We start from the raw sequence: 57,671 nt of genomic DNA on the forward strand, positions 1-57,671 counted from the left end.
GAAATAGTAAACTCCATAGATGGCCGGTTCCCGTAAAAACGGAATGGGGCCTGGAGGGCAAAGAATGGTTGTCCCAGTTTGACCAGGAATTTATCCGGTAAAATAAAGAAAAGGATTAAAGGAAAGAAGCCGTCTCTTACAACAGGGACGGCTTCTTCTTTTTAGGTGTTGTGCGATGGGTTTATAACAGCCGCCTTATAATGAACCGGAATCAATTTTATTAAAATGCGTAATTACTAGTGGTTTGTGAGGACACAAACCACGGCCCACGCCACGGTCAGTGTCCTCACTGACCGAGAAAAGAAATAATTTTGATGCCGGCTTATTATTACAGGCCGTTGCGAAGCGTTTTTCCGTTTCTTTCCCCCGTATGCCGCCCCCGGTCCACGGTAACTTTCCCATTCACCAGCACATAGGCAAACCCGGTGGAGTAGGCATGGGGTTTTTCAAAAGTAGCGAGGTCCTGTACTTTTTCGGGGTCAAAGATCACAATGTCGGCCGCCATGCCTTCCTTGAGCAGGCCGCGGTCCGCAAGGTGGAATTTTTGAGCCGGCAGGGAGGTCATCCGGCGGATGGCTTCTTCCAGTGAAAGGACTTTTTCTTCGCGTACGTAGCGGGCCAGTACCCGGGCGTTGGTACCATAGCCGCGCGGATGGGGCATTCCCTCGTTCATGATGCGGATGGAAGCATCGCTGGCGAACATATCAAAGGGGTATTTCATGATGTATTGTACATCTCCTTCGCTCATGCCGTGGAAAACAGCGCCGGCGCCTCCGTTCATCATAAGATCAATCACCGTAAGCGCTTCTTCCCGTGCTTTGTGTTTACGACCTTTCATCAGGTTGATCTGTTCAATACTTTTACCGTTATAGCTGGTATCCGGCTTATAGTAAGCTACTACTGCATAGCTGAAGTGCTTTAGTTTCCGTTGTTTCAGGCTTTTGAGCATATCTTCAACAACATATTTGCGGATGTCGGGGCGTTGCAGGCGCGCACGGATGCTGTCCTGCCCGTCGGCCAGTACATCGCTGGGCAACAACGTACTGATGGAGGTGCTGCTGGCCGTATAAGGGTATTGATCAATGGTAACATCAATGCCTTCCCTGCGGGCAGTTTCGATCATGGCTACGGTCTCTTTGCTCCGGCCCCAGTTTTGCTGCCCGCTGAGCTTGAAGTGAGAGATCTCTACGGGGATCTTTGCTGCCCGCCCGATTTGCAGCGCTTCGCGGATGGCATCGGCTACGTTATTGCCTTCGCTGCGCATATGTGTGGCATAAACGCCATTGTATTGTGCGGCGATCCTGGCCAGTGCAATAATTTCATCCGGCTGGGCATAAGTACCGGGAATATAGATAAGACCGGTAGAAAGGCCAGCCGCGCCGTCTTTCATCGCCTGCAGGGTAAACTGCTCCATTTTTTTCAGCTCCACCGCAGAAGGCGCCCGGTTGGCCCGGCCCAAAACAGCCTTCCGTACATCATTATGACCAATAAGGGAGGCTACATTGATGGAAAGTTTTAAAGAATCGAGCCAGCTAAAGTACCGGCCAATGTTTAGGTTGGAGGCACCACAGTTTCCCGCAACCACCGTGGTAACGCCGTCGTAGATAAAACTCTGTGCCAGCGGGTCCTTATCTTCATCCCCTTCAATATGGGTATGTACATCAATAAACCCGGGAGCTACTATAAGACCACCGGCATTAATAATGGTGGAACTGTTATAAGACAGGTTTTTGCCAATAGCCAGGATCCTTCCGTTTGCAACGGCAATATCACCATAAAACCAGTTGTTGCCGGTTCCGTTGATGATCCTTCCATTCCGGATCAGCACATCGCAGGAGGGCTGCGCCCATGCCTGTAGTGCAGCCAATAAGCAGACTGCCAGCAGTGGTAGTTTGTTAAACATAGGAGGTAAGTTACAAAAAAAGGATGAATGCCACAGAGCCGCTGAAGCGCTGAGTTTCATGTGTTGTTTCAGTGGCAAACCATTTCGAAGATCCGGAATGGTGCGTAGGGAGGCTAAAATGAAAGCAGGTTGCTATGTAACCAATTTGGTAACGTTTTTCGTATATTTGTAAATGCGCGTTATTGCGGTAAGGACGTTAAGAGACTATTGTGCCGGGTTTGTTCAGGCGGAGCAGGCCTTATTATCGTGGTATAAGGAGGCAAGCGCCGCAAATTGGAACAACCCCAACGAATTGAAGGCGCAATATCGCAGTGCGTCAGTGCTGAATGATAAAAGAGTGGTTTTTAATATTCACGGAAACGCTTACCGGTTATTGGTGGATATTGAGTACCGGCTGAAAATAGTATTTGTAGTCTGGTTTGGTACGCATAAGCAATATGATAAAATTGATGCAAAAAAAGTAGGTTATGTTAAAGCCGATAAAAAATGAGCAACAGTATGATAGTGCACTTGGCAGGGCTTATAGGTTGATGCAAAAGGATCTGAAGCCCGATTCTGCAGATTCTGATGAACTGGAGGTACTTTCAGTGTTGATTAAGGAATACGAAAGTGAACATTTTGCTGTTCCGTCACCTAATCCTCTTGAGGCAATTAAATTCAGGCTGGAGCAAATGAATATGTCTGAAGCAGAACTGTCCGGGATTCTTGGATATCGCTCCCGGAAATCGGAGATCCTTTCAGGAAAAAGGAAACTGAGTTTATCAATGATCCGGAAACTGAATGAAAAGCTGCAAATTCCAGCCAGCGTACTCATTCAGGCATATTAAACTAAGGCAAAGCCATTGCCGGGCGGCACCGAAATATTTTTATACACCGTGATGCCTGACGGCTCAAAAGGCCTAATAGATCAGTGTTTCTGTGCTTCAGTGGCATCCCTCCATCACAAAAGCAGCGGGTCACTGAATGATTCCTTCCCGGTTTCTACTCTCCCGGCAAACCGCCGTTCAAACTGCTCATCATTGCGCAATAATACAGAAAAATCATACCACCCAAAATTCTTATCGAGCAAAAGGATGAGGCGCTGGGAGGCTCCGGGAGCCAGGGTGCGCAACAGGTTCCGCTGCCCGTAGCTGTTATCCTTAACGATGATGGGCTGTGACTGTTCCGAATGGTTCTGAAGCAAGAGCTGCACCTGCCCGTATTGTTTTCCGCGGGTGACAGTATACCTGCATTCAACAGTGATGCGGGCCCCGGTTGTATGCCCCTTTAGCTCCCGGTAAAAACCATTGGGGCCAAAGAGTGCCAGGTGGTAGTCTTTCCCCGCAAACCCGCTCAGCGGAATGGGATATGTCAGGGTTTCACCGGCGGCCACTGCAAACGACCAGTTACGGTTGACAATGGGCTGGCCATTGGTATCATTATAAGGCAGGTAGGCATATAAGGAGAAGGGGCTGCCCATGGACCGCTCCTTAAAAATAGCAGTACCGGCCTTCAGCACCAGCTCAATATGCTGATGGCTGGCATCTACATGTGCATCGGCATATAATTCATAAGGGAGCGCGCTGGACGGCTTTGCCCCTTTTTCCTGTATGAAATAATTCCTGGTCTTTTTGAAATCGGAACGGATGGCACGGATGGCTGCTGACTGCAGGGGCGGCACTCCCTCCGGTATGGGGCGGTACCGGGCTTCATCAATACGCTGGAGGAAAGCATCCCGTTTCAGGAACTCCGGCTGTTTTACGGTTTCGCCGTTATAAGGGCGGAACACAGAGGAAAGATCACCGCACACGGCCCGGCGCCATTCGGAAAGATGCGGAAGTGCTAATTTTTTACCGGTTTTGCGGGAGGCGAATTTTTCAATGAACTGGACAACCGAAGTGTGATCAAACACCTGGGAATTGACGTATCCCCCGCGCGACCAGGGGCTGGCTACTACAAAGGGCACCCGGTACCCCAGGCCGATGGAGCCCTCCCTGGCGTTGGTCTTGCTTACGCCTTTCTGACGGATCTCATCGTCGAGGGTCACAAATTCCTTATCTATATTGGTAATGCCGGAAGATACGGCGCCCGTGGCCGGGTTCCGGAAGTCTGGTGCGGTAAAAGGGGGCACATGATCAAAATACCCGTCGTTCTCATCATAAGTGAGAATGAAAACGGTTTTTTTCCATACTTCTTCGTTGTGTGTGAGAATATCCAGCACTTCGGAAACATACCAGGCGCCGAACCAGGGCGCGGAAGGGTGGTCTGAAAAATACTGGGGCGCTACCAGCCAGGAAACGGCAGGCAGCTTTCCTTCTTTTACATCTTTCCGGAAATTGGCCAGTACATCCGATTTGGGCACCTGCATTTTTCTTTTGGTACCATGATCATCGTATTCGATGGTTTCGGTTTCATGATAATCGGGGTCAAAGTCGTTGGTGGCAAATGCCTTGTCGTGCAGCGCCTGCTGATCGCTGCTCAATGGTTCTGCCAGTTCCCTGCGACAGCGTTCCAGCTCGGCCTCATAGCGCTTTTTGCGTTCGCGCAGGCTGTTGAGGGCCCGTTTTATTTTTTGGTCGTCCGGCTGTTCAATAGCTTTCTGCTCCAGCCCGGGCAGTTCTTTTTCCAAAGCTGCCAGCCGGTTTACGAGGTACTGCTCATACTTGCGGGAGCGGCGTACCCGGTAACGGGTAAACCATTCCAGCGGGTTGTCCGTAAAATTACTCAGCCAGGCTTCTGCTTCACCTTCAAGACCGGTGGGAAGGCTCAGTTCGTTCTGATACACTTTCCAGGCAATATTATGCTCCTGCAGCAGCTCCGGAAGTGTCTTCCAGTCGCTTTCCGCACTGTAGTCCGATTCGCTGTTCCGTACCAGTGCAGGGTTGGTGGCCTGCCCGTCCTTGCGGAGCGTGCCCGACCAGAAATAGAGCCGGTTGGGTGTAGTGCCGGTAAGGGAAGAGCAGAAATGCTGATCGCAAACCGTAAAGGCATCGGCCAGGGCATAGTTGAAGGGGATATCTTCACGGGTATAATAGCCCAGGGTCATGGGCTGCCCTTCAAAGCCTTTATAACCGGTTCTTTTGGCAATGAGCCATTGATCATACTGGCCGTTGTTGCGGGCATCCACCTGGTCGCCCCAGCTATGTGGAAGGCCGCCCATCCAGGTGATCTTTGTTTGCTGCATATCCAGGCGAAAGGGCAGATAGGACTTCTTTTCTTTGTCTGTTTGCAGCCAAACAGGATTACCATCGGCCAGTTTTAGCACCCGTGGATCATTAAAGCCCCGTACCCCTTTTAAGGCGCCAAAACAATGGTCGAAGGAGCGGTTTTCCTGCATCAGCAGCACGATATGTTCTGCGTCTTCAAAGGTGGAGCCCTTGGCCGGGTTAATGGCCATGGCTTTTTGAATGGATGCGGGAAGCACAGAGAAAACCCCGGCACCACCGGCCAGTAAGCTGGTCTTTTTTAAAAAGTCTCTTCTTGAAAAATCAATTGGCATGGTTCTAACAGTTTAAAGTTTAAAGTTCAACATTGCAACGAACATTGAACCTTAAACATTGAACAAAAAAAGGTATGAGCTTTTACACTACTCATACCTGCAAAATAGCTTTTTATTAAGAAAGAGGAGTGCTTATTTCAGCAGCCACATAACCTGGTTGGCATCGTCGGTACCACCAAATTGCGATTGAATGGCCGCGGCAACATTGGCGCCGTTGTTATCCAGCTCCAGCTGCGGGTAAAGCCAGCGGACCGGGAACTTGGTAGCGGGAATATTCCGGTTGGTATTGGAATTTAACACAAATGCCGGATAACCGGTACGCCGGTTTTCATACCAGGCATTATAGTCAGAGCCCTGTAAAAAACCTGCCAGGTATTTTTGGGTAATGATCTGTTTGATCTGGTTTTCCGAACTTCCGGTGAGCACTACAGCGGCCGTTGCCGGGTAAGCGGCAATATAAGGCCCATCCATTGCCATACCATGATTGTAGGCTGCCGGGGTATAATTGGCCAGGAAGTTCATAGAGCTTTGTATGCCTGCTGCATAGTACGATTGTGCACTGGATCCGGTGATCCAGCCTCTTACAGTGGCTTCTGCCAAAATGAACTGGATATCCCAGTAATTTAAAAGCCCTACGGGTTCAGCATTGAACAGGTCCTTATAGCGTTTGTTGAACTCACAGAAATTTCCATCATTTCTTGACGATGTGGTGCTGGCAAACAGGTCGGAGGCCTCTATACTTACATAGGCATCCCAGTCGGAAGCTAACTTGCCCCCGGTGATCTTTGCCGGGGCAGGTTCTGCATAATAGAACAGCCGCCGGTCCTGTAAGGCTTTTAGCGGGGTGATCAAGGCACCTCCTACCATCGACTGGCCGGAAAAGGAATTAAGCTGAATGGGTGTGCTGCTCCAGGGATACGCGTACCCGGCAGAATTGACATAAGTTACGGCAAAATTATCATCGTAATTGCGCATAAGCGGCCGGTTGGCCACAATATCCTTAAACCGGTTTACCACGTTCAGGTCCGCATCGCCGGTTTTCTTATACAGCTGCATCAATACATGCAGCTCAAAGCTGTTGGTCAGCCGGCGCCATTTATCCACGCTCCCTTTATAGATGAAATCGCCGGAAAAATCAGTACCGGTAGCAAACAGCATATTGGCGCTGTCCAGTTCATTCAGGATGCCAACAAATACCGCTTTCTGGTTATCGTATTTGGGCTTTATGACGCCCTCGCTTTCGCCTTTAAGCGCATCGGAATAGGGAATATCGCCTACCTGCATAGTGAGCTGGTAAAACTGCCAGGCCCTTATAAAATGCGCCAGCGCTGTATAGGAGTTCTTTAAACCGGCAGGTTCATTGGCCGCATAACCAAGCATCGGGGCTATATTGCGCAACACGCTCAGCCGTCCAAAATTGGTCCGGGCTATTTTATTGTATTGAAGATCTTCCTGCCGCTCCGTCCATAATACGTATTTCGACAACATAAAAGGTCCGCAAAACCCCTTTGTACTGGCAATATCATCGGATGTAATGGAGGTAAGCATATTGGTTGCCAGCCAGGGAGCGGTGGATGTGGTGGATTTGTCGGGGTTGTTATTGATGGCATCAAATTTTTGGGTGCACGATGCCCACAGCATGGCGATGACGGGCATGGCCATTATATATCTCAGCATAATTTTCATTTGTGTAATTTTAAAAGTCATACAATCGCATTCGCTTTATAATCCCAGCTTAATGTTCAGACCCAGCATCCGCTGTGAAGGAGCATTTAAGTTTTCATTGCCAAGGTCCGGATCAGAGAATGTGAATTTTGTCCACAGGAATACATTCTGTGCGGTTAAAGACACGGAAGCATTTTTAATACCGGATTTGCTATACAGCCTGGAAGGGATCTTGTAGCCTACAGAAATTTCCCTTAGCTTAACAAAGGACTGGCTTTTTAATCCATGCTCATAACTGTCCGTATTATTCAGTTCCTGCATAAAAGCCTGATACCCCACTGCTACATCATTCTTTTCAAATTTGCGGGTATCGGTAAGAATGCGCCCGTATTTATCGTAAGTGGCCTCTCCGGAAACAAGTTTCACGCCCTCGCCCACATAGTTGGTAAGCCCGTTCACTACCTGGTCGTAGCGCCATTTGGTATCCGTTTCGGGGTTGGTACCGCTGTCAAACATCTTGTTCCAGATATAATCATACATGATGCCGCCGATGCGCCCGTCGATGCTGATGCCCACAATAAAATTATTAATGGCAAAGTTGTTCACAAAGCCGAACGAGAATTTGGGGTCGGTATAGCCCATATTTGCTTCATAGGGGCTCGAAGCTACCAACCCGCCTACAAGGATAAGGTTGCCCTGGGGGTCTCTTAACAGGGGCTGGGAAACGTATACATCTTTCCGTGCTCCTTTTTTGATCCAGAGTTTATCGGGCGTGTAAACCGGGTCCAGGTCCCGATAATAATTGTGATTGAACGAATAGTTGACCAGGGAGTGCCATTCAAAATTTTTACGTTTGATCACAGCGCCGTCTACCGTTACTTCAATTCCTTTTCTTACATAGGTTTCTTCGATGTTAAGCAGGACTTCATCAGAACCCGAGGCCTGGGAGATCTTGGGCTTGTATTGTTGCTGGTAATAATATTTGTTGAAATAGGCCAGATCCACATGCAGGCGGCCCTTCAGGAAATAAGCCTCCGTACCCACTTCCCAGGTCTTTGTTGCCGATGCAAACAGGGATGTACTTAAGATCGTGGAGGGGTAGCTGGTGCTGGGCATACCCCATGAGGTGGAGGGATTATAATTGCGGTTGTAATCGTATATGCCCGCCGGTGTTTTGGCCTGTGTCCAGGCGCCCCGCACTTTCCACATATCTACGGCCTGTGGCATTTTGATAAATTGGGAAAGGATGACACTTCCTGCTAAAGAAGGATAAAAGAACGATTGCTGTGCAGCAGGCTGGGTAGAAGCCCAGTCGTTACGACCGGTAATATCTAAATAGGCGATCCGGTTCCAGCTGATAGAAGCCTTGCCGTACAGGCTGTTCATTTGTTTGCGCCAGGTGCCATAGGTGGATTTTATTTTGTCTACACCCACAGCTGTTGACGCCACCGCATTGGCCAGAGAATACCATCCCGGGATGGCCAGGCCGTTAACGGTTTGCGCACCCTGCTCCCTGTCAATATTGTAAACAATACTTCCTCCACCCAGCAGGTTAATGTCAAAATTGCCGATCTTTTTATCATAGGTTAATATCAGGTCATTGTTGGTGCTGAAGCCCCACATCTGGTTCATACCAAACATGCCTTTTCCCCCGTAATTCCAGCTAAAAGTAGATTTAATACCTGTTGATCCGATAGTAGGACTTGATCCTCCGCGGGTAGAGTAGATCCCGGCCGGGCTTTGTACCGTTTCTTCATTTTTATAAAAATCATACCCGGTACGGAACATCAGCTTCAGATTGTTGGTGAACTTATAATTGGCGGTAAGGCTGGCATTGAGCTTGTTTTTTTGAATACCGTCTAACTTTTCATAGGCGATCATGTAGGGGTTATCATACCATTCGGTGTATAACCAGTTTTGTTTGAGATTGGGCGTTACCCAATAGTCCCGGTACTGGCGCACATCATAATCTGGCCCGGTCCACATCTGCAACTGGTAAATATATCCCTGCGCACCATATCCCTGGCCCCAGATCTGGGGCGATTGCTCCCAGGTGTAGCCCATGCTGCTTTCCACACTGAATTTCTTCCCTATTTTCAAAGCCCCGCTCATCGTATAGTTGACGATGTTCAGCTTTTCGTTGGGGAACTGGCCTTTGTTATAAATATGGTTGACGCCGGCCCTGAAAAACCCGTTTTCCCCGTTCTGGGTAACGGTGATGTTGTTATTGGTGATGAGGCCGGTTTGCAAAAAGTTCCTCAGATTGTTTTTTCCGCTGGATACCAGGGGCATCATCTCTTCCCGTTTGGTAACGGGATTCCATTGCACCGCGCTGTCCCCGATATCTAATTTAGGTCCCCATACATAGTCAGTGGCGATCTTTCCGTCGAGGCCATGGCCGTAAGAAGTTTGTATTTTGGGTATGGCCAGGAAGCCGGATGCAACCATGGTATTACTGTTAATATCAACAGACAGGCCGCCACCTTTTCCTTTTTTGGTCGTGATCATAATAGCCCCTCCCTGACCCCTGGAACCATATAAGGCAGTTGCGGTAGCCCCTTTCAGCACACTGATGTCATCAATATTATCTGAGGGGATATCACGCAGCGTCATGTTATTATAGGGAACCCCGTCAATTACCAGTAACGGTGTTTCCCCGCGCAGCTCAATGGTAGGGCTCGCATTAAATTCGGTGGAATTTTTTATAACTAAACCCGAAATTTTACCGGTGAGGGAAGTGGCGGCATCTACTCCTTTTACCGTTTGGATCTGGTTGCCGTTTACTTTTTGTACTGCATAACCCAGGGCTTTTGCCTCACGCGTAATACCCAGCGCGGTTACCACTACTTCTTCCAGGGCGCGGTTGGCTTCCTCAAAAACCACATTGAGGGTTTGCTGCCCGTTTACTTTTATTACCTGGGTGCCATAACCCACATAGCTGAAGGTAAGCTCATCAAACTCGTCTACCTCAATGCTGTAAGCGCCTTTATCGTTGGTAATGGTGGCCTTGCCTTTATTGGAGGATACCGTAGCGCCGGCAACCGGTTCGCCTTTTGAGTTGGTCACCACACCTTTTACCAGGATGTTCTTTTTAATAGCCACTTTTTCGCGGATCACGATCAGATTGTCGCTCATTTGCTGGTACTCAAGCCCGGTTCCATTGAGGATTGTTGGTAGTAGTGACAGAACCGGCGTATTTTGCACTTTGATATTGACCATGCCGGTTTCATCTACCAGTTTATTGCTGAATACAAACCGGTAATCCGTCCTTTTTTGTATGGTTTTTAAAATAGTAGACAGCCGGGCATTCTCCAGCTGCAACGAAACGGACCCCTGGCTGTAGCCTGTATGAGCTGCAACCTGTGATGCTGTTGCCAGTATTAAGGCAAGACATAATTTCATAAACAACAGTTTTTTAAGCAGCCGCCGGGGCCACTCATTCGGATAAGCACATTTTTTCATACTTTTATTTTAGTTTATTATTAAACAAGTGGAAGGTCTTGTTCCTTCCATTTTCCTTGGGGGGAAATGGCTGCAATCCGTTTCTCCCTTTTTTGCTGGCCTGATTTTAATGTTGCATGGATCTTATTTATCTATGGTGATTTGATTTCCGTCTTTTTTATAAGAAAAAGAATACGAAAGCTGTAAAGCTTTTAACACTTCGTCAATGGCTTCGTGCTGAAACGTAGCCGTATAACGGTAATGCGCTACATCGTTGTTACTAATGGTAATGGTCACATTATATTCCCGCTCCAGGATGTTCCGGATTTCTGATAACGGCTGGTTTTCAAAAATCAGGAGGTTGCTCACCCAGGCCGTTTCAATGTTCTGGTTGGAATCGTGGTAGGATAGTGGCATTACTTCGGGCCTTGCTGCAATCTTCGGCGTCAGGCTATCCGGCCGGTTCATTACAAACTTCTGGTTTACCTGTAAGGTTTTATAAACGATATCGTCATTACCCCGGGGTAACAGGATCTGCACTTTGCCTTCCAGTAATGAGGTTTCGCTGTACCGGTCGTTGGTATAAGCCTTCACGTTAAACCGCGTGCCAACGGCCCTGATCTTATATTGCGCAACATGAACAATAAAAGGAAGCGCTTTATTATGTGCTACATCAAACAGGGCTTCCCCGGTCAGGTATACATTCCGGTTTTGTTCTCCGAAGGAGGGTGAAACCAACAGCCTGGATCCTGCGTTCAGCAACACTTTTGTGCTATCCGGCAGCAGAATGGTTTTGCGCTCTCCGGGCTGCGACTGTGCCGTTTCTCCGGAGCCGGTTGTGGTTTTAGCCGTCAGTGAGGGCGCATAGGCGGGTTTCCGGATCTTGCCGGTGAGGTAGATGCCCGCGGTAACCAAAAGCAGGAGGCAGGCTGCAACGGCAGTCCATTTCTTCCAGTTGCTGCGCCGCAGGGATACCGGTTCTTCGTTAAGAGACCGGGTCGTTTCGTCGGGAGCCACATACAGCGCATGTTCGGCCGAATCGTCGGTAGCAGATAGTTCATTTTGCTTTTTTTGCAGCATGTATCTGAGTCCCAGTACCAGTCTGCGGGCCTCTTCAATGGTGATCAGTGCTTCCGGGTGTTTCAACAGGTAGTCATCCCAGTACGCAATGTCGCGGGGATTGCCTCGCGTACAAAAAGCAATAAAGGAATCGTCGATGACCAGTTCTTCTACTGTATATAGCATGTTCGTAAGGCCGGTTTCTATTAAAGACGCCGGTATGTGCAAAATCTAACTGCTTTTTTTAACTTTTTTTTAGCTACTTCTCATAAATGCAATTTTCCTGATGAAGCTCCGCCGGTTATAACCCCCTGTGGGGCTATCGGCATCCACGGATGTGCGGGAAGCAATTTTTCATTGTCTTTTACAGGGACCTGTTTTTAAACAGGCCTTATGGAAGCAGGCAGAGCATGAAATTGACCAGCCGCTCCAGCACGGTATCTTTTTTAAGATGCTGTCTTAAATGCTGGATCCCTTTTGAAAGGTTATTATAAACCGTTTGGTGTGTGAGGCCGGTCAGGGCAACAATTTTTTCGGTGGAGTGACCCTGGTAATATTTCATATAGATCACCCGCCGGAACCGGGCCGGTAATTTTTTATAAGCTGCTGCAATATGATTGATGAGGGCGGTGTCGGTTTCCAGTTTCTCAATGATCTCCTGAGCAGAGGGTAAATGGAAGGATTCGATCTCCCTGTAATGGCCCTTGCGCTGCTGGCTCCGGTGCAGATCGATAAGCCTTCGTTTAAAGGCGGTTACCAGCCAGGCTTCGGGGTTTTGAATGACACCGGGTATATCCTTTTGCAGCAGATCCAGGAAAAACTGGTGCACAATGTCTTCGGCTTCCTGTACCGTATATCCCAAATGACAGGCAATTGCCTGCAGCTTGGCCCTAAACTCAGTATACCAGGAATCGATCAGAAGCATAAATCAAACTTACGCGAATAATTGATACAAGAGCGATGATGCTTTTAAGTTATTATTAATTATGTGATAATGAAATGGTTATATAATCCTGGAACTCCTTGTATGCAGACCCATAAAAGCAGGAGACCCTGTACCGGAGTACCTGCCTGTACATTTATATAGAACAATCGGTTGCATAAAACAGGTAGGAAAGTCTTTTTATTTGTGCAAACGTTTGCTTAAAACGTTTTCGTAAAAATTTTCGGAGCAGGGGGAACGGATTAAAAACCGGGGGCTTACCTTAGGTTATTATTAGCATAATAATAACAAAATTTATTTGGGAAGATTGCCTTGTTTTTGTAAAAAACCAACGATAAGCTTGCATCATCCTGATTAGAGATCACCGGTTGCAGGGGCAGGTACCCTGGTAATACAACGGTATTATGTTGGCAGTGATCAGACCGCCGCATATAGTATTGATTTGTTTAATGGCTATTCAAAATATCAAAGATTTAATATGTGTCATCACCGAAACCGAAAAATTGCAACGTTCTTATTTTTTGCCGTAGGTCTTTTAATATCTTTTACAGGGAATGCACAGGTGGAACCGGGCCGGAAAAAGATCCAGATCACCGGTCTGGTTACCGATTCTGCCGGGGCGCCTTTAAACGGGGTGTCGGTAGGCATCAAGACCAATGCTTCATCCGGAACAATGACCAATGTGGACGGCCAGTATATCTTTGAGGTATCACCGGGAACCACACTGGTGTACTCATTTGTGGGCTTCCGGGAAGAAGAACGGAGCATTACCGATACCTCCAAAGTGATCAATGTAACGCTGTATTCAAAAGGCGCCAGCCAGGATGAGGTGGTAGTGGTGGCATATGGCACTCAAAAGAAAAGAGAATTAGTGGGCTCTGTAACCTCTGTGTCAGTAGAAGATCTTCAGAAAGTACCCACCAGCAATCTTACCACGGCCCTGGCCGGAAGAGTGGCCGGTCTTATTGCCTACCAGCGTACGGGGGAGCCGGGGCAGGACAATGCCGACTTTTTTATACGGGGGGTAACCACATTCGGGTATAAAAAGGATCCGCTGATCTTAATTGACGGGGTGGAACTGACCACAACGGACCTGGCGCGCCTGCGTCCTGATGACATCGAAAGCTTTTCGATCATGAAGGATGCGGCTTCTACTTCGCTGTACGGTGCCAGGGGGGCAAACGGGGTGATACTTGTAAGTACCAAGCGGGGTAAAACCGGCGCGGCAAAGATTGCCGGTAACTATGAAACCTCTATTTCGCAGCCCACGCAAAACCTGAAGTTTGTGAACCCCGTGGATTATATGAAGCTGTATAATGAGGCGGTTTATACCCGCACGCCCATTGGCGATAATACGATCTACCCTGAAGAAAAAATTGCCAATACGGCTGCCGGGGCCAACCCTTATGTCTATCCTGCCAATGACTGGCTGAATGCCCTGTTTAAAAAGCAAACCATCAACCAGCGGGCCAACCTCAACGTAAGCGGGGGCGGTACGGTGGCCCGGTATTTCGTTTCAACATCGTTTACCCAGGATAACGGTATTCTGAAGGTGGATAAACTGAATAATTTTAATAACAATATTAACCTGAAAAGCTATACCCTCCGTTCTAATGTGGATATTGACCTGACAAAGACGACCCTGATCAAGGTGAACCTTGCCGGGAATTTTGACGACTACAATGGTCCTTTGCAGGGCGGATCAGCAATGTATGAAAAGGTGATGCATTCCAACCCCGTGCGTTTCCCTGGCTATTATCCAACCCCGCCGGAATTATCCTACCTGAAACATACATTGTTCGGAAATGTTGAGCTGCAGCCCAATGTAGTGATGATGAACCCTTATGCGGAAATGGTAAAAGGATATAAGGATGAGTCGAGGTCCTTTATGTCGGCGCAAATGGAAGTAAAACAGAACCTGAACTTTTTGGCCCGCGGGCTGAATTTCAGGGTCATGGCCAATGTGAACCGCACCTCCAACTTCAGCACTACCCGCCAGTTCATTCCTTTCTGGTATGAGGTATCCAGCTATAACCGGGCAACAGATAAATATGGGCTCCGGAATATCAACCCGGAAGGAGGAACCGAGTATTTGAACTATGTGCCCGGCGACCGGCAGCTATCGGCTTCTTTTTATATGGAATCTGCACTGAACTATAACCGCAGCTTTGGTTCAAAACATAATTTTGGCCAGATGCTGATCTATACAATGCGCCATAAAGTAGATGGCAATGACGATATACAGGGGTCTCTCCAGAAATCATTGCCGTACAGGAACCTGAGCCTTTCCGGGCGTACGACCTATAATTATGATAATAAATACCTGCTCGAGTTCGATTTCGGCTATAACGGTACCGAACGGTTTTACGAGGATAAGCGGTTTGGTTTCTTCCCCTCCATAGGGGCCGGCTGGCAGGTTTCCAGTGAGAAGTTCATGGAGCGGTTCAATAAGGTGATCAGTAACCTGAAGCTGAGAGGTACTTATGGCCTTGTAGGAAATGACGCTATCGGGGATGCGGGCGATCGCTTTTTTTACCTGTCGGAAACAAAGCCGAATGAAACAACACGGGGCGCCGTTTTTGGCGAAAATAATATCTATAGCAAGCCCGGGTACCTTGTAACCAGGTATTCCAATGCCAATATTACCTGGGAAAAATCTTACCAGATGAACCTGGCGCTGGAACTGGGCCTGTTTGACAAGCTGAATTTTATCGGGGAATATTATACCAACGACCGTCATAATATCCTGATGACCCGGCCGGAGTTCACCACGATGGGGCTGTCTGATGATATCAGGGCCAATGTTGGCCGTGCCAAAAGCAGTGGTGTTGATCTGTCCCTGGATTATTCGGATCATTTCGGCAAGGATTTCTGGGCTTCCGGGAGGGCAAATTTCACCTATGCAAAGAGCCGGTTCCTGGCCTATGAAGAGCCGGACTATGTGGAGCCCTGGAGATCACATGTGGGCTATTCGTTGAGCCAGCAATGGGGCTATATTGCAGAGCGCCTGTTTGTAGATGATGAAGAGGCCCGCAACGCACCCATACAGCGCTTTGGAAACGATTATGGCGGCGGCGATATCAAATACCTGGACGTAAACCGGGATGGTGAGATCACCGAGGCCGACCTGGTTCCTATCGGTTACCCCACAAGTCCCCAGATCGTGTATGGCTTCGGTTTTTCGCTGGGATATAAAGCCTTTGATTTTTCCGCATTTTTCCAGGGATTGGCGCAGGAATCTTTCTGGTTAAATGTTACCCGCTATAATTCGAGCACGAATAAAGGATCTACCCTGCCCTTTGTGGATGAGGGGGCCATGCTGCAGGCTTACGCAGATGACCACTGGTCCGAGGCTAACCAGAATGTATATGCGCTCTGGCCCCGGCTTAGCTCCACAGTAGTGGCAAATAATGCACAACGCAATACCTGGTTTATGCGGGATGGGGCCTTCCTGCGGCTCAAACAGGCTGAGATCGGTTATTCCCTGCCACAGGCGCTTATAAGAAGGATCCGCAGCAACTCCTGCCGGGTCTATATAAACGGATCCAACCTGCTTAGCTTTTCCAAATTCAAGCTCTGGGATGTAGAGCAGGCGGGTAATGGCTTTAACTACCCGGTACAAAGAGTATTTAATATTGGTGTGCGTATCTCCTTTGATTAAGAATCCTGAATTCAAACAGAAAAAATGAAAATAAGATTTTACATATCAGTCGCCCTGGTGCTTACAGGACTTTCCTCCTGCAAAAAATTCCTGGACATCATCCCGGATAATATTGCGACCATTGAAAATGCATTTGCATTAAGAACGGAAGCAGAAAAATACCTGTTTACCTGTTACTCATACGTTCCGGCAAACGGAAGCATGGCGGGCAACCCGGCGTTCAGCGCCGGTGATGAAATATCGCTGGTATACCCGCTTACCATTACCGCACCGGCGTATGAAATAGCAAGGGGGAACCAGAATAAGATAAACCCGGTCTTTAATTTGTGGGACGGGTCCGGATCCCAAACCTATAAGGACCTGTTTAACGGGATCAGGGATTGTAATATTTTCCTGGATAATATCGGGCGCGTACCGGATATTACGGATGAAGAACGGAACCGGTGGATCGCAGAGGTGAAGTTCCTGAAAGCCTATTATCATTTTTACCTGTTCCGCATGTACGGGCCTATCCCGCTGGTTAGGAAAAACCTTTCTGTGGATGCCCCCAAAGAAGAAGCGATGGTATACAGGGATCCTGTAGATAGCTGTGTCAACTATATGGTGCAGCTATTGGATGAAGCAAAGGAAGCCCTGCCACTGATTGTTTCGGACCCGGTAAATGAACTGGGACGCATCACCCAGGGGGCTGCTTATATGCTGAAGGCAAAGATCCTGGTTACCGCAGCAAGTCCTTTATTTAACGGGAATGCTGATTATGCCAGTTTTAAGGATAACCGGGGTGTTGCACTTTTTAGCGCAACACCGGACCCCGCAAAGTGGACAAAAGCGGTAACAGCCTGTAAGGAGGCGATCGATGTTTGCACAAACGCGGGGAACAAACTATATTACTTTGAACCCGATGTGACCCAAACCGGGTTGTCTCCGGAAACCCGCACACAAATGAACCTGCGGAATGCCATCAACCTGAAATGGAACCCGGAGATCATCTGGGGCAACACGAACAGCATGACCAGCGCGCTGCAGACCAACTCCATACCCAGGGGCCTGGATCCCGCATTGATCGCTAATTCAAGCCCTGCCGGTTTAATTGCGCCAACGCTGAATGTAGTTGAGTTGTTCTACTCAAAAAACGGGGTTCCCATTACTGAAGATAAAACCTGGAACTATGCAAACCGCTATACACTGAGAACCGGAACAAACGCAGAACGGTATTATATCGGCCTCAATTACGTAACGGCCCAGCTGAATTTTGACCGGGAACCGCGCTACTATGCCAGCATGGGCTTTGACGGTGGTGTTTGGTTTGGGCAGGGAAAGTATGATGATAAAAGCCCGTTCGTTTTGCAGGCAAAAGCAGGCCAGGCTGCTGCAGGGGTAACCGTTTTTGCTTATTCCACTACCGGGTACTGGACAAAGAAATATGTTCATTACCAGGATGTGATCGGAAGCGGGACCTCGCTTTCCATCCAGAACTATCCCTGGCCGGAAATGCGTCTTGCCGACCTGTTCCTCCTGTATGCCGAGGCATTGAACGAGGCGCAGGGCCCGGTTCCCGAAGTACTGGATTACCTCAACCAGGTGCGTGAGCGTGCGGGTATCCCCGCTGTTGCAGAGGCCTGGACCCAATATTCCACCAACCCATCGGCCTATACAACAAAAGAGGGCCTGAGAACGATCATTCACAGGGAGCGGACTGTTGAACTGGCCTTTGAAGGAAGCCGGTACTGGGACCTGAAGCGGTGGAAGGAAGCAGCAAACGTTCTGAATACCCCGGTAAGGGGATGGACAAGAGAACAGGCGGCTGCGGCAGGTTACTATCAGCCCCGTGTTTTATTTAATCAGACATTTGGTTTTAAGGATTATTTCTGGCCCATCAAAGACGGTGCTATTACCATTAACCGGAACCTGGTACAGAATCCAGGATGGTAAAAAAGGGATCTCCAAATGAAAAAAATGAATTATAATATGTATTTCAAATCAAAAAGCCGGCTGTTCCTACTTTGTGGTTTTATCTTGCTTTGGTGCACCCGGTGTAAACGGGAGGATATGCTCCTGTATACAGATGGTACTGCGGCGGCGCCCGCAAAGGTTTCTGGTATCAAAGTGGCAAACCAGCCGGGCGGTGCATTCATTACCTATCAACTTCCCGATGATCCCAACCTGCTATATGTAAAGGCCGTTTACAAACTTGGGTCGGGAGAGGAAATGACTATAAAGTCATCTTATTTCTCTGATACGCTCAAAGTGGAAGGGTATGGGGATACCAGCGCGCATGAAGTAAAGTTGTATTCTGTAGGAAAGAACAACAAGGAATCCGAGTCCCAGGCGGTTTCGATCAAACCGTTGACCCCACCGGTTATGAAGACCTTTGAATCGGTGTCGCTTGCCGAAACGTTTGGAGGAGCCGTGGTTAAGTTTTCCAACCTGGCAAAGGCTAATTTGTCATTCATCGTTATGTCCGACTCTACCGGGCGGGGTGATTGGTATACCGTGAACACCTTTTATACAAAAGCTGATTCAGGAAGGCTTACTGTACGCGGGTTTAAGCCGGAGGAACGCAGGTTTGCCGTGTATGTAAGGGACCGCTGGGAAAACAAGTCGGACACACTGGCAAAAGCACTGGTGCCGCTGGAGGAGTTTTTACTGGATAAAGGGAAATTCAAAGAGGTCCGGCTGCCTACGGATAACTGGCAGGGACATAGCTGGTCTGGCGTTTCTACACGTACGATGCCATTCCTGTGGAATAATGTATGGAATAACGGAAGTGATGTGTTTCATACCGTGCCCAACTCCGGCCTGCCCAGCTGGTTCACTTTTGACCTGGGAAATAAATATGTGCTGAGCCGGTTTAAATTTTACCACCGCGCCGGCAACAATAACGACCTGTATAATAATGCTGATGTAAAGCTATTTGAAATCTGGGGCAGCAATAATCCCAATTCGGACGGTACCTGGGCCAGCTGGGACTCCGTTGGCACTTTTACATCTATAAAACCTTCAGGGCTGCCGCTGGGCCAGGTCAGCAATGAAGACATCCAGTTTGCCCGGGTAGATGGGGAAGATTTTGATATGCCTGCCGGGATCAATGCCTACCGTTACCTGCGTTTCAGGATCAGGGAGGTTTGGGGCCTGGCCCAAATGTTTTATATATCAGAGCTCACATTCTGGGGTGCACCGGAAAAAGATAATTAATGTATAATGCAGGCAGCTCCGGGTGGCCGGCCCTGTGCTGTTGCTCTTTTATTTCTTCGGCCGCAAATGATGGAAGCTCAATTTTGCTGAAACATTTATCAAACAAGCGCATATGTTTAAACTGAAATATTTCCATTTTTTATTGTTGTTATCGCTTTTCCTGGTAGTAGCCTGTGAAAAAATGGATGACACATACAGGCATTTTGTTGTTCCTGACGGGCTTACTTACGTGGGCAAAGCTGATCCGGTATTTCTGAATCCGGGGAGAAAGCGCATTAAACTGAGCTGGCTTAGGGGAACGGATCAGAAAACAACCATGGCCAGGATCTACTGGAACAGTAAGACGGATTCTGTTGACGTGCCCGTTACAAAAGGGAACCCTAAAGACACGGTATCAGTGATCATTGGCAATTTGGAAGAAGGCTCTTATGTATTTCAGATCTACACTTTCGACAATAATCACAATTCTTCCATACGTGTTGATGCGTTAGGCGCATCTTACGGCTCCCTTTATGAAGGTTCCCTGGTAAACCGGATCATAACAGGTATAAAAAAGGGCGGGGATACCGCTATTGTTACGATGCTGTCTGTAGATACAACGGCGATGGTAACACGATTCCGTTACAGCGATCAATCAGGAGCAATCGTGGATACCCTGGTTGACAGTGAAACATTAACGGTACGGTTACCTAATATGAATAAAGACACATTATTTGATTACATTACATTATATAAACCCATATCTACCTGTTTGGATACCTTTTATTCTCCATTGAGAAATTATCCGGCCAGGTAAGCATCAGTACTCCCTGTCCTCATCCCCGGTTAGCCCATCCCTCCACATGGGAGGGGGCAGTAATCCCAGTTTGAACCGCTCATAGGATTTCTTGATGTACTCGTGAAACGTATAGTCGTTGACCCGGTTGGTAAAAAGATAGCTGGGCTGGTACATTGCTATAAAATCATTGATGATACTGTCTTCCGTCATGCCCGTTATCCGGCGGATGAGCGCTTTGCTGAAGCGATAGCGTACATAACCGTCCTGCTCATCGGAGATCAGTTTATCCCGGAACCGGATTAATTTCCTGGTTCTTCCAAAGCGGAACACGTTCACCAGTTCGGTCAGGTCAAATCCCACACCAAACCCGCCGCTGCCGGCATTCGTGGAAGTGGATAACCCGGGTTTTTCAAAATCGAAATATTTCCGGTACGTGTCCCTGTTTTCGAGGGAATCCAGGTGGTAATCCCGGTTCCGGACCTTTACCTCCGGCAGATCCGGGATACTGATGCGCAAAGAAATGTCAAATGCATAAGGTGTGGCTATACCGGCTACAGGAAACTTCCGGGTGGGCTTGTTCAGGTAGCTGAACCAGATGGAATCTTTTGAGCTTACAACAATACTGTAACTCCCGTCGGAATGGGTTATTGTACCGGCACCCGAGCTGGTCAATACCGAAACCAGCGGCACAGGCGTTCTCCCAAGGCTGTCGTAAACGTTTCCCTTGATCTGGACCTGTGCATGGGCACTAATAACACAAAACAGGAACACCCCCGGAGCACTTATGGATCTAAACAGGTTCAATTTTTACAATAAATATATAATAGCGGCATCAAACAGGCTGGTTGGACGACAAAGCAAAGAAAGAATTTGCAAAAACTATGGTAAAGTATCTTTAATGAACAAGGGCATAGTCAATAGTAAGTGGAGTGCCGGGCTTTGCAAGTTCCGGGTTTAAGGTGCAGATTTTCAAATGAGCACATCAACTCCTTTTCAAATTCAGAGCTCCTTCAGGATCAACCGTTCTACTACTGATGCAAAATGCTGATGTTCAAGAAAATGCACTTTCTGTGCCAGGGACTCAGGTGTGTCGGACCCCGAAACCAGGCAGGTGGTCTGGAAAATGGTGGCGCCATGGTCATAATGCTCGTCTACAAAATGGATCGTGATCCCGCTCTCTTTTTCCCCGGCGGCAATAACTGCTTCATGAACAAACTGCCCATACATGCCCTTACCGCCATACTTGGGTAAAAGGGCCGGGTGTATATTTACAATATGCTTTGGGAATGCTTCGATCAGTGAAGCGGGGATTTTTAGCAGGAAACCGGCCAAAACAATAAAATCAATACCTTTTTCCTGCAGTTTTTTGGGAAATTCCGCCGATTGTAGCGATAACCGGTCCGTCATAAGCAACTCGATGCCCTCCGTTTCGGCAATTTTGATAACGCCCGCGCCGGGTTTGTTGCACACGATCAGGGACACGCTGGCAAAGGGATGATCCCGGAAATGATCAATCAGTTTTTGGGCATTGGAGCCGGCACCGCTTGCAAAAATGGCGATCTTCTTTTTCATATTTATGGATCAAATATCTTGTAATTTGTTGAAATATTGCCACAAAGAGCCACAGAAACACTGAGTTTTTGATATGGCCTCTGAAAAAAGTCCCCGCCGCCCGGGTACCTGATCAGTTTCAGTCCCAAAACCTTCCGTGTTGCTGTGCCGCCCCGTAGCAGATCCCAGGCCTAAACAATTATAAACCCGGAAATTAGCTTACCGCCGTTTGTGTGCTTTTATAAATATTGATGCAAATCAAGAATAATGCTAAATCAAGCCAATGTGAACAACTCACATCCCTGTCAAACGGATGACTTTTTAATGACAAAGATTTTTTCGGTTAAAAAAAAACGGCCTGAAAATCGCCTGAAACACAGTCTGGTAGCGGGTTTAAAAAATTTGCAAAATGTTGTTGTTTTGTTAAGCCCGACCCTTATTTTTGCAGTTGATCAGAGACATTTATCCACATTTTTAGATTTAATGCGTTTATGACTATTTCTAAGTATATAATTAACCGATTCTTCTTAATTATACTAACGCTTTTCACTCTTTCCTGGTTCAATACAATTTCTGCACAGGACGCCGATGGCAAAACATTGTTCCTCTCCAAGTGTGCCAGTTGTCACGCTCCGGATATGAAGACCAATAGCACCGGTCCTGCACTGTTTGGGGTAGAAGGCCAGTGGGAGGACAAGTCCAAGCTGCACGAGTGGATCCGGAATAACCAAAAGCTGATAGCCTCCGGTTACCCACAGGCGGTAGAAACCTCAAAGCTGACGGCTAACGTAATGTCTGTTTTTCCTGATCTTACTGATCCTCAGATAGATGCGATCCTGAAATATATTGATGAAAAAGGAAGCGGCAAGCTGGATGGTGGTAAAGGCGGCCAGGCCAACGGACCTGCCGGTGCTGCAGCCGGGGAGGGCGATTCCAGCCAGCATCCTTTATTATATGGTGTTATTACTTTGATCCTGGCCCTGGCGGCGCTGATCCTCATCTTTGTGAACCGGAATCTTAAAAAGATCTCTGATGATACAGAGGGCAAAAAAACACCGGATGCGGTTCCGTTCCTGCAAAACAAGATCTACCTGGCCACTGCGGCTATCCTGCTGTTCATTGTTGGCGGATACTTTACTACAAAGGCCATGATCAACATGAACCGCCAGAAAAATTATGAGCCCAAACAACCGATCTTCTACTCCCATAAAGTACATGCCGGCATCAATCAGATCAACTGTCTGTATTGCCACGGGAACGCCTGGGAAAGCAAAACCGCTGCGATCCCTTCCGTAAATGTGTGTATGAACTGTCATAAGACCATCCAGAAATATAATGGTCCGGAACTGAAAGATAAGAACGGCAACCCTGTAGATGGTACGGCAGAAATAGCAAAACTGTATCAGTATGCAGGTTTTGATCCCCAGAACCCTGACGCTTGGGATGCCAATAAAGCAAAACCGATCGATTGGGTAAAGATCCACAATCTTCCCGACCATGTTTACTTTAACCACAGCCAGCACGTAAGAGTGGGCAATGTACAGTGCCAGACCTGCCATGGCGAGATCACAGGGATGGATGAAGTACACCAGTTTGCCGAACTGAGCATGGGATGGTGCGTAAACTGTCACCGCCAGACCAAAGTGAACTTTAACGTGGATTCTGCAAGCGGTAACCAGTTTTACAGTATTTACGAGAAGTTCCATAACGACATCAAATCCGGTAAGATGGACAGTGTGACCGTGAAGGATATCGGTGGTCTGGAGTGTCAGAAATGTCACTATTAACAGGGTGGGGAACTCCCCATACCAAGGGGTAAATTTTCAAATATTCAAACAGAGATAAATGAGCAATAAATACTGGCAGGGTTTCGGCGAGTTAAATGATTCCGAAAAGTTTCAAAAGAGGGTTGATGATGAATTCCGTGATGAGCTCCCTTTTGAAGATTTTGACAGTAAAGGATTACTGGATGCAAAAGCTCCCAGGAGAGATTTCTTAAAATATCTGGGTTTCAGTACTGCTGCAGCTACACTGGCGGCAAGCTGTAAGACCAAGGTTCGGGAAGCCATTCCTTATGGCAATAAACCCGATAACCTGGTGCCCGGTGAAGCGAAATATTACGCCACTACCTACACACAGGGTGGTGATGCGGTTCCGGTGATCGCTAAAGTGCGGGATGGCCGGCCCATCAAAATAGAGGGGAACGACTATCTTTCTGCAACCAACGGCGGTACCTCCGCCCGGGTGCAGGCCTCGGTGCTGGATCTTTACGATATGCACCGCCTGCGTTTTCCCCTGCGCAAAGCAGGCAGCAAGTTTGAGGAAAGCATGTATGACGTGCTGGACAAAGCCATTGCTGCAGAACTTGCCGCTGCGGGTTCAGTAGTACTGCTAACGAGCACTATTAACTCTCCCTCTACACTGGAGATTATTGCAAAAAATCCGAAGATCCGCCTGGTTCAATACGATGCGGTAAGCTATAACGGTATCCTCCTGGCCAATGAAGCATCAGGCTTCGGACGGAAAATACCTTCTTATAAATTTGATCAGGCTTCTGTAATTGTGAGCCTGGGCGCTGATTTCCTGGGTACCTGGCTGAGCAGCGAAGAAAATGCTGCAGGTTATGCCAAAGGAAGAAGGATCGACGAAAAGAACCCGGTAATGAGCAAGCATTACCAGTTTGAATCGTTCCTGAGCTTAACCGGTTCCAATGCTGATGAGCGCTTTACACACCGTCCGTCTCAAACCGGTGCGGTAGCACTGGCCTTGCTGGCAGCAGTAGGAGGTGGTGTGGCAGCTCCTGCAATAACTGATTCCAGGCTGAATGCGGGCATTGCCAAAGTGGCCGCCGAACTGAAAGCTGCAGGAGGTAAAGCCCTGGTTGTTTCCGGTAGTAATGATGTAAACGTTCAGCTGGTAGTAAACGCCATTAATAACGCCATTGGTGCTTATGGTACCACGATCGATTGGTCCAGGGCCGACCAGTCCCGTAAAGGAACAGATAAAGAATTTGCAGACCTGCTGGCCCAGATGGAAGGCGGACAGGTAGATGCCCTGCTGATCCACGAGGCCAACCCTGTTTATGATTATTTCGATGGCAAACGCTTTGCCAGCGCCCTTTCAAAAATCAGAACCACTGTTTCCTTTGGGTATCGTATGGATGAAACCACGGAACTGTGCAAATATATCCTGCCTTCTCCCCATTATTTAGAGAGCTGGGGCGATGCAGAGCCCAAGACCGGCATTTACAGCTTTATCCAGCCGACGATTTTCCCCTTATTCAAAACACGTCCCTTCCAGACCTCTTTATTAAAATGGAGCGGCAGCGCTGAAGATTATGATACCTATGTAAAGAACTTCTGGCATCAGAAAGCCGGCAGCGAAACAGCGTATCACAAAGCACTGGAAAACGGGATGCTGGAAGAGGCCGCCAGTGGTTCGGGATCTTTTAACGGAAGTGCCGTAGCTGCAGCAGCTACCGCTATTGCCGCCCACCCGGCCGGAGGAAAAGATGAATTGGTACTATACGAAAAAGTGTCTATAGGACCCGGGTATGGCGCCGTGAACCCCTGGTTGCAGGAGTTGCCGGATGCGGTTTCCAAGGCCAACTGGGGCAGCTATGCGCTGATATCCCTGCCCAAGGCTAAAGAGCTGGGTATTGTGACCGATGTGGATTATGAATACTACCCGGACAAACCGGTGATCAAAATAAGCGATGGTAAAAATACCATCGAAGTGCCGATTCTTGTTACACCGGGTATGAATGCCAATACCATTGCAATAGCAGTCGGTTACGGCCGGGGTGAAAAACTGGGCAAAACAGCAGCCGGCGTTGGTGTAAACGTTTTCCCTTTTGCTTCCATGGCAAAAGACGGCAGCGGCATCAGCTACTTTGTTACAAACGTAACGGTTGCTAATACCGGCCGTAAGGAAAAGGTTGCTCAAACGCAGATCCACAACTCTTATGAAGGACGTGTGGAAGTAGTGCGCGAGACCACGCTTGCCACTTACCGCCAGAAACCGAACGAGATCCTGGATTTCCGCAATAAGCTGGTAGAGAATTACGCAAAAAATACCGGTGACTTCAGGAAAGAAGCTACGCTTTACGGCGATCATGAAAAGCCGGGTATTAAATGGGGCATGAATATCGACATGAACGCCTGCACCGGCTGTAGCGCCTGTGTGGTGGCCTGTCATGCAGAAAATAACGTGCCGGTGGTAGGAAAGAGCGAGGTGTTGCGTTACCACGATATGCACTGGCTGCGCATCGACCGCTATTTTGTGAGCGATGAAAAAGACCCGGACAACCTGAAAGGGGTGGTATTCCAGCCGATGCTGTGCCAGCATTGTGATAATGCTCCCTGTGAGAACGTTTGCCCGGTGGCCGCTACCAACCACAGCTCGGAAGGAATTAACCAGATGGCTTATAACCGTTGTATCGGTACCCGTTACTGCGCTAATAACTGTCCGTTCAAGGTACGCCGCTTTAACTGGGCTGACTATACCGGTGCGGATTCCTTTGCCAACAACCAGGATCAGAAGCTGGTAGGGGTACTGGATCCGGTGGTACACCAGATGAATGATGCCGTGAGCCGTATGGTGCTGAATCCTGATGTTACGGTACGCTCCAGGGGGGTAATGGAAAAATGTTCTTTCTGTATTCAGCGTTTGCAACATGCGAAGCTGGAGGCAAAGAAAGAAAACCGTCCGCTGCAAGACGGCGAAGCAAAAACGGCCTGTCAGCAGGCATGTGCTACCAATGCTATCGTATTCGGTGATGCAAGAGATGCGCACAGCGCCATCAGCCTGGTGCGGTTGAACAATCCGCAGCGCCTGTTCTATTCGCTGGAACAATTGCACGTACTGCCAAACGTAAGTTACTTCTCCAAGATCCGCAATACCGACGAGATCATCGGCGGCAACGGGCATGGGGCAGAAGGTGGTCATGGCGAAGCGCACGGGGCAACGGTGCCGGCGGCTGAAAAGCATGAAGAGGCGGCACATCATTAATAGTAGAAAAGTATTAAAGTTAAAGGGTGGAAAAGTTTAGAGGGAACAACTTCAGACTTTAAACTTCAAACCTCAAACAAAATAAAAGTATGTCATTAAACAGATACGAATCGCAAGTACGGGGACCATTGGTGGAAGGAAGCAAGGACTATCACCAGATTACAGAAGATATATGCCGTCCTGTGGAGGCCACTCCAAGTAAGCTCTGGTGGGTTGGGTTTATCATTTCCATTGGGTTATTGATCTTTGGTGTCGTTTCCGTTACAATGGAGGTTATGTATGGTACCGGCCAGTGGAACCTGAACAAAACCATCGGATGGGGTTGGGATATTACCAACTTCGTATGGTGGGTAGGTATTGGTCACGCAGGAACCCTGATCTCAGCGATCCTCTTGCTGTTCCGCCAGGGATGGAGAACCGGGGTAAACCGGGCTGCAGAAGCGATGACGATCTTTGCGGTTATGTGTGCCGGGCAGTTCCCCATCTGGCACATGGGTCGTGTGTGGAACGCGTTTTTCGTAATGCCTTACCCCAATACCCGTGGTCCTTTGTGGGTAAACTTTAACTCCCCGCTGCTTTGGGATGTGTTTGCGATCTCTACTTACTTTACCGTTTCCTTGCTCTTCTGGTATTGCGGCCTGTTACCTGATCTTGCCACATTAAGAGACCGGGCAAAATTAAAATGGCGTAAGTTATTTTATGGGGTGGCTTCTTTTGGATGGACGGGAAGCACCAAGCACTGGCAGCGTCATGAAGCATTATCGCTGGTGCTGGCGGGTTTAAGTACTCCCCTGGTACTTTCGGTACACACCATCGTATCCTTCGACTTTGCTACTTCGGTAATTCCCGGGTGGCATACGACCATCTTCCCTCCCTACTTTGTTGCAGGTGCGGTATTCTCCGGGTTTGCAATGGTACAAACCCTGCTGCTCATCACCCGTAAGGTACTGGGGCTGGAGGAATATATTACCATGGAGCACATCGATGTAATGAACAAGGTAATAGTATTGACCGGTTCGATCGTGGGGATCGCTTACTTAACAGAGTTGTTTATTGCATGGTACAGCCATGTGGAATATGAGTGGTTCGCCTTCCGCGAAAACAGGGTAAACCTGAGCAGCCCTTACGGATGGAGTTATTACCTGATGATGGGTTGTAACGTATTATCGCCCCAGATCTTCTGGTTTAAGAAAATGCGCCGCAACCTGCTGGTGACGTTCTTTATGAGTATCCTGGTAAACATTGGTATGTGGTTCGAGCGTTTCGTGATCATCGTTACCTCCATTTACCGCGATTACCTGCCCAGTTCCTGGAGTACTTACTATACGCCAACCATCTGGGAGATCGGGTTCTATATGGGAACATTCGGATTGTTCTTCACCTGTTATTTCCTGTTCTCCAAATTCTTCCCGGTTATTGCAATTGCGGAGATCAAACATATTCTCAAACGCAGCGGCGACAACTTTAAAGAGAATATGGAAAAAGATGAGAACGAATCGCTGGAAGCATTTGAGCATGCAAATGCACACCATTAACAGAAGTTCTGAAGTTCAGCGTTTAATGTTCAACATTAACCGTTCAACGATTTGAAATAATAAACAGAAATAATAAGGGGCGGAGTTTAAAATTTAAACTTTGAACCTGAAACAAATAGAAAATATGGCCATCAAGAAGTTTATTACAGGCAATTTTTACGATGAAGCGGTACTCTTCCCCGCAGTGAAGAAAGTACGCCGTGCCGGCTATAAAGTGCAGGATGTGTATACACCCTTTCCCATTCACGGCCTGGATAAAGAGCTGGGAATGAAGGATACGGATCTGCATATTGCCGGTTTCATATACGGTATTACAGGTACCACCACGGCGATCAGTTTTATAGGCTGGGCGCTGGCACGCGACTGGCAGATCAATTTCGGGGGTAAGCCTTTCTTTTCTTTGCCCGCCTGGATCCCTATTATGTTTGAGCTGACCGTTCTGTTTTCCGCTGTTGGAATGGTGCTCACTTTTTGCTGGCTTTGCCAGTTGGCTCCTTTCGTAAAGAAAGATCATTTTAACCCGCGCAGTACTGATGATACATTTGTAATGGCTATTGAGTGTACCGATAAAACAAACGAAGAGGAAGCCGTCGCTTTTCTCAAAAATGCCGGGGCACAGGATGTGCAGGTGCAGAGCCGGGAAACCGGTTGGTGGTTTGGCCGGTACGACAGGGAAACAGTCCGGTTTGGAAGGAAAGTACCGGCTGTATAGTCAGCAGGAGATTCATTCTTAACTGTTGATCCTTCACTTTTTACTATTGACCATCGACACATAATAAAAGACTCTCATAAAGGAAACATGAATAAATATATATTTATAGCAACGGTGACTTTAAGCGCAGTAGCGGCAGGTTGCGGAGCAGATAGTAACCCGGGTCGTTCATATATGCCGGATATGACTTATAGCAGGGCTTATGAAACCTATGCATCTACCGCCGATCTGGAAAAAGAAGGTGTTTTTTACAACCGCAAACCGGTACCGGGCACAGTGGCAAGAGGTGAGGATGTGGAGTTTGCATTTAACCTTCCTCATGATTCAGCGGGCTATGCGCAGTCGGCGCAGTTGAAAAATCCCCTGGATTCAGCCGGTGCCAAGATCGATATGAAAGAAGCCGAGCGCCTGTACCTGGTGAACTGCGGTATCTGCCATGGCGCCAAGCTGGATGGTAATGGCCCGCTGTTCAATGGCGGCGATGGTCCTTATACTGCGGCGCCCAAAAACTTTATGGCAGATGATATGAAGGCCCTGCCGGCAGGTACCATGTTTTATTCAGTTACCTATGGTAAGGGACAAATGGGAAGTTATGCCTCCCAGATCAGCCCCAAACAGCGCTGGGAGATCATCAAATTTATTAAATCCAAGCAGGGAGTTGGTGCCGGTGCCGCAACGGACAGTACCGCCAAAAAAGGTGCTGAAGCCAGTGTAGCGGCGGATGCTACAGCAAAAAAATAATAACTAATTCACAGAACTATTTAATATAAGATTCGAATGTCAACGTCAACTACGGAAAAATTCATACCTGCAAAAAGATATAACACAATAGCGTTCGCGTTAATGGTGATCGGTGTCATAGCAGCTATTTCCCTGTTTGTGACAACTGGTGGTGAGGGGAATCACGATAATCGTGCGCGTTTTTGGGCCAGTTTGCTTCAAAACAGCGTATACTTCCTGCTGGTGGTAAATGCAGCCATGTTCTTCATGTGCGCTACTACCCTGGCCTGGGGCGGATGGCAGATCGGCTTTACCCGTGTTACAGAAGCTATTGCCTCCTGTGTACCGGTGATCGGGGTTATTGCCCTGGTGATCCTGTTGGCATTGTGTTTTGGCGATCATCATACGATTTACCACTGGACGGATGCGGAGCATGTGGCACATGACCCGGTACTGGAGCATAAAAGCGGTTTCTTAAGCAAGGGCTTTTTTGCCACCGTTACCATCTTAACCGTGGTATTGTGGTCGTTCCTGGGCTGGAAGATGCGGCAGCTTTCGCTCAAAACAGATGAAGGCGATATTGTAAGCACCCTGGAGAAGAGAAAGAAATTTGTATGGAACAATACGGTTATGGCTGCCCTGTATATCGTGGTGTTTGCATTAACCGTAATGTCTTCCGTTCCCTGGTTATGGGTTATGAGCATCGATGCACACTGGTACAGCACCATGTTCAGCTGGTATAACTTTGCCAGCACCTTTGTGGCCGGTCTCTCATTGATCGCATTATATGTGGTATTCCTGAAAAATAACGGCTACCTGCCAATGGTGAATAAAGAGCACCTGCATGATCTTGGTAAATTTATCTTTGCCTTTTCGATCTTCTGGACCTATTTGTGGTTTGCCCAGTTCATGCTGATCTGGTATGCCAACATCCCGGAAGAAACCGTTTATTTTAAACCAAGAGCCGAAGGCATTTACAGCGCGATCTTCTGGATGATGCTGATCATCAACTTTGTGGCGCCGCTCCTGATCTTTATGAGCAAGGATTCAAAAAGAAATTATACCGTGGTTACCGTGGTTTCTGTACTGGTGCTCTTCGGACACTGGCTGGACTACTTCCAGATGGTGTTCCCTGCAGTATCTCCCGATAAAGTACCGATGATCCTCTTTGACATGGGTATCGGGTTGGGCTTTGTTGGTATTATTATGTTTGTGACTGGTAAAACATTAAGCAGGCATTCTTTAACAGCACGGAACCATCCGTTCGTAAAAGAAGCCGTGATCCACCATACATAAAATGTTTAATGCTTAACGTTTAAGGTTATGCGGACCTTGAACCTTAGACCTTGAACCTTAAACTTAGAAACTTAGAACTGAATAAATAGAACAATATCGTATGCAAAACTTTTTAATATTCGCCATTTTAATATTAGGTTTTATAATAACCTTCCAGATTGCAAGGGCAAGCGAGTTTGTCTCTGTGATCCGGGGTGAAGAAAAAACCAGGAAACAGACCAATAAGATCAACGCCATTCTGTTGCTGGTGTTTTTGGTTGTTGGAATGTTCGGAGTATATTGGACCCAACATACCCTGGGCGATAAGATCCTGAAATTAGGTACTTCGGCTTCGGACCACGGGATCCTGGTAGATCGTATGATCAAGTACACCCTTATTGCTACGGGTATCGTTTTTGTAGGAACCCAGACATTGCTGTTCTGGTACTCTTTTAAATACCAGGAGTCTGAAACCCGTTCCGTTTATTATTTTCCGCATAACAATAAGCTGGAACTGCTCTGGACGGTGGTACCTGCTATCGTACTTACGATCCTTATTGGTTTTGGTATTGTTTACTGGTACCGGATCACCGGCGCCGCACCTGAGAATGCCATGCAAATAGAAATTACAGGAAGCCAGTTCAAATGGGAGTTCCGGTACCCCGGTAAAGACGGTGTTTTTGGAAAAAAATATTATAAAAATATAGATGAGGCCCATGACAATCCTTTGGGACAGATTTGGGAAGATGCAGCCAATCATGATGATATTTATGTAACCCAGGCTCCTATGCACCTGGTGGTTGGAAAGCCGGTGAAACTGATCATCGGGGCTAAAGATGTGATACACAGTGTGGGGCTGCCGCATTTCCGCCTGAAAATGGATGCGGTTCCGGGTACGCCCACTACTTTGTGGTTTACCCCAATAAAAACCACGAAGGACATGATAAAAGAAACGGGAAATAGTAAATTTGTATACGAAATTGCCTGCGATCAGATGTGTGGCGCGGGTCATACAGGGATGCGGGGTGAAATTGTGGTAGAAACCCAGGAAGAGTTTGACCAGTGGATGGCTTCCCAGAAACCTCAATATGCAAAAATACAGGAGGCAGCCGCACCGGCCGCTGCTACGGGTGATTCAACCGCAGCTCCCGCTGTAAAAGATACCGCCAGGGCAGTTACAGCAGACACGACTGCTGCGGCAAAAAAAGATTCGACAGGCAAGTAGTATTTTGATAAAGAAAGATAGGTCAGTTTTTTAAACGTTTATTATTATGAGCGATACTTTACATATTCAGCATGAGGTGGCGAGTCATGGTCATTCAGGAGAGCCGCATGTTCATCATCAGAAAGAAACATTCGTATCGAAGTATATCTTCAGTATGGATCACAAGATGATTGCCAAGCAATTTTTGGTAACAGGTATTATTTGGGCGATCATCGGCGGGTTGTTCTCGGTACTGTTTCGTTTACAACTGGGTTTTCCTGATCAGTCGTTCCCTATCCTGGAAACCTTTTTTGGCCGGTGGGCCGAGGGTGGAAAGATAAAGCCTGAATTTTATTACGCGCTTACGACCATGCACGGAACCGTGCTTATCTTCTTTGTATTGACCGCCGGACTGAGCGGTACCTTTGCCAACCTGCTCATTCCCTTGCAGGTAGGTGCCAGGGATATGGCTTCTCCCTTTATGAACATGCTTTCGTTCTGGCTGTTCTTTGCCGCAAGCATTGTAATGTTATCCTCTTTATTTACCCAAACAGGACCTGCTGCCGGCGGGTGGACGGTTTATCCTCCGCTGAGCGCACTGGGACTGGCTTCCCAGGGTTCTAAAAGTGGTATGGACCTCTGGATCATTGCGATGACCCTGTTTGTGGCGTCGCAGTTACTGGGCGGTCTGAACTATATTTCCACGATCCTGAACATGCGTACCAAGGGAATGTCGATGACAAGGATGCCGCTCACCATCTGGGCCATCCTGTTTACTGCGATCCTTGGTGTATTGTCCTTCCCCGTATTACTCTCCGGCCTGGTATTGCTGATGTTTGACCGTCACCTGGGTACCAGCTTCTATCTGAGCGATATTTTCGTAGCCGGCCAGGCCTTGCCCAATGAAGGGGGAAGTGCCATCCTGTACCAGCACCTGTTCTGGTTCCTGGGGCACCCTGAGGTATATATCATTATCCTGCCCACGATGGGGCTGGCATCGGAGATCCTTGCGATTAATTCCCGTAAGCCCGTCTTCGGTTATATGGCCATGATCGCGTCCCTGATGGCCATCTGCGTACTGGCCTTCCTGGTATGGGCGCACCACATGTTTGTAACCGGGTTGAACCCCTTCCTCGGATCGGTATTCGTACTCCTCACCCTGCTGATCGCGATCCCGTCCGCCATTAAGGTATTTAACTGGATCACCACCATCTGGAGAGGCAATATCCGGTTTACCCCCGCAATGCTTTTTGCCATCGGCTTTGTAAGCATCTTCATCTCCGGCGGGTTAACAGGGATCTGGCTGGGTAACTCTACCATCGATGTACACCTGCACGATACCATGTTCGTGATCGCACACTTTCATATTGTAATGGGGGTATCGGCCTTCTTTGGAATGTTTGCCGGTATCTATCACTGGTTCCCCAAATTATTTGGCCGGTATATGAACAATACACTTGGATACATCCATTTTTGGGTAACGCTCGCTTGCGCCTACCTGATCTTCTGGCCCATGCACTACCAGGGTATGGCCGGTATGCCAAGACGTTACCTGGACAAGAGCAGCTGGGTGAGCTTCAGCCAGTTCCATAGCCTGGATGCGATGATCACCATTGCAACCATCATCGCTTTTTCTGTGCAGCTGATGTTTGTATTTAACTATTTCTATTCCATGTATAAAGGAAGACGGGTAAGGTCTCAGAACCCATGGGGTGCTACAACACTGGAATGGACCACCCCCATTCACCCGGGACACGGGAACTGGGAAGGTGAAATTCCTGAAGTACATCGCTGGGCATATGACTATGGTAAGGACGGAAGAGACTTTATTCCGCAAACCGAGCCGGTAGGTGAAAATGAAAGTACGCATTAGAAGTGAATGGTGTCCCGATAGCTATCGGGAAGTTAACAGGAAATGCTGTTGACCATTGACCATTGCCTAAATATAAAAAATTGAGAAAAACAGAAGGGGGTGGAGTAAGGGATTTTCTCCAGTTGATGAAGCCCTCATTAAGTATAATGGTGGTTTTCAGCAGTGTGATCAGTTACCTGCTGGTGCCGGATGTGATGTATGATTGGTGGAGGATCGTTTTGCTCTTTGCAGGTGGATTGCTGGTAACAGGAAGTGCCAACACCATCAACCAGGTTGTGGAAAGGGATACAGACGCGCAAATGAAGAGGACGGCAAAGCGTCCGATCGCTGCCGGGCGTTTAACACCGGAGCAGGGTTGGGGATTTGCGATCTTCAGCGGCGCTGCGGGTATCCTTATCCTGGGGTATTATTTTAACTGGACCGCCGGTGCGCTGGCTGCCTTTAGCCTTTTTTTGTATGCCTTTGTGTATACCCCGTTAAAGAAGGTCAATTCGGTGGCAGTTCTGGTAGGAGCCTTCCCGGGTGCGTTTCCCTGTTTGATCGGGTGGGTGGCCGGGTTTGTACCAGGGCAACAGATCCATTGGTTGGGAGGAATTGTTTTGTTCGGGATCCAGTTCCTTTGGCAGTTTCCCCATTTTTGGGCAATTGCCTGGGTAGCACATAAAGACTACAGCAGTGTGGGTTTTAAACTGTTGCCCAGTGATAAAGGGCCCACAAAGTTTACCGCATTGCAGACCGTTGTATATTCGCTGCTGATGTTGCCGATAACCGTTGCCCCGTTTTTTGTAGGGATCTGCGATTATGCAACCGTAAAAGGGATGATTGGAGGCGTGCTGATCATTGCGGCAAATGTCTTTTTAATTGGGCGGGCAACCACCCTTTACAACAAAATGGATGTTCCGTCTGCAAGAAAAGTGATGTTTGGCAGTTATATCCATTTGCCGGTGGTATTACTGGCGCTGTTATTGGCGAAAGCCTGATCTTGATTGGATTATTGATAAGAACTATATATGAACACAAGCATTGTGAGTGAACAACAACATAGAAGATTGCACCCCCATAAATTTGCCTTATGGGTGGCAATTGCCAGCATTCTCATGATGTTTGCCGGGCTTACCAGTGCATTTATTGTAAAAAGTAACCAGTCCGGCTGGAGAACCTTTGTGCTGCCCAATATCTTTTGGGTATCCACGGTACTCATATTAACAAGCAGCTTGACCATGCTGATGGCGATCAGGGCCTTTAAAAACAGGGCACTGCAGCAATACCGCAGGATATTGGGAGTAACGTTCCTGCTGGGAGTAGCTTTTGTGATCTGCCAGGTGATCGGTTTTGAACAACTATGGAACAATAACGTGCAATTTAAAGGAGCTTCAGGCGCGGGCCAGTTCTTTTACGCTATTGCCGGTTTGCATGCCGTACACGTAATTGGCGGTATTATTGCGCTGCTGGTGATCTTTCTGAAATCGATCACGGGGAAAACCAAGTCCTATGATGCCGTTCCTGTAGAAGTAATGGGTATGTACTGGCATTTTGTGGATCTGCTTTGGTTGTATTTAATGATATTTTTCATGATTCTGGGATAAAAATAACTTTACAAACTTGATTGAAAATCGAATATGGAACAAACAGTAACACATAATACCAAGTGGTGGAGCGGGGGCAAGAGCCCGTTTAATATTGAGTACGGGAAAATAATGATGTGGTATTTCCTGCTGAGTGACTCCTTTACGTTTGGCGCCTTCCTCATTTCATTAGGCACCGTGCGTTTTGGGCTGAACTACTGGCCGGAGCCCAGTATCGTATTTAATACCTTCCCCTTTGCAGGGCACGCAAACTTGCCATTGGCATTTGTGAGTGTGATGACCTTTGTACTGATCATCAGTTCTGTAACCATGGTGCTGGCAGTACATGCAGGACACAACCGCGACAAAAAGGGCGTGGAAAAATACCTGATCTTTACCATCATCGGCGGCTTGATCTTCCTGAGCTGCCAGGCATGGGAGTGGACGCACTTATTAACCGCAAAGAATCCGGTACTGGTTGGAGATCATATTGAGGTAATGGCACAGCGGAACGGGTTTAATCCCTGGGGAGAGATCGTACTGCCGCAGGATGTAGCACCTGCCCTGGCCAAAACTTCCCCGGAAACCCTGGCCACACTGGTACATGAACAGCACCTTTCGCATGCCAGCCATGCAGAGCTGTTAAAAACCCCCAAGGATCAGCTCATCCAGATGTTATCCAACAGTGAAATGGTGGTACGTAAACCAGGGCCTGCTGCATTTGGCGGATTCTTCTACGGCATCACCGGATTCCACGGGTTTCACGTATCTATTGGTGTGATCCTGCTGATCATTATGCTGATCCAGACAAAAATGGGCGTGTTTGAGCGCCGCGGCCGCTACCTGATGATCGAAAAGATCGGTCTGTACTGGCACTTTGTAGACCTTGTTTGGGTATTTGTATTCCTGTGTTTTTATCTTATTTAAAAGAGCGCCCACCTTTTTCCCTTTTTTCAAAAAGAATTAATTTAATATAAGTTATGAGCAATCATTACGATCCAACAAAAGATATATCACCTTCTGCGGCCTATCCTGAAGTAAGTTTTGCGCACCACACAGATGATAGCACGTTTAAAAAACGCGTTATCCGTACCACCGTTATCTTAAGTGTTTTAACGGTTTTGGAGCTGGCCCTCGGGTTTACAATTTATGCCCTGCACAAAGGAGAACCCAGCCATGCACTGCTGCTGTTTATAAAAGGAGTGGTTTGTATCTTAACCCTGGCCAAAGCATATTATATTGTTTCTGTGTTCATGCACCTGGGAGATGAAATCCGGAATTTCATCATGACCATCGTTGTTCCCCTGCTGTTGTTCATCTGGTTCATCATCGCCTTCCTGGCAGACGGACATTCGTACAAGACCCTGCGGAACCAATATGATCCTTATTTTAAGGAATCCACTACACCTTCCGGCCATCCTGTGATCCCTTCAGATGTACACAAATACAATAGCCAGAAGGGGCAGCGACAGTAAGCAGAAAATCGCTTTAGATACAGAAGGACCGCTCAATGGCGGTCCTTTATAGTTGGCATTGTTTTCTGTTTTTGGTTTATTAAAGCAGAAACCGGTTTACGGTGGCAGATGGACCTGCACCCGTTGATAAAGAGCATATTATGATTGAGAATACTGAAGAGAACTGCGAAAAGGAACTGCTGGTCATTGATCTGCGTAAGGCAAACTGGTTTGGGCTCCTTACCCTTTTGGCAGCGGTCGTTATTTTTGGCATTCCTTACTACGGTTTATGGAGCGAACAGTTTACCCTGGTGCATATAAAAGCAAGCTTCCGGGACCTTGCAACCCGGTATAGCTACCTCCTGGGCCTGATACCGCTGGGGGTTATAGCAGCGGGCATCGTTTTTCACGAGCTGATCCACGGGCTTACCTGGTCGCTGTTTACCCGTAATGGTCACCGGTCTATAAAATATGGGATCCTCTGGAAATATGCAACCCCCTATTGCCATTGCAAAGAGCCGCTGGAGGTGCGGCATTATATTCTTGGGGCCCTGATGCCAGCCATTGTTTTGGGCATATTGCCTTCCGTAACAGCGGTTATTACAGGCAATTTCTATTTGCTGGCAGGAGGCATTTTTTTCATCATGACCGCAACAGGCGACTTTATGATCGTTCATTTACTCCGCAATAAAGAAAAGACCGCCCGGGTACTGGATCATCCCAGCGAAGCCGGCTGTTATATTTACAGGCAAATTCCGCAGCGGAGGCCGGAATAGTTGCAGGCAATGCCTTTATGGCGCGAGTTGTGGCTTGCATCTGCACAGGATGGTTTTCTGCTGTAGCTATTTTCGATAGTGAATTTTATCAAGGTTTTTTCCTGGTCCGTACCCGTTTGTAGATGCGGATAGCCAGCATCAGTATAAAGATCAGCAGGAGCATACCCACCAGGCCCCAGATAACGCTGATCTCCTTTTTTACAACAACCAGCATCACAATAGCCACCAGGAAGATCGTGGCAACTTCGTTCCACATCCGCAGCTGATCCGAAGTATATTTATAAATACCGGCTGTTTGCTGTTTAAAAATACGATGAAGGGAATAGTGGTAGGCATATAGGAACAGTACCAGTATCAGCTTCAGCAGCAGCCAGAAACCCTCAGGCTTAAAAAGAACGGGCGCCCAGCCACTGGTCAGCAGTACAGAAAGTCCCATAATCAACGTGATAATGGCGGAGGGCCAGGTGATACCATACCAGAGCGGTTTCATCATTTTGATAAACTGGCGGTGCAGCAGATCCTGCCCGGGTTGCGGCTGTTCATTGGCCTCCACGTTATAAATAAATAAGCGTGGCATGTAAAACAAACCGGCAAACCAGGTAACCACAAAAATAATGTGAACCGCTTTTAAGTATGAATAAGCCAAAAGGAAGGAGTTTAAAATAAGAAATAGTCTTTGAACGACTAAGGTAACTGCTTTCCGGGTTCCGGGAAGCAGTTTTTTGTAAAAGTTTGTGCAGTGGAAATGCCGGTGGGAAGCAGAACGCCTATTGGCGGCACTTTTGCGGGCAGCCCGGCCTGCTTCAGACATTCAGATAGCAAACAGGGGCAGGGCCAGGGATCCAAAAAGAAAAATGTGGCAGCCGGTTTGCCTGTATAACGCGGTTGGCCGTACCGGCATTAAGTTAAGAAAAAGGAAACCTCCTTTCATTTTGTATTAGGATGAGAAATATATAATTTTGGATTCGCGAAAATTGAAAAACTTTGCCGTTATTGGGGCGTTTTTGGGATTTGTGACGGGCCTCGGGATGTTTTTTGAATTGAATAACGGCATTTAAAAACATATTATAAGCACTCATGCAAAAAAGAAACTATAACTATTTTTTGCTCATTTTCTTCGCCTTCCTGCTTGTCGTCAGTATTATATTTACGCAAACACTTACGGATAAAGCCACCCAGGCCCTGCAAAAAGGGAACGTGGAAGCGGTGGAGACCTTTAAGACCAACAATGAAATGCAACACCTCGTAAACCTGTCGTTTACCCTTCAATCCAGGTTGAGCCAGGTGAATAATATGGATAAGGTCTTTCCGTTAGATATATTAAGTGATTCGCTGACCCTTTTCGGATACAATGCCAATGTGCTGAACGATGCCGTGGCCCGCAAAGGGAATGTTCCGAATTTGAAAAGACTGATGGATGCAGTGAATATACAACTGAATATATCCTATGCAATTCTGGACGCCCGGCAACAAATGAATGTACCGTTGCTCGACAGTTTAACCAGGGTGCTTACGAAGACCAAGCCAGCAGAAAATGTGTATCACTATGGGGTGCTGGTAGAAAAATTCCTGGAGAACCAGCTTCAGAAAACACTGGTGACGAACTCTGCACATGCCAGCCAGTTATCGGCCTACAACCGGGTATTATCGGTTGCAGCTGTCATTGCAGTACTGATCTTTACTACAATTATTGTGATCCGGCAATGGCAGCAGCTGGTGCTTATAAAAGAGCTGCGGGTAGCGCGGGAAGCCGCCGTCAAAAGCAGGAACGCCAAGGACGAGTTTTTGGCAAATATGAGCCATGAATTGCGCACACCGCTGAACTCGCTGATCGGTTTTGGAAACCTGTTGTCAGATACGCCGCTGGACCATAACCAAAAAGAATATACGAACACGATTATTTCCAATGGGTACAACCTGCTGCATATCGTGAACGACATACTGGACTTTTCGTCGATCGAGGCGGGCAAACTCCGGATCAAGCGTATTCCCTTCAATCTTCCTGAATTGTTTGAGGACCTGAAGCGCATGTTTTCCGCTATTGTGAATGAAAAAAAACTGACCTATCATTGGGACATTGACCCGCAAACCCCGCAACTGATAAAGGGCGACCCTGAGCGGTTGAAACAGGTGTTGGTGAACCTGATCAATAATGCGATCAAATTTACTTCTTACGGAGGGGTGCACATTCATGTAGGAGTATTGCCCTGCGAAAAAGAAGAAATGCACAAGCTCGTGTTCAGCGTAAAAGATACAGGGGAAGGCATTCCAAAAGAAAAAGTGGATCTTATTTTTGAACGGTTTGAACAGCTGGAGCAAATGACCACCCGCCAGCATGGAGGTACCGGCCTGGGACTGAGCATCGTAAAAAGTCTTGTGGAAAGTATGGGCGGATCGGTTTCCGTAAATAGCGAGATCGGTCTGGGCTCAAAATTTACGTTCACCGCCATCTTTGAAAAAGCAATGGAGGCCCCCGCCGTTGCCAGCAGGAATGCGGGCAGGCCAACCGCTGATTTTTCGGGATATACCGCTTTGGTGGTAGAAGATAATGCCGCCAACCGGGTACTCCTGAAACACCTGTTGAAAAAATACAATCTTCACATAGAGCTGGCAGAAAACGGCCTGGAGGCGCTTGAAAGAATACAGGCAAAACACTATGACCTGGTATTAATGGATATCCAGATGCCGCATATGAATGGTTACAAAGCCATTTCCATTATCCGCGAAGAACTGCACATTAATACACCGGCAATTGCCATGACGGCTTATGTAATGGAGAACGAAGTTAAACGCTGTTTTGCTGCAGGGTTCAATGACTATATCTCCAAACCTATAGAAGAGCCGGATATTATCGGCAAGATCATTAAATGGATGCCCGCCCGCGCGGAAGTGGCACCACCGGCCGCTGTTGTGGAGACAACCGGTGAGGATGGCCTGGATTTTTTCAGGGAACTGGTGGGGGGCGATGAAGCCATAATGAATGAGCTGCTTGGTGAGATCCGGAAGCAATGGGTATATGATAAAGAAGCGCTGCGGGCAGCAGCAGCAGCAGGGGATACATTAGAAATGGGCCGTATTTTACACCGGGTAAAATCCACATTTTCCGCATTGGGTCCCAACCATCCGATCCAGCAATTGTTAAAGAAACGGACCATTGCAACAGGCAGCAGTACCGGGGATATTGGTAATACAACGGAAGACGTCATCCGGGAGATCGATCAATTCGGGAAAACGGTGTTTATTTCATAAAAGAGAAGCGTAGTATGGCATCCACACAACTCATTAAAGATACATTAAAGCAGGAACGTTCTTATAAAGCCATATTGCTGATGCTGGTTGCCTTGTGGATGGTATCACTCACACTGATCGCCGTTTTGCTGGTTAACTGGCGGCGCCAGGCACACTCCGGGCCGGGGGCCAATGCACACCGGACACCCTCGTTGGATCAGATGCTGCTATCGTTCAGTGAATTGAAAATAGGGAACAACACTACCCTGATCAATCTGCAGCTGAAAGAAATTTCTCAAAAAAAGGTTAGCATGGATACAACTGCTGAAGAAGTGATCGCCGATTACAGAAAGAAAATTTTTGATCGCATGCTGGAACAAAAGATCAAAACCAGTACACCTGCCAAGCAAGATGGATTTACCATTAAACCTGTTCCTCAATAATTGACTATGAAGTTTTGTTCGTTTATATTAGCCTTCCTGATCCTGACTTCCTGCGGTATGCAAAAACGGATGACCGCCGCCCGGGCCACCAGTGAAAAGACCCAAAAAATGGTGCACGAAGAGTCGGTTAAGCTGGACTCGATAAAAAAAATACTGGATGTTAAAGCTGCCGACCGCGCTGTTGACAGCGTTTTAAACAGGGATGTTCTGAACATCCTGGAAAAGCTCGGAAGCCGTTTGAACAGTGCACAGCAGCTTGCCCTGATTATGGATATGGCTACCAGGAACAAAGCTGCTTTCAGAAAAGGGATATCGTCCGCTGATCTTTTAAAGAAACTGATCATACTGGATTCATTCAATACGGCGCAAAAACGGCGTGAAGTAGTTTACAGGATGCTGACAGAATCGGTGAGCACGGCAAAATACCAGTTGTTTCATTATGCCGCATTTTTTGATCCGGGGGTTTACCGTATCCCGGAATCTGCCATAAAATCCATCCGTTCGCATTTTACACCCATTATAGATTCGATTTCACGCATCTCGAACAAGTATGCAGGTATACCGCGGGAGGCCCGGATCGTATTTGTAGGCTACTCTGATTCCACGCCTATCGTAAAGAACGGTCAGCTTTATAAAGAGCTGGTCAGGATCCTTGATACCAACGAGCCCGGGCAAAGACAGATGAACCAGCTGCTGTCGGACCTTCGGGCAAAAGAGATGGTACGTAATATGAAAATGGTTTTAAACGATAATACCGGCAAGTTTAAAAACTTCAATACATTAAAGATCGGTTATGTGGCTTACGGAAAAGGGGAGGAATACCCATCGCCCCGGATCGATGATTATAAGCCCACCGATGAACGAAGGCGCATCGTTCTGAGTTATTGGACCGTGTTGCCGGACCTGGACGACTTGTAATTTGAAAATGTGAAGATATGAATCCGATACAGGCATGCACAAAATCCTGCTGCATACTTTACCTTAGACTTTAAACCCGGGAACGTCCGTCAGGCATGAAACCGGCTCTGACGTGAAACCCGAAACCCAGGAGCTTTAAACACCGGCTGTCTGCCGGGTTTCTTCAATCAGCTGCAACAGGGTATCTACCCAAAGCGGGCTGGTATTCATACAGGGAATATAACTGTAGGTGGCTCCTCCATATTCCATAAATGTTTCCTTGCCCCGCAGTTCAATTTCTTCCAGGGTTTCCAGGCAGTCGCTGACAAACGAAGGACAGACAACCACCAGCTTTTTAACGCCTTCACCGGGCAGTTGGGGCAGGCGTACCTGCGTATTGGGCAGCAGCCAGGGATCGCGCCCCAGGCGGCTCTGATAGCTTTGTTGCCATTGCTCTTTTTTGAGCCCCAGTTTTTTGGCTACCAGTTCACTGGTAATGGTTACCTGGTGCCGGTAGCAGGTAGGGTGGGAGGTACTTGATTTGAAGCAGCAGTTTTCTACCTGCATGCAGTGTTTTTTAGTGGGATCGCTTTTCAACACATGGCGCTCAGGGATGCCATGATAGCTGAACAGCAGCTGGTCAAAGTCTTCCCGGAGATAGGGACGCATACTTTCTGCCAGTGCGTTAATATAGGAAGGATGCTTATAAAAGGGAGGTACCACCTTTAGTTGAAACGGATAATTGTTTTTTTTATGAGCTTCCTTCATATGCTCAACGGCTGTTTCAAAACTACTCATTGCATAGTGCGGGTATAAAGGCACCAGGATCACTTCTTCTACATCCGGCAGCCGCTTCAGCAATGCATTATAGGCAGCTTCCGGTGTTGGGTTGCCATAGCGCATAGACAGTTCAACAGGCAGTTCCGTCTTTTGCTGTACCGCCTCCTGCAGCTGTTGGGATAATACGATAAGAGGAGAACCTTCCTTCCACCAGATGGTTTTATAGGCTTCAGCTGATTTGGGCGCCCGGAAAGGAACAATAATGCCTTTAATGAGCAAAAAACGCAAAAGCCAGGGCTTGTCAATAACCCGTTTATCCATCAAAAACTCATCCAGGTACCGCCTTACATCCTTTACCTCGGTTGAATCCGGAGAACCCAGATTCATTAATATTATTCCTGTTTTGCGCATTTCCTTGTCGTATAAAATTAGTGTCCCTGTTTACTGATAGTGGTTGCAGGGACCCGGTTTTGCACCCGTGGTACAAAAGTGTAACAACCGGCAAAGATACAGGTTCCGGCAAGACAATCATACTATCTGCAGTAATGAAAAATCATGATAAAAATCATGCTTTTTTTAAGTCCCGGTGACAAAAGTATGACGATACTACCACTTATCCTTTATACATTTGCGCCTGAATGATGTCGGTAGAAGAATTTCATATTTCAAAGCAGGTCTTAGATCGTTTTTGCATTGCAGGCATCAACTATCATAAGGCCGACGCAGCAACCAGAGGACTGTTTTCCATCACGAACGAGGCGTTTGTTACATTAGGAGAAAGTGCAAAGGCCGCGGGACTGAAAAGTGTCTTCGTGGTGTCTACCTGTAATCGTACCGAGATCTATGGGTTTGCAGAATCGGTAATGCAATTGGTAGAGCTGCTGGTGCCGCATACCAACGGTGATAAAGCAGCATTTTACGAATGTGGCTATTTCAAGAATGGAGAAGAAGCCCTGCAGCACCTGTTTGATGTGGCTGCCGGGCTGGACTCACAGATCCTGGGTGATTATGAGATCCTGGGGCAGCTCAAAAGAGCAGTGGAAACAGCCCGCGGTCAGCACCTGATCGGCCCGGTGATGGACCGGATGCTGAACTTCGCTTTTCAGGCATCAAAAAAAATAAAGACCGAAACCAACCTGAGTGACGGGACCGTTTCGGTTTCGTTTGCTGCAATTGAGTTGCTGCAGAATATTAAGGACATCGGGAAAAAGAAAGTGCTGATCATTGGCGCCGGTAAGTTTGGGGTAAATGTATGCAAAAACCTGAATACGTATTTGCCGCATACCACCGTTACCATTATGAACCGTACCGATGCTGTTGCAAAACAGATTGCGGCCGGGCATCAGGTTCATTTTGCTCCTTATGCAAACAAAGCGGTGGCAGTGCAGGCTTCCGATATCATCATTGTTTGCACCAATGCAAATGAGCCCACAGTGATGCCCGAACTGGTAACGGCAGGTACACCAAAATTGTTCCTGGACCTTTCCGTACCCGTCAATGTGCATCCGGCTATCCGGAATATGGAACAGGTTACGGTGATCGATGTGGATGAGATCTCCAATACCATACTGGATCGTACCCTGGCAAAACGCAAGGCCGAAGTGCCCCGCGCCCTTACCATTATTGAACATTTTAAAAAGGAATTTCTGAGCTGGTTAAGGGATCACCACTATGCGCTGCACCTGAAAACCTGGAAGAATAAACTTTGTGATATTGATTTAACGCAAACCGGCGTTTGCGAATTTTATAAGGATAAAGAACTGATCAGCGAAACAGAGCGGATAATGCGTGCCCAAAAGGCGGTAAAGCAGCTGGCGGTAAACCTCAAAGTGCGGCACGATAAGGGCTGCCAGTTTATCAGCAGTATCAACGATTATCTGCAGCTTCTCTGACCCCGGATATTTTATTATGATCCGTATTGGTACCCGAGACAGTCAGTTGGCCGTTTGGCAGGCCACACAGGTAAAAAATCTCTTAGAAAGTTTAGGCACCCCCGCACAGCTGGAACTGGTTAAAAGCGAAGGGGATCTTGACCTGGTAACACCCCTTTATGCCATGGGCGTACAGGGCGTTTTTACAAGAGTATTGGATGCCGCATTGCTTAGTAACAGGATCGATGTGGCGGTGCATAGTATGAAGGATGTACCGGTACAGCTTCCGGAAGGGATTGTGGAAGCCGCTGTTCTGGAACGCGCCTCCTGTAATGATATTCTGGTTTTGAATCCGAACTGGCAGGCGCCGGATACAGGCTTTCAGATCTCAGCTTTCAGATCTCAGCTTTCAGATCCTGAAACTTTAAATGGTGAACCTGGAACATTTCCCCTGACCATCGCTACCAGCAGTGTGCGCCGCAAGGCCCAGTGGCTGAACCGGTTCCCCGGTCATACGATCGAAAATATCCGCGGTAATGTAAATACACGGCTCCGCAAGCTTTCCGAAAGTAATTGGTTCGGTGCCATCTTTGCTGCGGCAGGCCTGGAACGTATCGGGCTGAGGCCAGCCGGCAGCATTGATCTTGAGTGGATGCTGCCCGCTCCTGCCCAGGGCGCCATAATGATCACCGCCCGCAAGGGAGATACGGCGGTACTGCGTGCATGCAGCCGCATTAATCATACAGGAACGGCCTACTGTGTAAAAGCCGAAAGGGATTTTTTAAGTGAGCTCATGGGGGGCTGCGCCACGCCCATCAGTGCGCTGGCAACCATTCATCAAAACAGCCTGCACTTCAACGGAAGTGTTGTTACTCCCGATGGGACCGAAAAAATAGAGGTAGCAGAAACCTATGCGATCGATGCAACCGTGGCCGCCGGAAGGGCAGCAGCAGCAAAGATCCTGGAAAAAGGTGCCGGACCGTTAATTGCGAAAATGAATAATGAGCAATAGACCGCTTCATATTTTAAGTACAAAGCTGCTTGATGATGCGCTTATGCACCGGGCCGGGGACAGGGTCCTGCTTGATTGCAGATCCTTCCTGCAAACGCAGCCGGTAGCACCCGGGCTGGTTGCAGCATTGCTGGCAGATGTTTCCCTTGCGGACCAGGAAGTGATCTTTACCAGCGCCAATGCAGTAAAGGCCGTAGCGGCAGCGGTTACGGGCAGCCCTCAATGGAAGGTGTTTTGTATTGAAGCGGCTACCCGTAAAAAAGTGCAGGAGTTATTTCCCCAAACCGAGATCAGGGCCGCTGCTCCCAATGGCGCACAACTGGTGAACCAGATCATCAGGCAGGCGCCGGATCAGGTAGTTTTTTTTTGCGGGAACCTGCGCCTGGATACCATCCCGGATGGGTTGAAAAAGAACGCCATCCCCTGCCGGGAAAAAGTAGTTTATGAAACAATAAAAACACCAGTTCCTGTTAAGCCGCAATACGATGGGATCCTTTTCTATAGTCCGAGTGGTGTGGCAAGTTTTTTTGCTGTTAATAAAATAAGCCCGGGAACAAAAGCATTTTCTATTGGCCCTTCTACAACCGAGGCTTTAAAAAAATATACGTCAAACATTGTAGAAGCTCCGCATCCTGATGTGGAACAGATGATCGGGGCTATTGCGAACAGCAGCTGGTAGCGGATCCGGCAATTCAAAGACTTTTAAATATGATGCAACAGGAAATAAAAAACGACTTAATTTTAAGAACGCTTCGCGGAGAAGCCACGGAGCGTACCCCGGTATGGATGATGCGTCAGGCCGGAAGATACCTGCCGGAATACATACAACTAAGGGAGAAGTATTCTTTTTTTGAACGGTGCCAGAACCCCGAACTCGCCTGCGAAATTACCCTGCAACCGGTAGATATTGTAGGCGTGGATGCGGCGATCCTGTTTTCAGATATCCTGGTGGTACCACAGGCCATGGGTTTGGAAGTGCAGCTGGTGGAAAAACTGGGTCCCCTGTTGCCCCAGCCCATAAAAGGCCCGAACGACCTGCAACGTGTCAGAATACCGGAGGTGAACGAAACATTGAATTATGTTTTTGAAGCGATAAAGCTGATCAAAAAAGAACTGAACGGACGCGTGCCGCTGATCGGCTTTGCAGGGGCGCCCTGGACACTTTTATGCTATATGGTGCAGGGAAAAGGCAGTAAAACCTTCGATGAAGCGAAGGCCTTTTGTTATCAGCAGCCGGAAACCGCGCATGCCCTGCTGCAAATGATCACGGATACCACGATCGCATACCTGAAAGGCCAGGTGGCGGCCGGTGCGGATGTATTACAGGTGTTTGACAGTTGGGGTGGATTGCTGGGCAAAAGTGATTTTGAAGAATTTTCGCTCCGCTATATCCGCCAGATCGTGGCTGCGTTAAAAGAAAGCGTTCCGGTGATCGTTTTTGCAAAAGGTGCCTGGGGCTCGCTGGCAGAAATGGCAGCAACCGGTGCTGCCGGTCTGGGGATCGACTGGTGCATAGAACCGCAGGTGGCCCGTAACCTGGCAGGGGAAAGTATCACATTACAGGGAAACTTTGATCCCGCAAAATTACTGGCCCCCATCCCGGTGATCGAGAAGGATACAAAAGCAATGCTTCGTGCGTTCGGGAACAGCCGGCATATTGCCAACCTGGGACATGGCATTTTGCCCAATGTACCGGTGGACCACGCAAAGGCATTTGTAAATACGGTGAAGGAATACACATTCTCTGATCTATAAAATCGTCTGTCTTGAAAAAAATACCCCTTTTAACCGCACTGCTTATGTTCGTCTGGACAGCGGTTGCTGCCCAGGAGTTATACATGCCCCGTAATATCCGGAACGCTGTAAAAAGGGGAACCCGTACCACAACAGGTTTGCCCGGCCCCAACTATTGGCAAAACAGGGGGGTGTATGAGATCAGTGCCACCGTAAATACCGGAGAAAAGTCCGTTTCAGGAAAAGAAAAGATCAGCTATTCCAATAACAGCCCGGATACCCTGAAATCGGTGGTGATCCGTTTTGTAAACAATATTCACAAACCGGAGGCGCCAAGGGCCGGGCAGGTACCCAAAGACTTTTTGACCCCGGGGTTAAAGATCTCCGGGTTTACTGTGAACGGCGAGCGCTATCCGGTCAACAGCGATGACTGGGGAACTGTCAGTAATATAAAACTTCATACACCTTTGCTGCCCCGGTCAAAGGCAGCATTTGAGATCGAGTGGTCCTATCCTCTATCAAAACTCAGTGGCCGTGAAGGCCAGATTGATCCGAATACGTTTTTCTGTGCCTACTTCTATCCGCGAATCTCGGTATATGATGACTACAACGGGTGGGATCTTCTGCCACATACTGATGGGGGTGAGTTTTATAATGATTTTAATGACTATACGGTTTCCGTCAAAGTGCCCACCAACTACGTGGTTTGGGCAACCGGAACCCTGGAGAACGCAAAAGAAGTATTGCAGCCCGCTGCATTTAAGCGCTTCCGCGAATCGCAGTCCTCCAATAAAGTCATCCATGTGGCCACTGCCAAAGACATGGAACAGGGTGCGGTAACCAATTTCAGTGAATGGAATGAATGGAAGTTCACGGCCCGGAATGTTACCGATTTTACATTTGCCACCAGTAACCATTTTGTATGGGATGCGGGCAGTGTAGCGTTAGCGGATGGCAGCGGTTTAAAAAGAGTGAGTGTGCAGGCTGCATATAAGGATACGGCGGCTGATTTTAAAAATTATGTCGAGTGGACCAAATATGCCATCCAGTGGTATTCAGATCACCTGCCGGGTGTTAACTATCCATATCCCTCTATGACGGCCATCCAGGGATATGCAGATATGGAATATCCCATGATGGTGAATGATGCCTCTTTAAGAGACCTGATGGATTCCCGGCTTACGGTGGATCATGAAGTGGCACATACTTACTTTCCCTTTTATATGGGCGTCAATGAAACGCGTTATGCCTTTATGGATGAAGGCTGGGCCACCACCTTTGAGTACCTGATCGGTATTTCAGAGAACGGGAAACATGCAGCAGACAGCGCCTTTAAGAGTTTCCGGATAAAGAACTGGATCCGCAACCCGGCAACAGAAATGGATCAACCCCTCATCACAATGTCGTCCCAGTTGTCCGGGGCAGGGTATGGAAGAAATTCCTACGGGAAAGCCGCTCTGTCTTACCTGGCCTTAAAAGACCTGCTGGGAGAGATCCCGTTCAAAAAGGCACTGATCAGTTATATAAATACCTGGAACGGGAAACATCCCGTTCCCTGGGATTATTTCTATTCCATCAATGCCGCCGCAAAGCAGGATCTTAACTGGTTCTGGCAAAACTGGTTCTTTAGTAACAACTATATCGATCTTAACGTTAAGGAAGCCCGGTCCGGCAATAACAGTACCACCATCACCCTGGAAAATGTTGGCGGGTTTGCCGTGCCCTTTGATGTGATCATAAAACCGGAAAACGGAAAAGAAAAGCAGTATCATTACACACCGGCAATATGGAAGGGGAGGGAACGGGCAGTTACCTTAACAGTGCCCAGCAGTGGAAAAATCGAAAAGGTTATTATTGACGGAGGGATTTTTATGGACGCCACTCCACAGGACAATAGTTATCTGTTATGAAAAAAGAAGCAACAAACGCATTCCGTCAGCAATGGATTGAGTACGTTTATGGATTACAGGATCGCATCTGCAAGGCACTGGAAGCAGAAGATGGCCGTGCCGTTTTTAAAGAAGATAACTGGCAGCGCGGCGAAAACGGAAAAGGCGGTGGCGGGCATTCCCGTATTATGGAAAACGGCGCCGTTTTTGAAAAAGCCGGTGTAAATGTCTCCGTGGTATACGGACATATTACCGAAAAGATGCAACAGGTGTTGCCGGTGAATGAAGGCACCTGGTTTGCCTGCGGCATCAGCCTGGTGCTGCATCCTGAGAACCCCTTTGTGCCCACCACACATGCCAACTGGCGTTATTTTGAGGCACATGATGAAGAAGGTACCGTTACCCATCGCTGGTTTGGTGGTGGTGCAGACCTGACGCCTTATTATTTATTTGAGGAAGATGTGATCCACTTTCACACAACAGTAAAAGAAGCGATTGACCCTTTTGGGCTGGAGTTATACCCAAAGTATAAGCAACAATGCGACGAGTACTTTGCTAACAAACACCGGGAAAATGAAATGCGTGGGGTAGGCGGTGTGTTTTATGATCACCTCTATCTGAACAGCGAAGAGGAAGCGGCACGGTTACTGGCCTTTCAAAAAGCCAATGGAGACGCCTTCCTGGATGCGTATCTGCCCCTGGTGCAAAAAAGGAAAAATACTCCCTGGAACGCTGAACATAAAAAATGGCAGGAGATCCGGCGGGGTCGCTATGTAGAGTTTAACCTGATCCATGACCGGGGAACGATCTTCGGTCTGAAAACAAAGGGCCGCACCGAAAGTATTTTAATGAGTTTACCACCCACTGTACGGTTTATATATAATTACGAGCCGGAACCCGGAAGCCCGGAAGAGAAATTATTACAGGCCTGTAAACACCCGAGAGCATGGGTTTAAGATGTAGGATGTCTGATTTTTTGATATCCGATGTGTAAACAGTTAACGTATGAATAGAAAAGAATTACAGGACAGAACGAAGCAATTTCATGTGGAAGTGATCAAACTTTGCGAAAACTTTCCAAAGAATGCTGCAGGTTTTGAAACGGCCAGACAACTCATTCGGGCCGCGGGTTCTGTTGGAGCGAATTACAGGGCCTCTGCCAGAGCCGAAGTCTTCAAACGATTTCCTATACAAGATAGAAGTTGTTTTAGAAGAAGCGGATGAAAGTCATTACTGGCTGGAGGTAGTTAAGGGTGCTCAGCTGCATAGCGGTGATGCACTCGATAAATTAATTAGGGAAGCGAATGAATTAACCGCAATTTTTGCGGCTACAGATAAAACGAACAAAGCAAAAATCAAAAAATCAGATATCATAGATCAGAAATAAACAAGTTATGATCATACAACATAGAAACCGGATTTTAAGAAGGACCGCCGCCATCCGTGAGATGGTTGCGGAAACACAATTACGCCCCGGCGATTTTATTTTGCCCGTTTTTGTTACAGAGGGTAAAGATGTGGTGGAAGCCATCAGTTCCATGCCGGGTTATTTTCGACGCTCACTCGATAAAACGGTAGAAGAGGTAAAGGAATTGTGGAGCCTGGGTATCCGGAGCGTATTATTATTTGTAAAATGTGATGACGCGCTTAAAGATAACACGGGTAAGGAAAGCTGGAACCCGGACGGGCTGATGCAGCAGGCAGTAAAAGCGATAAAAGACGCGGTTCCGGAAATGGTGGTAATGACCGATGTGGCCCTGGATCCTTATTCGGAATACGGACATGATGGTATAGTGGATGTAAAGAACGGTTATATTGTGAATGATGAAACGGTAGAAGCCCTTGCAAAGATGAGCCTTTCGCACGCGGCTGCAGGAGCCGACTTCATTGCGCCCAGCGATATGATGGATGGACGTATCGGGGTCTTCCGCAAGGCACTGGAAGAAAATGGCTTTTCCGGAGTTGGTATTATGAGCTATTCCGCAAAATATGCCAGTTGCTTTTATGGCCCTTTCCGGGATGCCCTGGACAGTGCCCCGGGTTTTGGTGATAAGAAAACCTACCAGATGAATTATGCCAACCGGGTAGAGGCGATCAATGAAACGTTAAAGGATGTGGCCGAAGGCGCGGATATTGTAATGGTAAAACCAGCGATGGCCTACCTCGATATTATCCGCGAAGTGAAAAATGCGGTTACCGTTCCTGTAAGCGCCTATCATGTGAGTGGCGAATATGCCATGATTAAGGCCGCGGCCGAGCGGGGATGGCTGGATGAAGAAAAAGCCATCCTGGAAAGCTTGACTTCCATTAAAAGAGCGGGTGCCGATCTCATCGCTACTTATTTTGCCAAAGACGCCGTTCGTTTATTACAGTCCTGATCTGATGCAGCAAAATCTTGTACAGAAATACAATATCCAGGGCCCCCGGTACACCAGTTACCCTACCGTTCCCTATTGGGAGCCGGAACATTTTACTACCGGGGCATGGACGGAAGCGCTCATACGCAGTTTCCGGGAAACCAATACCACACAGGGGATCAGCGTGTATATACACCTGCCGTTCTGCGAAAGCCTCTGCACATTTTGTGCCTGTCATAAGCGCATTACGCGGCGGCATGATGTGGAGCTGCCCTATATTCAAACCGTTTTGCAGGAATGGGAGCTGTATTGTGCGCTGCTTCCGGATCCGCCTGTAATTAAGGAGCTGCACCTGGGCGGTGGCACGCCTACTTTTTTTAGTCCGGAGCATCTGGCGCTTTTGTTAAACGGTATTTTCTCAAAGGCTGTTATTGCCCCCGCTCCTGAATTCAGTTTTGAAGGACACCCGAATAATACCACCCCCGCACATTTACAGGTGCTGTATGAACTCGGTTTCCGGCGGGTAAGCTTTGGGGTACAGGATTATGATCCCTTGGTACAAAAAGCCATACACCGCATTCAGCCTTTTGAACGGGTAGCCGCAGTAACGGCTGGAGCCCGCAGTGTAGGGTACGAAAGTGTCAGCCATGACCTGGTTTTCGGACTGCCTTTTCAAACCTGGGCCTCCATGCAGTCCACCATTGAGCGTACCATCGAATTAAAGCCCGACCGGATTGCGTTTTATTCCTATGCCCATGTACCCTGGGTAAAAGGGGTAGGACAGCGGGGATTCCGGGATACGGATCTTCCCTCGCCCGAACTGAAGCGGAAACTGTATGAAGAAGGCAAGGCGCTGCTGGAACGATCGGGGTACGTGGAAATAGGGATGGATCATTTTGCATTGCCCGGTGACGCCCTGCACCAATCATTACATAACGGGCAATTGCACCGCAATTTTATGGGATATTCTTCATCGGCCACCCAGGTGATGATCGGGCTGGGCATGTCTGCGATCTCTGATTCATGGTATGCTTTTGGGCAAAATGAGAAGTCGGTGGAAGCCTACAGGGAGCGTGTTCAGGAGGGCCGGCTTCCTGTGGTCAAAGGGCATTTGCTGAACGAAGAGGATCTGAAGATCCGGAAACATATCTTAAATATCATGTGCCGGCTTAAAACGTCGTGGCAGGAGCCGGAAATGCAATTGCCGGGATTGCCGGAGATTACCTCCCGCCTGCAGGAAATGGAACAGGACGGGTTGCTGGAAATCTTTGACGGGGGGGTAAATGTTACGGCAGCGGGCCGTGCATTTGTGCGGAATATTGCAATGGCATTTGACCTGCGGTTGATCCGCAAACAACCGGGTACGCAAATTTTTTCAATGACGGTATAAGAGCCTGTTTAAATTTTATTGATGGAATTTATTATGAAGCTATTTTGGAGCGAAACAAGGAAAATTTTGCAGGCATAGTAGGCCACTATGGCGAAAAATTTAACGTAGTTGCAGCCCAAAACAGCCATAATAAAGCCATTGAATGAATTTTAAACAGGCTCTAAGTGCTCCCGGTGAAAATTAAACCTGATAACGAATACGATCATATCCATGCAAACAATAACGATACCGGTAGATAAAAAGAAAACGCGGCGCCAGTTGGCAGGCGCCCTGGTGTTTGTGTTGCTGGGAGCGCTTTTTGTTATAAAACCCTTCCTGTTTATCCGTAGTGATGACCCATCCATGATCCGCATCATCGGGTACATCTGCACCGGTTTTTTTGGATTGTGTGCCATTGTGCTGTTTCAGAAACTAAGAAATAGAAAAGAAGTATTGGTCATTGATGCAGAGGGTATCACGGATAGCTCCAGTGGCATTGCTGCGGGGCGGGTATGGTGGCGGGATGTAAAAAGTATCCGGGTGGAGCAGGCAGCAGGTCAGTCATTTATTATGCTGGAAGTAAGGGATCCGCTGGTATACCTGCAGCAACAGCAAAATCCTGTTAAAAAACGGGCCATGGAATTAAACTACCAGCTTTACAAAACGCCGGTTGGCATTTCCGCACAGTTTTTAACGATTGGGTTTGAACAACTGCTGCCATTACTGGAAAACGCATTTAAAGAAGCCCGGAGCCGTTAAGCAGCCAGCAATCAGACATCAGTTTTCAGCTGTCGGCCATCAGCGTTCTTTAGGCCACAATAAACGACTTTCAACCACATTCAACCTGGAATGGAAGTCGATCTCGGCAAATCCCTTATTTTTATACAAACAAAAAATCCATGCAAACGGCTTCTAAGAAAGTGATCAATGGGTGGGCGATGTACGATTGGGCCAACTCGGTGTACAACCTGGTTATTACCACCACTTTTTTCCCGATCTATTTTTTAGCGGTCACCGGGAGCAGTTCCGGTGATCATAAAGTACATTTTCTGGGAAGGCAGTTTGTAAACTCTTCCCTGTATGATTATGTACTGGCAGTAGCTTATTTGTTTGTAGCAATTCTTTATCCCATTCTCACCTCTATTGCAGATACCCGGGGAAATAAGAAAAACTTTATGCGTTTTTTCTGTTATATGGGCGCACTGGGGTCGGCTACTTTGTTTTTTTTCACCAGTGATACACTCGGGTTGGGTGTGGCGGCCTTTATGCTGGCAGCTATGGGGTATGTGGGCAGCCTGGTATTTTATAATGCATATCTGCCGGAAATCGCAGCGCCGGAAGACCGGGACCGGATCAGCGCACGCGGATTTTCTTATGGTTATGTGGGCAGCGTAATTATGCAGCTGGTAGGTTTTTTGCTGATTGTTTTAATGACAGATAAGGGCATGGCTACCCGGATTACCTTTTTACTGGTTGGTATCTGGTGGTTCAGCTTTGCGCAGATCACGTTTTCCAGGCTCCCTCGATCGGCCAAAACAGGTAAGATCAGGGGCAGGGTTTTGCGGGACGGGTTCAGCGAAATAAAAAAAGTATATCTGCAGGTAAAGCAAATGCCGGTATTGAAAAGATACCTGCGCGGCTTCTTTTTTTACAGCATGGGTGTGCAAACCGTAATGCTGGCTGCTACCCTGTTTGGCAGCAAGCTACTGGGACTGCCGGACGACCGGCTGATTATATCGGTTGTTATGATACAGCTGGTGGCGGTAGCCGGTGCCTGGTATATGTCGCGGCTTTCGGCACGGTATGGAAATATTAAAGTACTGATGGGAGTGGTTGTTTTCTGGATCCTGATCTGCATTGCTGCCTACCTTACAGCCCTGGTAGCGGAAGAAGGTGGCAATGGGGAATACCTGTTTTATGGACTGGCCGTGGCTGTGGGTCTGGTAATGGGAGGGATCCAGTCACTCAGCAGGTCTACCTATGCTAAATTAATGCCCGATACAAAGGATACGGCTTCTTTTTTCAGTTATTACGATTTTACGGAAAAGCTGGCCATTGTAATCGGTATCTTTGCCTTTGGATTTATTGAAGAGCAAACGGGCAGTATGAAAAACTCAGTATTGTCACTCATCCTGTTCTTTGCCATTGGCTTCTTCTGGTTGTACTCCGCATTGGTAAAGCAGCGAAAGGCATAGTGTTCAGTTATCAGCTATCAGTCTTCAGTTCAGAGACGTTTGCTGAAAACATTTCACTCCCCACATTTCACTCCCCACATTTCACTTCTCACTTAAAAAATATGAACCTGTATACAATCAATTGCGGTCATTTCAAATTAGATGGAGGTGCCATGTTTGGCGTGGTGCCCAAAAGCATCTGGAGCGGACTAAACCCCGCAGATGAAAACAATATGTGCAGCTGGGCTACCCGGAGCCTGCTTATTGAAACCGGGGAGCGGCTGATATTGGTGGATTGTGGCATGGGCGATAAGCAAAGCGAAAAATTCTTTGGTTATTATTACCTGCACGGGGATGATGATCTTGACAAATCGCTGGCACAATATGGTTTTCATCGTGGGGATATTACGGATGTGTTTTTAACCCACCTGCATTTTGATCATTGCGGAGGCGCTATAAAAAGGGAAGGAGACAAACTGGTACCGGCCTTTAAGAATGCCGTTTACTGGAGCAATGAGGCGCATTGGGAGTGGGCCATTCATCCCAACCCCAGGGAAAAGGCTTCTTTTTTAAAGGAAAATATTCTTCCCATACAGGAAAGCGGACAGCTGCGGTGGATTGCTGCCAGGGAAGAAAAAGCATCAGAGCTTGCCACGGCACCATTCCTGGATCAGCTGGATATCCGTTTTGCCAATGGTCATACAGAAGCCATGATGCTGCCCCAGGTAAACTACAAAGGAAAGACGATTGTATTTATGGCAGACCTGCTGCCTTCCCCGGGTCATATTCCATTGCCCTATGTAATGGCTTATGATACGCGCCCGCTGATGACTATGACAGAAAAAGAAGCCTTCCTGCAGGAAGCCCTGGAAAAGGAGTATGTCCTGTTTTTTGAGCACGATCCGCAACAGGAGTGTTGTACACTGAAGGAAACAGAGAGAGGTATCCGCCCGGACCGGTTCTTTAAACTGAGCGAGCTTTAGCTATGAGCGGCAGCTTTTGGTGAGCTGCTATCAATGCTTTGGGTGTCCTGAGGCACTCCGTTACCTGAACCTGCCGGCTGGCGCGTCATCGTACACCGGCGCTGCAAAGTGAAGATCAAATCCGGGAATTGGAAAATTTCAGCATGAACGAATCATACCCGGATTGAGGGTTGATCATCTGGTATCAAAACCGGATCCGACCTGTCTGAAGGCGCTCTTCAACCCTAAAATGCTGATCGCTCAAAGCGAAGCCCTCACAGCTTAATGCTTTTTAATCAACGCGGTCATCGGGTTCTTCAATCCCTGAAAGCTGGTCATATCAATCCGTACCTTACCTACAATGATCGGACTTTCTACCCGTACCGGCACCCGGTTGGCATCATCTGTAACCCATACCACCATTTTTTCACCACCTTCAAAGATCGTTCCTTTGATCGTCAGCGGCTGAATACGTATAGTTTTAAACTTCCCGTATTTGGTGTTGATGGTTTCCTTGCCCATATAGCGGATGTACATATTGAAGACCTCGTTATCCAGGAAAACGCTAAAAGGTACTTTATCACCGGGTTTCAGACTGTTGTAATCCACATTGCGGGCGTAAAATACGGAGCTGACCACGTCGTGCACGCAGGGAGGTACTGGAAATACGCCTTCATTGGTGATAGCGGTATTGGCCGTTTTGTCAAAACTCACTTTCTGGTACTTTTTATAGCCGCCCTCATTGATATTGCGAACGAACTGCAGGGGCTGAAAGGTTTCTACATCAATGAAGGTTTCATAGGTGTCGTTGGCCTTATAAGCCCATTCGTAGGAAGAAAGGGTACGCCCTGTTCCTGTAATATGGTACACGGAACGACCATTCCACTTGATCGAAGTAATTACAAAAGATCCTGAACCCGCAGGTACAAAGGCCCCAGCCACGCTGTACCCAACTGTAAAACCTACCTTTTCACCAGCCTGGAAGGCCGTATTGGGAATGGCGCATCCGCCCGCAACCACCGTTGCCGGCCGGGAAGCTGCCTCTGTTGCTGGTTTGCTGCCGGTAAACAGCATAAAGAACGGGACCAGGAATAAACTAAGCGTTTTCATTTTTGCTTTTAAATATTCTTTTTATACCTAATACCAAAACACTTCCG

At 47.8% G+C, this 57,671-nt stretch carries 47 protein-coding genes (1 of these 47 running past the window's edge); 35 read left to right on the forward strand and 12 right to left on the reverse strand.

Annotation, left to right across the window (positions count from 1 at the left end):
- Nucleotides 1-328: 328 nt before the first annotated feature.
- Entirely contained in the window at nt 329-1,903 is a 1,575-nt protein-coding gene (locus BLS44_RS20960; RefSeq protein WP_090392202.1) for an N-acyl-D-amino-acid deacylase family protein, read from the reverse strand.
- A gap of 172 nt (nt 1,904-2,075) precedes the next feature.
- Here BLS44_RS20960 and BLS44_RS20965 point away from each other — a divergent pair, with 172 nt between their 5' ends.
- Together BLS44_RS20965 and BLS44_RS20970 are read left to right on the forward strand one after the other, a co-directional pair.
- Entirely contained in the window at nt 2,076-2,393 is a 318-nt protein-coding gene (locus tag BLS44_RS20965) for a type II toxin-antitoxin system HigB family toxin (protein WP_090392203.1), read from the forward strand.
- Nucleotides 2,371-2,730: a helix-turn-helix domain-containing protein gene (locus BLS44_RS20970; RefSeq protein ID WP_090392204.1), complete on the forward strand. Its 360-nt coding sequence runs from the start codon at nt 2,371-2,373 to the stop codon at nt 2,728-2,730. Before BLS44_RS20965 ends, BLS44_RS20970 begins: the two co-directional genes overlap by 23 nt.
- 113 nt (nt 2,731-2,843) lie before the next feature.
- Here BLS44_RS20970 and BLS44_RS20975 read toward each other — a convergent pair whose 3' ends face one another.
- The 5 genes from BLS44_RS20975 to BLS44_RS20995 all read right to left on the reverse strand — a co-directional run bounded on the left by BLS44_RS20975 (nt 2,844) and on the right by BLS44_RS20995 (nt 12,471).
- On the reverse strand, nt 2,844-5,381 hold the full coding sequence (locus tag BLS44_RS20975; RefSeq protein WP_090392205.1) for a phosphocholine-specific phospholipase C: 2,538 nt from the start codon (nt 5,379-5,381) through the stop codon (nt 2,844-2,846).
- 132 nt (nt 5,382-5,513) lie between these two features.
- Nucleotides 5,514-7,067 (reverse strand): SusD/RagB family nutrient-binding outer membrane lipoprotein, encoded by a 1,554-nt coding sequence (locus BLS44_RS20980; RefSeq protein WP_090392206.1) that lies wholly within the window; start codon nt 7,065-7,067, stop codon nt 5,514-5,516.
- Nucleotides 7,068-7,103: 36 nt separating this feature from the next.
- Nucleotides 7,104-10,448 (reverse strand): SusC/RagA family TonB-linked outer membrane protein, encoded by a 3,345-nt coding sequence (locus tag BLS44_RS20985; protein ID WP_245729331.1) that lies wholly within the window; start codon nt 10,446-10,448, stop codon nt 7,104-7,106.
- Between the two features lie 183 nt (nt 10,449-10,631).
- A complete protein-coding gene (locus tag BLS44_RS20990; protein WP_090392208.1) occupies nt 10,632-11,732 on the reverse strand; it encodes a FecR family protein in 1,101 nt (366 codons plus the stop codon).
- 205 nt (nt 11,733-11,937) lie between these two features.
- The gene (locus tag BLS44_RS20995; protein WP_090392209.1) at nt 11,938-12,471 is read right to left on the reverse strand and encodes an RNA polymerase sigma factor; all 534 of its coding nucleotides are present in this window, start codon (nt 12,469-12,471) and stop codon (nt 11,938-11,940) included.
- A gap of 496 nt (nt 12,472-12,967) precedes the next feature.
- On the opposite strand from BLS44_RS20995, the gene BLS44_RS21000 reads away from it, so the two are divergent.
- The 4 genes from BLS44_RS21000 to BLS44_RS21015 all read left to right on the forward strand — a co-directional run bounded on the left by BLS44_RS21000 (nt 12,968) and on the right by BLS44_RS21015 (nt 20,141).
- Nucleotides 12,968-16,150, forward strand: a complete 3,183-nt coding sequence (locus tag BLS44_RS21000; protein WP_090392210.1) for a SusC/RagA family TonB-linked outer membrane protein — start codon at nt 12,968-12,970, stop codon at nt 16,148-16,150.
- A 24-nt stretch (nt 16,151-16,174) separates the two neighbouring features.
- Nucleotides 16,175-18,082, forward strand: coding sequence for a RagB/SusD family nutrient uptake outer membrane protein (locus BLS44_RS21005; protein WP_090392211.1), 1,908 nt, complete (start codon nt 16,175-16,177; stop codon nt 18,080-18,082).
- Nucleotides 18,083-18,118: 36 nt separating this feature from the next.
- A complete protein-coding gene (locus BLS44_RS21010) occupies nt 18,119-19,345 on the forward strand; it encodes a DUF5000 domain-containing lipoprotein (protein WP_262492873.1) in 1,227 nt (408 codons plus the stop codon).
- A 112-nt stretch (nt 19,346-19,457) separates the two neighbouring features.
- Nucleotides 19,458-20,141, forward strand: coding sequence for a DUF4998 domain-containing protein (locus BLS44_RS21015; RefSeq protein ID WP_090392213.1), 684 nt, complete (start codon nt 19,458-19,460; stop codon nt 20,139-20,141).
- Nucleotides 20,142-20,144: 3 nt separating this feature from the next.
- On the opposite strand, the gene BLS44_RS21020 is transcribed toward BLS44_RS21015, so the two are convergent.
- Nucleotides 20,145-20,927, reverse strand: a complete 783-nt coding sequence (locus BLS44_RS21020; RefSeq protein ID WP_245729333.1) for a carboxypeptidase-like regulatory domain-containing protein — start codon at nt 20,925-20,927, stop codon at nt 20,145-20,147.
- Between the two features lie 195 nt (nt 20,928-21,122).
- Nucleotides 21,123-21,695 (reverse strand): phosphoribosylglycinamide formyltransferase, encoded by a 573-nt coding sequence (gene purN, locus BLS44_RS21025; protein WP_090392214.1) that lies wholly within the window; start codon nt 21,693-21,695, stop codon nt 21,123-21,125.
- Between the two features lie 470 nt (nt 21,696-22,165).
- Here purN and BLS44_RS21030 point away from each other — a divergent pair, with 470 nt between their 5' ends.
- The 13 genes from BLS44_RS21030 to BLS44_RS21090 all read left to right on the forward strand — a co-directional run bounded on the left by BLS44_RS21030 (nt 22,166) and on the right by BLS44_RS21090 (nt 37,798).
- The gene (locus BLS44_RS21030) at nt 22,166-23,461 is read left to right on the forward strand and encodes a c-type cytochrome (protein WP_090392215.1); all 1,296 of its coding nucleotides are present in this window, start codon (nt 22,166-22,168) and stop codon (nt 23,459-23,461) included.
- Between the two features lie 58 nt (nt 23,462-23,519).
- Complete coding sequence (locus BLS44_RS21035) at nt 23,520-26,684, forward strand: TAT-variant-translocated molybdopterin oxidoreductase (RefSeq protein ID WP_090392216.1); 3,165 nt, start codon at nt 23,520-23,522, stop codon at nt 26,682-26,684.
- Nucleotides 26,685-26,773: 89 nt separating this feature from the next.
- Entirely contained in the window at nt 26,774-28,219 is a 1,446-nt protein-coding gene (gene nrfD, locus BLS44_RS21040) for an NrfD/PsrC family molybdoenzyme membrane anchor subunit (protein ID WP_090392217.1), read from the forward strand.
- Between the two features lie 100 nt (nt 28,220-28,319).
- Entirely contained in the window at nt 28,320-28,931 is a 612-nt protein-coding gene (locus BLS44_RS21045; RefSeq protein WP_245729334.1) for a DUF3341 domain-containing protein, read from the forward strand.
- Nucleotides 28,932-29,018: 87 nt separating this feature from the next.
- Entirely contained in the window at nt 29,019-29,672 is a 654-nt protein-coding gene (locus BLS44_RS21050; protein WP_090392218.1) for a c-type cytochrome, read from the forward strand.
- A 36-nt stretch (nt 29,673-29,708) separates the two neighbouring features.
- Nucleotides 29,709-30,947, forward strand: coding sequence for a quinol:cytochrome C oxidoreductase (locus BLS44_RS21055; RefSeq protein WP_245729335.1), 1,239 nt, complete (start codon nt 29,709-29,711; stop codon nt 30,945-30,947).
- A gap of 100 nt (nt 30,948-31,047) precedes the next feature.
- Complete coding sequence (locus tag BLS44_RS21060) at nt 31,048-32,151, forward strand: cytochrome c oxidase subunit II (protein ID WP_090392220.1); 1,104 nt, start codon at nt 31,048-31,050, stop codon at nt 32,149-32,151.
- Between the two features lie 46 nt (nt 32,152-32,197).
- Complete coding sequence (locus BLS44_RS21065) at nt 32,198-34,003, forward strand: cytochrome c oxidase subunit I (protein ID WP_090392221.1); 1,806 nt, start codon at nt 32,198-32,200, stop codon at nt 34,001-34,003.
- An 80-nt stretch (nt 34,004-34,083) separates the two neighbouring features.
- On the forward strand, nt 34,084-34,983 hold the full coding sequence (gene cyoE / locus BLS44_RS21070; protein WP_090392300.1) for a heme o synthase: 900 nt from the start codon (nt 34,084-34,086) through the stop codon (nt 34,981-34,983).
- Between the two features lie 30 nt (nt 34,984-35,013).
- Nucleotides 35,014-35,589 carry a cytochrome c oxidase subunit 3 gene (locus tag BLS44_RS21075; protein WP_176954504.1) on the forward strand — a complete coding sequence of 192 codons (576 nt, stop codon included), beginning with the start codon at nt 35,014-35,016 and terminating at the stop codon, nt 35,587-35,589.
- A 33-nt stretch (nt 35,590-35,622) separates the two neighbouring features.
- Nucleotides 35,623-36,495, forward strand: a complete 873-nt coding sequence (locus BLS44_RS21080; protein WP_090392222.1) for a cytochrome c oxidase subunit 3 — start codon at nt 35,623-35,625, stop codon at nt 36,493-36,495.
- Nucleotides 36,496-36,548: 53 nt separating this feature from the next.
- On the forward strand, nt 36,549-37,043 hold the full coding sequence (locus BLS44_RS21085) for a cytochrome C oxidase subunit IV family protein (protein ID WP_090392223.1): 495 nt from the start codon (nt 36,549-36,551) through the stop codon (nt 37,041-37,043).
- Between the two features lie 140 nt (nt 37,044-37,183).
- Complete coding sequence (locus BLS44_RS21090; RefSeq protein WP_143019873.1) at nt 37,184-37,798, forward strand: DUF3267 domain-containing protein; 615 nt, start codon at nt 37,184-37,186, stop codon at nt 37,796-37,798.
- A gap of 88 nt (nt 37,799-37,886) precedes the next feature.
- Here BLS44_RS21090 and BLS44_RS21095 read toward each other — a convergent pair whose 3' ends face one another.
- Nucleotides 37,887-38,444 (reverse strand): CopD family protein, encoded by a 558-nt coding sequence (locus BLS44_RS21095; protein WP_090392225.1) that lies wholly within the window; start codon nt 38,442-38,444, stop codon nt 37,887-37,889.
- Nucleotides 38,445-38,875: 431 nt separating this feature from the next.
- Between BLS44_RS21095 and BLS44_RS21100 the strand changes: the two genes are divergently transcribed.
- From BLS44_RS21100 to BLS44_RS21110, 3 genes are read left to right on the forward strand one after another with little or no spacing between them, the layout of a single operon-like run.
- Nucleotides 38,876-41,047, forward strand: a complete 2,172-nt coding sequence (locus BLS44_RS21100; RefSeq protein ID WP_090392226.1) for an ATP-binding protein — start codon at nt 38,876-38,878, stop codon at nt 41,045-41,047.
- 14 nt (nt 41,048-41,061) lie between these two features.
- Nucleotides 41,062-41,469, forward strand: a complete 408-nt coding sequence (locus tag BLS44_RS21105; RefSeq protein ID WP_090392227.1) for a hypothetical protein — start codon at nt 41,062-41,064, stop codon at nt 41,467-41,469.
- A 6-nt stretch (nt 41,470-41,475) separates the two neighbouring features.
- The gene (locus BLS44_RS21110; RefSeq protein WP_090392228.1) at nt 41,476-42,387 is read left to right on the forward strand and encodes a hypothetical protein; all 912 of its coding nucleotides are present in this window, start codon (nt 41,476-41,478) and stop codon (nt 42,385-42,387) included.
- Between the two features lie 135 nt (nt 42,388-42,522).
- On the opposite strand, the gene hemH is transcribed toward BLS44_RS21110, so the two are convergent.
- Entirely contained in the window at nt 42,523-43,557 is a 1,035-nt protein-coding gene (gene hemH, locus BLS44_RS21115) for a ferrochelatase (protein ID WP_090392229.1), read from the reverse strand.
- Nucleotides 43,558-43,784: 227 nt separating this feature from the next.
- Here hemH and hemA point away from each other — a divergent pair, with 227 nt between their 5' ends.
- From hemA to BLS44_RS21175, 13 genes are all read left to right on the forward strand, one after another.
- A complete protein-coding gene (gene hemA / locus BLS44_RS21120; protein WP_245729337.1) occupies nt 43,785-45,038 on the forward strand; it encodes a glutamyl-tRNA reductase in 1,254 nt (417 codons plus the stop codon).
- A gap of 16 nt (nt 45,039-45,054) precedes the next feature.
- Complete coding sequence (locus tag BLS44_RS21125) at nt 45,055-46,029, forward strand: hydroxymethylbilane synthase (protein ID WP_090392231.1); 975 nt, start codon at nt 45,055-45,057, stop codon at nt 46,027-46,029.
- Nucleotides 46,019-46,708 carry a uroporphyrinogen-III synthase gene (locus BLS44_RS21130; protein WP_090392232.1) on the forward strand — a complete coding sequence of 230 codons (690 nt, stop codon included), beginning with the start codon at nt 46,019-46,021 and terminating at the stop codon, nt 46,706-46,708. The genes BLS44_RS21125 and BLS44_RS21130 overlap by 11 nt, the downstream gene beginning before the upstream one ends.
- 29 nt (nt 46,709-46,737) lie before the next feature.
- Nucleotides 46,738-47,784, forward strand: coding sequence for a uroporphyrinogen decarboxylase (gene hemE / locus BLS44_RS21135; protein ID WP_090392233.1), 1,047 nt, complete (start codon nt 46,738-46,740; stop codon nt 47,782-47,784).
- Between the two features lie 44 nt (nt 47,785-47,828).
- Nucleotides 47,829-49,673 (forward strand): M1 family metallopeptidase, encoded by a 1,845-nt coding sequence (locus BLS44_RS21140; RefSeq protein WP_090392234.1) that lies wholly within the window; start codon nt 47,829-47,831, stop codon nt 49,671-49,673.
- Nucleotides 49,670-50,608, forward strand: coding sequence for an oxygen-dependent coproporphyrinogen oxidase (hemF, locus tag BLS44_RS21145; RefSeq protein WP_090392235.1), 939 nt, complete (start codon nt 49,670-49,672; stop codon nt 50,606-50,608). The genes BLS44_RS21140 and hemF overlap by 4 nt, the downstream gene beginning before the upstream one ends.
- A 49-nt stretch (nt 50,609-50,657) precedes the next feature.
- The gene (locus BLS44_RS27045) at nt 50,658-50,876 is read left to right on the forward strand and encodes a four helix bundle protein (protein WP_262492871.1); all 219 of its coding nucleotides are present in this window, start codon (nt 50,658-50,660) and stop codon (nt 50,874-50,876) included.
- Entirely contained in the window at nt 50,788-51,039 is a 252-nt protein-coding gene (locus BLS44_RS21150) for a four helix bundle protein (protein ID WP_262492872.1), read from the forward strand. Before BLS44_RS27045 ends, BLS44_RS21150 begins: the two co-directional genes overlap by 89 nt.
- Before the next feature lie 7 nt (nt 51,040-51,046).
- Nucleotides 51,047-52,030 (forward strand): porphobilinogen synthase, encoded by a 984-nt coding sequence (gene hemB, locus BLS44_RS21155; protein WP_090392236.1) that lies wholly within the window; start codon nt 51,047-51,049, stop codon nt 52,028-52,030.
- Between the two features lie 4 nt (nt 52,031-52,034).
- The gene (hemN, locus tag BLS44_RS21160; RefSeq protein ID WP_090392237.1) at nt 52,035-53,399 is read left to right on the forward strand and encodes an oxygen-independent coproporphyrinogen III oxidase; all 1,365 of its coding nucleotides are present in this window, start codon (nt 52,035-52,037) and stop codon (nt 53,397-53,399) included.
- Nucleotides 53,400-53,609: 210 nt separating this feature from the next.
- Nucleotides 53,610-54,137: an STM3941 family protein gene (locus BLS44_RS21165; RefSeq protein ID WP_090392238.1), complete on the forward strand. Its 528-nt coding sequence runs from the start codon at nt 53,610-53,612 to the stop codon at nt 54,135-54,137.
- Between the two features lie 140 nt (nt 54,138-54,277).
- Nucleotides 54,278-55,573, forward strand: a complete 1,296-nt coding sequence (locus tag BLS44_RS21170; protein WP_090392239.1) for an MFS transporter — start codon at nt 54,278-54,280, stop codon at nt 55,571-55,573.
- A gap of 101 nt (nt 55,574-55,674) precedes the next feature.
- Nucleotides 55,675-56,535, forward strand: a complete 861-nt coding sequence (locus tag BLS44_RS21175) for an MBL fold metallo-hydrolase (RefSeq protein ID WP_090392240.1) — start codon at nt 55,675-55,677, stop codon at nt 56,533-56,535.
- Between the two features lie 261 nt (nt 56,536-56,796).
- Here BLS44_RS21175 and BLS44_RS21180 read toward each other — a convergent pair whose 3' ends face one another.
- Together BLS44_RS21180 and BLS44_RS21185 are read right to left on the reverse strand one after the other, a co-directional pair.
- The gene (locus BLS44_RS21180; protein WP_090392241.1) at nt 56,797-57,624 is read right to left on the reverse strand and encodes a DUF3108 domain-containing protein; all 828 of its coding nucleotides are present in this window, start codon (nt 57,622-57,624) and stop codon (nt 56,797-56,799) included.
- On the reverse strand, nt 57,611-57,671 hold the 3' portion of the coding sequence (locus tag BLS44_RS21185; RefSeq protein ID WP_245729338.1) for a lysylphosphatidylglycerol synthase domain-containing protein. Its footprint extends 941 nt past the window's final position; 61 of the gene's 1,002 nt are visible here — the last part of the coding sequence; its start codon lies off the right edge, out of view — the gene reads right to left on this strand; it ends in the stop codon at nt 57,611-57,613. Before BLS44_RS21185 ends, BLS44_RS21180 begins: the two co-directional genes overlap by 14 nt.

Origin of the sequence: Niabella drilacis (assembly GCF_900101395.1) — a bacterium.
In the GTDB taxonomy this organism is placed as follows: Bacteria; Bacteroidota; Bacteroidia; order Chitinophagales; family Chitinophagaceae; genus Niabella; species Niabella drilacis.

Excerpts from the sequence above, each read along its gene's own strand:
- BLS44_RS20960 (WP_090392202.1), bottom strand. The coding sequence starts at position 1,903 with ATGTTTAACAAACTACCACTGCTGGCAGTCTGCTTATTGGCTGCACTA.
- BLS44_RS21110 (WP_090392228.1), top strand. The coding sequence starts at position 41,476 with ATGAAGTTTTGTTCGTTTATATTAGCCTTCCTGATCCTGACTTCCTGC.
- hemN (WP_090392237.1), top strand. The coding sequence starts at position 52,035 with ATGCAGCAAAATCTTGTACAGAAATACAATATCCAGGGCCCCCGGTAC.
- hemF (WP_090392235.1), top strand. The coding sequence starts at position 49,670 with ATGAAAAAAGAAGCAACAAACGCATTCCGTCAGCAATGGATTGAGTAC.
- BLS44_RS21175 (WP_090392240.1), top strand. The coding sequence starts at position 55,675 with ATGAACCTGTATACAATCAATTGCGGTCATTTCAAATTAGATGGAGGT.
- BLS44_RS21015 (WP_090392213.1), top strand. The coding sequence starts at position 19,458 with ATGTTTAAACTGAAATATTTCCATTTTTTATTGTTGTTATCGCTTTTC.
- hemE (WP_090392233.1), top strand. The coding sequence starts at position 46,738 with ATGATGCAACAGGAAATAAAAAACGACTTAATTTTAAGAACGCTTCGC.
- BLS44_RS20995 (WP_090392209.1), bottom strand. The coding sequence starts at position 12,471 with ATGCTTCTGATCGATTCCTGGTATACTGAGTTTAGGGCCAAGCTGCAG.
- BLS44_RS21090 (WP_143019873.1), top strand. The coding sequence starts at position 37,184 with ATGATTGAGAATACTGAAGAGAACTGCGAAAAGGAACTGCTGGTCATT.
- BLS44_RS21075 (WP_176954504.1), top strand. The coding sequence starts at position 35,014 with ATGAACACAAGCATTGTGAGTGAACAACAACATAGAAGATTGCACCCC.
- BLS44_RS20975 (WP_090392205.1), bottom strand. The coding sequence starts at position 5,381 with ATGCCAATTGATTTTTCAAGAAGAGACTTTTTAAAAAAGACCAGCTTA.
- BLS44_RS20970 (WP_090392204.1), top strand. The coding sequence starts at position 2,371 with ATGTTAAAGCCGATAAAAAATGAGCAACAGTATGATAGTGCACTTGGC.
- BLS44_RS21085 (WP_090392223.1), top strand. The coding sequence starts at position 36,549 with ATGAGCAATCATTACGATCCAACAAAAGATATATCACCTTCTGCGGCC.
- BLS44_RS21060 (WP_090392220.1), top strand. The coding sequence starts at position 31,048 with ATGCAAAACTTTTTAATATTCGCCATTTTAATATTAGGTTTTATAATA.
- BLS44_RS21080 (WP_090392222.1), top strand. The coding sequence starts at position 35,623 with ATGGAACAAACAGTAACACATAATACCAAGTGGTGGAGCGGGGGCAAG.
- BLS44_RS21165 (WP_090392238.1), top strand. The coding sequence starts at position 53,610 with ATGCAAACAATAACGATACCGGTAGATAAAAAGAAAACGCGGCGCCAG.
- BLS44_RS21180 (WP_090392241.1), bottom strand. The coding sequence starts at position 57,624 with ATGAAAACGCTTAGTTTATTCCTGGTCCCGTTCTTTATGCTGTTTACC.
- BLS44_RS21065 (WP_090392221.1), top strand. The coding sequence starts at position 32,198 with ATGAGCGATACTTTACATATTCAGCATGAGGTGGCGAGTCATGGTCAT.
- BLS44_RS21105 (WP_090392227.1), top strand. The coding sequence starts at position 41,062 with ATGGCATCCACACAACTCATTAAAGATACATTAAAGCAGGAACGTTCT.
- BLS44_RS21035 (WP_090392216.1), top strand. The coding sequence starts at position 23,520 with ATGAGCAATAAATACTGGCAGGGTTTCGGCGAGTTAAATGATTCCGAA.
- nrfD (WP_090392217.1), top strand. The coding sequence starts at position 26,774 with ATGTCATTAAACAGATACGAATCGCAAGTACGGGGACCATTGGTGGAA.
- hemH (WP_090392229.1), bottom strand. The coding sequence starts at position 43,557 with ATGCGCAAAACAGGAATAATATTAATGAATCTGGGTTCTCCGGATTCA.
- BLS44_RS20965 (WP_090392203.1), top strand. The coding sequence starts at position 2,076 with ATGCGCGTTATTGCGGTAAGGACGTTAAGAGACTATTGTGCCGGGTTT.
- purN (WP_090392214.1), bottom strand. The coding sequence starts at position 21,695 with ATGAAAAAGAAGATCGCCATTTTTGCAAGCGGTGCCGGCTCCAATGCC.
- BLS44_RS27045 (WP_262492871.1), top strand. The coding sequence starts at position 50,658 with ATGAATAGAAAAGAATTACAGGACAGAACGAAGCAATTTCATGTGGAA.
- hemB (WP_090392236.1), top strand. The coding sequence starts at position 51,047 with ATGATCATACAACATAGAAACCGGATTTTAAGAAGGACCGCCGCCATC.
- BLS44_RS20980 (WP_090392206.1), bottom strand. The coding sequence starts at position 7,067 with ATGAAAATTATGCTGAGATATATAATGGCCATGCCCGTCATCGCCATG.
- BLS44_RS21130 (WP_090392232.1), top strand. The coding sequence starts at position 46,019 with ATGAGCAATAGACCGCTTCATATTTTAAGTACAAAGCTGCTTGATGAT.
- BLS44_RS21125 (WP_090392231.1), top strand. The coding sequence starts at position 45,055 with ATGATCCGTATTGGTACCCGAGACAGTCAGTTGGCCGTTTGGCAGGCC.
- BLS44_RS21100 (WP_090392226.1), top strand. The coding sequence starts at position 38,876 with ATGCAAAAAAGAAACTATAACTATTTTTTGCTCATTTTCTTCGCCTTC.
- hemA (WP_245729337.1), top strand. The coding sequence starts at position 43,785 with ATGATGTCGGTAGAAGAATTTCATATTTCAAAGCAGGTCTTAGATCGT.
- BLS44_RS20985 (WP_245729331.1), bottom strand. The coding sequence starts at position 10,448 with ATGAAATTATGTCTTGCCTTAATACTGGCAACAGCATCACAGGTTGCA.
- BLS44_RS21000 (WP_090392210.1), top strand. The coding sequence starts at position 12,968 with ATGTGTCATCACCGAAACCGAAAAATTGCAACGTTCTTATTTTTTGCC.
- BLS44_RS21170 (WP_090392239.1), top strand. The coding sequence starts at position 54,278 with ATGCAAACGGCTTCTAAGAAAGTGATCAATGGGTGGGCGATGTACGAT.
- BLS44_RS21050 (WP_090392218.1), top strand. The coding sequence starts at position 29,019 with ATGAATAAATATATATTTATAGCAACGGTGACTTTAAGCGCAGTAGCG.
- BLS44_RS21055 (WP_245729335.1), top strand. The coding sequence starts at position 29,709 with ATGTCAACGTCAACTACGGAAAAATTCATACCTGCAAAAAGATATAAC.
- BLS44_RS20990 (WP_090392208.1), bottom strand. The coding sequence starts at position 11,732 with ATGCTATATACAGTAGAAGAACTGGTCATCGACGATTCCTTTATTGCT.
- BLS44_RS21140 (WP_090392234.1), top strand. The coding sequence starts at position 47,829 with ATGTTCGTCTGGACAGCGGTTGCTGCCCAGGAGTTATACATGCCCCGT.
- BLS44_RS21030 (WP_090392215.1), top strand. The coding sequence starts at position 22,166 with ATGACTATTTCTAAGTATATAATTAACCGATTCTTCTTAATTATACTA.
- BLS44_RS21005 (WP_090392211.1), top strand. The coding sequence starts at position 16,175 with ATGAAAATAAGATTTTACATATCAGTCGCCCTGGTGCTTACAGGACTT.
- BLS44_RS21010 (WP_262492873.1), top strand. The coding sequence starts at position 18,119 with ATGTATTTCAAATCAAAAAGCCGGCTGTTCCTACTTTGTGGTTTTATC.